Genomic DNA, 57,543 nt, shown 5'->3' with positions numbered 1-57,543 from the left:
ATCCCGGGTGAACGCGTTTCGGTAGATGTTCATCAGGGGCACCCAACTCTGGGAGATCTCCGTGGTCATCGGTTTCAAGGTGGTCGGCTCGCCGTACACCTGGAGCGTTCCGATCAGCGCGAACAGGCCGGTGAGCACGAGCGCGGGCGCCACCAGCGGGATCTTGATCCGCCAGGCGATCTGCCATTCGGAGGCTCCGTCGATGCGCGCCGCGTGGTACAGCTCCGCCGGGATGCCACGCAGCGACGTGAAGATAATGATCATGTTGAAGCCGACGCTGCCCCACACCGCGATGTTGGCCAGCGACGGATAGATGCCGCCAGGCCCGAGAAACGGGATCTCCCCCAGTCCCAGCTCCTGGGTCAGGTAGCTGAACGGGCTGGTCGAGGGCAGATACATGAAGCCCCACAGCAGCGAGGCCGTCACGCCCGGGACGGCGTACGGGATGAAGATCGCCGTGCGCGAGAACCTCTTGGCCCGTGTACCGGCGTGGTCGAGGAGCAGCGCGAACAGCAGCGCCAGCCCGAGCGTGAGCGGCACGCTGATCAGACCGTAGAGGGCGAGCCTGCCGAAGCCGGCGAAGAACTCGGGGTCGGTGAGCGTCCTGACGTAGTTGTCGAGCCCGACGAAGACCTCCTCGCGCGTGCCGAAGACGCCCCCGCCGGTCAGCCGCAGGCCGCGCACGCTGAGGTAGATCGCGTAGCAGATGGGGATCGCCAGAAAGGCCAGGAAGAGGAGTACGGCGGGGGCGACGAACAGGTACGGCGCCCGGGATCTGCGGTCGGCCCTGGGCATGGCGGTCATGGACCCGTGACTTTGAAGCCGGTGGTCTTCATGTCCTCCACCACGAGGTTGTGCGTCTTCGTCAGCGCGTCCCTCAGCGGGGTGCGGTCACGGAGCGCGGCGGAGACGGCGTCCTCGTACGCGCTCTTGGCGGTGCTGACGTTCGGGCCCCAACTGATGTGCGGGATCGTACGCTGGGCCGCCTTCGTGGCGACGTCCCAGTAGTCCTTCTGGTTCGCCGTCAGCTTGGGCGGCGGACTGTCGCCCGCGGCCTGCTGGCCGGCCAGCGACGCCGGGTACTCGCCCATCTCGATCTGGAGGTCGTACGCCGCCTTGTCGGTGTTCATCCACTTGGCGAACGTGGCCGCGGCGGCGGCGTTCTTGGAGGTCTTGGTCACGGTCAACGCGGAGCCGCCCTGGAAGGCCACCCGGTCGTCGCCCTCCTTCCACTGGGGGAGAGGCGCGATGGCCCAGTCACCCGCCTGCTTCTCCGCGACTCCGTACAACACGCCCGGCGCCCACAGGGCGCTCGGCCAGGCGAGGATCTTGCCCTTGTTCAGCTGGTTGTTCCACTCCGGGGTGAGCAGCGGCTGGGCCTTGACGAGGTCCTTGTCGATGAGCCCCTGCCAGTAGTCGGCCACCTCATGGGAGGTCTGGTCGGCGATGCCCACCGTCCACGTCTGGTCCTGGACCTGCCACCAGGAGGCGCCGGCCTGCTGGGCCAGCCCGGCGAAGTTGCCGAACTCCGCCGGCGCGAAGGTGGTGAGGTAGGCCTCCGGGTCCTTCTTGCGCACGTCCGCCGCGACCTTCGCGAAGTCCTGCCAGGTGGCGGGCGGCTCGATCTTCAGCTCCTGGAAACGCTTCTTGTTGTAGACGAGGACCATCGGGCCGACGTCCTGCGGCACTCCGTAGACGGCGCCGTCGAAGCTGGTCAGGTCCCACACTTCCGGGCTGAAGGCGTCCTTGACGTCGCCGGTGTGGGCCGAGATGTCGGCCAACGCCCCGGCCACGATCATGGAAGGCAGGGTTTCGTACTCCAGGCAGGCGGCGTCGGGGGCGTTGCCCGCCCGGTTGGCCGTGAGCAGCTTGGCGGCCGTGTCCCTGTCCCCTCCCACGTCGGTGTGGTTGACCTGGACGTTCGGGTGGGCCTTGTTGAACGCCTCGACCTTGGCCTTCTGGGACGTGCCCCAGCACCAGAACTCCAGCGCGACCGGCCCGGTGTTCGCCGTCGGCGTGTCGGTGCTCCCGGGCGTGCCCGACGAGCAGGCCGCCAGGACGGCGGTCATGCCGAGCACCGCGATGGAGCCGCCAAGCCTCGTGATACGCATCCGTGCCTCCTCCATGCGAAGCAATGTGGCTTCGCAACAAAGCCAACCTAGAGACAAGGTGAGAGTAATGTCACTACCTTCTTGCACTTTTCGCAGATTGGAAAGTGCAGGTGCGGCTACGCGATGGACATGCTAGTTTCGCGGCGAAGCCAACAGGGGGGAAGCCGGCACTGATGGAAGTTGAGTCCGGGAGCTGGTTCGGCATGTGGGACGACCTGCCCGACGCGGCCCGCTCCATCGTCAAGGAGCTCGTCATCCACGGCCCCGCGTCCAGGACCGCGTTGGCCGGGACCTTGCGCCTGTCCACCGGCAGCCTGACGCGACTGACCAAGCCCATGATCGACGCCGGGCTCCTCGTCGAAGGCGACGTGGTGCACGACCCGGTCAACGGCCGCCCGACCCGCCCCCTCGACGTGGCCGCGGGCGAGCACCGCTTCTTCGGTGTCAAGCTGACCGCGGACCACATCCACGCCGTCGTCACCGACCTGCGCGCCCAGATCGTCGCGGCACACGACGAGCCGATCTCCGATCACGCTCCCGAGGCCGTGTGCCGCCAGGCCAGACGGCTGCTCGACGAGCTGTCCGGCGGTGCGAAACCACCCGTCGGCGCCGGTGTCACGCTCGCCGGCGACGCCCGCGCCGCGGTCCAGCTCGGCGGTGAGCGGCTGGTCGACTCGGCTTTCCTCGGCTGGCGGCAGGTGCCGTTCAAGCCATTACTGGAGCAGGCGCTGGGCGTCCCGTGCGTGGTCAAGAACGACGTGGCGGCGCTCGCCCACCAGCATCACTGGTTCGGGGCGGCCCGCGGGTTGCGCGACTTCGCGCTCGTCTCGATCGGGGCGGGGATCGGCTACGCCCTCGTCGTGCACGACCACCTGGTGACCGCGACCGAGGCGGACCTCGGCATGTTCGCCCACCTGGTGCTGAACGCCGGCGGACCGATGTGCCCGGAAGGCCACCGCGGCTGCGCCGCCGCGTACCTGTCCAGCGAGTCGATCGTGACCGCCGCCGGACAAGGGCTACGGCGGCCGGTGACGTACGAGGAGGTGATGCGCCTCGCCGCGGAAGGGGACAAGGTGTGCCTCAGCGTCGTCGGCGAGGCCGCGGGCGCCCTCGGCAGGCTCATCGCGCACATCGCGACGTTCTCCATGGTCAAGACGGTGGTCGTGGCCGGCGAAGGCGTCGAACTGGCCCGCGTCGCGAAGGACGACCTCGACCGGGCCCTCACCGTGAACCGGCGCGGCGTGCCGAACTCGGCCGACGTGATCATCGAGGCGGACGACTTCCGCGAATGGGCCCGTGGCGGCGCCGTGGTCGCCATCCAGAGCTTCGTCACCGGCAGCGACTAGACCGCGCGACCCCTCTTGGAGGAATGCATGTTCTTCGGCGGAGACTACAACCCCGAACAGTGGCCCGAAGACGTCTGGCTGGAGGACGTCGAGCTGATGCGCCGGGCGCGCGTCAACCTCGCCACCGTGGGGGTCTTCTCCTGGGCGAAGCTTGAGCCGTCGGAGGGGGTCTACGACTTCGGATGGCTCGATCGTGTGCTCGATCTGCTGCACGACAACGACATCCAGGTCAATCTGGCGACCCCCACCGCGTCCCCGCCGCCCTGGTTCACCCTGGCCCACCCGGACGCGATGCCCGTGCGTGCCGACGGGGTCCGGCTCGCCCACGGCAGCCGGGACACGTACTGCGTCAACGCCCCCGCGTACCGTGCGGCCTCGCGCCGCATCGCGACGGCGCTCGCGACCCGGTACGGCGCGCACCCGGCGACGGCCATGTGGCACGTGCACAACGAGTACGGCACGGTCTGCTACTGCGATCACTGTGCGACGGCCTTCCGCGTCTGGCTGCGTGACCGGCACACGTCCCTCGACGCGCTCAACGACAGGTGGACCACGGCGTTCTGGAGCCAGCACTACACGTCGTGGGAGCAGATCCTGCCGCCGCGGGCCACCCAGTATCGGTCGAACCCCGCCCAGTCGCTGGACTACCGCCGGTTCTGCTCCGACGTGTTGCTCGCCCACTATCGCGAGCAGCGCGACATCCTGCGCGCGCACGGGGACCAGCCGGTGACCACCAACTACATCATGGCCGGATGGACGCCCCTGGACCACTGGAAGTGGTCGGCCGAGGTCGACCTCGTGGCGATCGACCACTACACCGACGAACCCGGCGACGGCGGCGTCGCCCAGATCGCCTTCGCCGCGGACCTCGCCCGCTCCTGGGCGCGCGGGAAGCCGTGGATGCTGATGGAGCAGGGCGTCGCGGCCATGTACACCCCCGAGCGCACCCTCGCGCTGGAGGCGGGAGAACACGTCCGGCGCAGCCTCGAATACGTGTCCCGCGGGTCCGCCGGGGTGCTGCACTTCCAGTGGCGGGCCTCACGTGGCGGGCCGGAGCAGTGGCACCAGGGCATGGTTCCGCACGCGGGCGCCGACAGCCGGGTCTTCCGTGAGGTCGAGGAACTGGGCCGGACGCTCAGCGAACTTCCGCCGGCGCGGCCCGCCGAGGCGGCCGAGGTGGCCATCCTCTGGGACGACGAGGCACGCTGGGCGCTGCAGAACCCGGCTCTGCCGGCCACCGGGCTGGACTTCCAGGTATCGGTGGAGCGAGCGCACCGGGTGCTGTGGCAGCACGACCTCGCCGCCGACTTCGTCCACCCTTCACACGATATTTCGTCCTATCGGGCGGTGCTGGTGCCGTCCCTCTACCTGATCTCCGACGAGGCCGCCGCCAACCTCGCCGCGTACGTCGAAGGCGGCGGCACCCTGATCGTGTCCTACTTCAGCGGCGTCACCGATCCCGACACCCGCGTCCGGCTGGGCGGCTACCCCGGCGCCCTGCGCGACCTCCTCGGGATCCGCGTCGAGGAGTTCCACCCGCTGACCGGCCCCCTGACGCTGTCCGACGGGACGACCGGCGACTTCTGGAGCGAGGCCGTCCAGTTGACGGGCGCCACAGCGACCGCGACGTACGCCGACGGCCGGCCGGCGGTCACCCGCCATCAGGTGGGATCGGGAACCGCCTGGTACGTCTCGACCAGGCTGGACGCATCCGGTTACGCGAAGCTCCTGGCACAGGCCGGCGTCCTGAGCTGACGGGGAGCCGCGGCCTGGCCGACTGGAGCGGCGAGGGGCACATCGGCCGGAGCCCGACCGCGTGGCGTGGGCGACGTCGATGTGCTCACGTCAGCCGGCGATCTCGTAGACGCCCGTGTTCGTCATCGGAGCCGGGAACCGGCCCGGCGGAGCGAGGCCGTGAGCCCAATCGGCGATGAGTCGTCGCTCCGCCGGAGCCCTCCTCGCCGTGAGGCATATTCTGCCCGCCGCCCTCATGGTCTCCACGCCGTGTCCGGCCCAGGCGTGTCGACGGTGGCGCGCCCTCGTCGGATCATGGCCCGTTCCAATCGGATTTTGGCCACTAGTCACGCTATTTCCGGACGTCAGTAAATAGCGCGATTTGCACCATATGCCGCCCTGGTTGTCGCTATGGTGATCGCGAATTAACGCGGTACCCCCTCACTGGAGGCCCCTTGTCATCCCACCGACGGGCGGTATTAGCCGTCCTCGCCGCCATGGCGTGTGTCAGCACCGTCAGCATCGCCGCCACGACCTCCGCATCGGCCTCCGCAGCGCCGGTCAGCTCCGTCGTGCCGTCGAGCAACGACGTCTTCATCAGCCAGGCCGCTCCGGAAACCGTTTACCGTACTGCGGAGTGGATGTCGGTCTGCGTCAAGACCTGTAACAACGCCACGAACGCCGAACGCCGGGCGCTGATGAGCTTCAAGGTGGCCGGCATCCCGCAGAACGCGGCGAACGTCACCATGACCCTCCAGCTCAGTGTCGCCAGGACCAGCGACACCACGGTCAGCGCGCACAAGGTCACCGGTTCCTGGTCGCAGACCTCCACCTCGTGGAAGAACGGCCCGACCTTCGGGACCACCGTGCTCGCGTCACGCACCGGGTTCACGGCCGGCTCGGTGGCCGCCATGAACGTCTCGAAGGCCTACACCGGCAACGGCACGTACTCCTTCGGCCTGACCGCCTCGAAGGGGCCCGTCGCGGTGCTGCACTCCTCGCGCACCACGGGGAAGGGCCCCAGCCTCAAGATCACGTATACGCCCGGCACGGCCACGGCGAGCCCGAGTCCCACGGCCACCGCGTCACCGACGACCTCGCCGACGACCTCCGCGTCCCCTTCGCCGGCGCCGACCAGCAGTACCGAATGCCTGCCGTTCGACATGCCCTCGGCGGCCACCATGCGCTCGTACGACAAGAAGGTCTTCGCCTTCTACTTCCCGCCGTACCCGCTGTCGATCGACAACAAGGACCCGGCGAAGGACCAGTACGCGTCCTGGCTCAATCCGGCCGGTTCCAACGGCATGTACGCCGCTCAGGGCGGTCACTCGCGTGACCGGCCGCTGACCCGCCCGGTCCGGAGCGGCGACTGGCGCCAGGCGGACTTCGAGGTGGAGATCCGCCAGGCCATCGCCGCGGGCCTGGACGGCTTCATCTACGAGCACCACACCTCCGCCAGTGACCAGCGCTTCAACCAGTTCCCCAAGTTGCTGGCGGCGGCCAAGGCCGTGGACCCGGGTTTCCGGATCATGCTCAGCCCTGACTTCCCGACGACGAAGGGCGCGGCCCACGACAAGGTCATCTCCGACATCCTCATGGCCAAGGGGCATCCGTCCCTCTACCACCTGCCCGACGGCACCATCCCGCTCGCGCCGTTCTACCCCGAGCGGCAGTCGCCTGCCTGGTGGGACGAACTGCGCGAGAAGCTCGCCGACCAGGGGATGAAGACGGTGCTCGTGCCGATCTTCCTGGACTGGTCCGGCTCGGGTAAGACCGAGTGGAACGACTCCGTCGCCGGTTACTCGTCCTGGGGCGTCCGCTGGATGAGCTCCACCGACGGCTACCGCAGGTCCGGCATCGAGGCCGCGGCGCGGGGCCGGTTCTACATGGCCCCCGCCTCCCTTGAGGACGTTCGCCCGCGCGACAAGAGGTATTGGGAGCCGTCGAACAGCGGCACGCTGCGGCAGTCGTTCGTCAAGGCCAAGGAGGGCGGCGCGGACATCGTCTCGTTGCTCACCTGGAACGACTACGCGGAGTCGTGGCTGGCGCCTTCGGTCGAACGCGGTTACGCGCCGATGGACGTGGTCGCGTACTACACGACCTGGTTCAAGACCGGCAAGTGGCCGAAGGTGGAGCGGGACGCGTTGTACTACTTCCACCGTAGTCACCGCACCGACGCGCCGTTCGACGCGACCAAGCAGACCATCGGCCCCATCGCCATCCCCTACGGCGACAAGGCCACCAACGACGTGGAACTGCTGGCCTTCGTCAAGGAGCCGGGCACGCTGACCATCAAGCAGGGCGACGACGTCCAGACCAAGGAGGTCACCGCGGCGGGCATGGTGTCCTTCAAGGCGCCGCTGAAGCCCGGCACCACCCCCGTCTTCGAGCTGAAGCGGGACGGCAAGGTCGTTCAGACCGTCAAGAGCCGCACTCCGATCAAGGAGAGCGTGGTCTACCAGGACCTCATCAACCACGCGGGCGGCGGCCTGACCTGCAGGCGCCCGCTCTGACAGGCGACCGTTCATGAACGCGGCCTCCCGGCCCACACCGAGCCGGGAGGCCGTTCGCGATCTCGGCGCCTTCGACCGCCATGCACCGTGGACCGGGCGCGGCAGGCCGTGTGGCGCCTCCCCGTCCATTGGCAAGCGATGATCGGCTCGATGACGAAGCCGTGGTCGCACAGCACGACGGCCGCCATGCCGTTCCGGATATGTGCCGGCGGACAGCGCATCGCGCCCGCCGCTGCGAGTTCCTCATAAGACGTACGGCGACGCCGTAGGGCCCGCACGAGGACTCCGTGATCGCCCAAGAGGGCCCCGCGCACGTGCGTGAGCGGGTACGGCTCGGCCGGTGTGAGTCCCTCTTTCCGCTAGGTGTTCGCAAGCCGACGTGATCGCGCGGCGCGACCATCCGGCCGAGGCGCTGAATGCCCGCGCGCCCGTTTACCCGCCCGCCTTCCGCGGCCGGCTCCAGCTGACCTGCGGCTCGCGGGTCCTCCGGATGGCGGAGTGAGACGTCGTTCACATTCCCCGCCAGGACGTCACACTTCGATCCCCGCCGGCCCTCTTAGACACGACCAAGGGAAGAACGTCATGACCCTCACCACCTGACGAAAGCGAACCCAATGATCCTCATCACCGGAGCCACCGGCGGCATCGGACGTCTCGTCGTCGAACAGCTCGCCGCCGGGGGCGCCCCCGTGCGCGCCGTGAGCCGCTCACCGGAGAAGGCCGTCCTGCCGGACGGTGTGGAGATCGTCCAGGGCGATCCGGCCCGGCCCGACACGATGGCCGCCCACTTCGACGGCGTCGAGTCCGTCTTCCTGCACGCGCGGACCTTCGGCGACTCCGCCGACCGGCTGCTCGCCCTGGCCGTCGAACGTGGCGCGAGCAGAGTGGTGGCCCTGTCGGCGATGAACATCGACGACCCGTTCGACCTGCAGCCCTCCCGCTGGCGGGGAGACCGGAACAAGGAGGCCGAGGAGGCGGCCGTCGCCAGCGGCCTGGCCTGGACCAGCCTGCGGGCCGCCAGTTTCGCCGGCAACACCGCGCAGGCGTGGGGCGCCCAGATCCGCGCCGGAGACGTCGTCCGCTACGTGCACGCCCGGTTCCGCGAGTCGGTGCTCGACGAGCGGGATCTGGCCGAGGTCGCGGCCCGCGCACTGCTCACCGACGAACTCGTGGGCCGCAGGCTGGAGCTCACCGGACCGCAGTCGCTGTCGCACGAGGAGATGGTGGCCGTGATCGCCGCCGCGCTCGGCAGGCCGCTGCGCTTCGAGGAGCGTACGCCGGAGGCCGCCGCACAGCACCTGGTCGACAACGGCCTTCCGGAACCATGGGCGCACGCCCTGATGGCCCGGTACGCCCGTTACGTCGGCGGAGAGCAGCACCCCGTGACGGGGGAGGTGGACAAGATCCTCGGCCGGCCCGCCCGGACCTACGCCGACTGGGTGGCCGACCACCTCGCCGCCTTCCGGAACGGATGAGCCCCGGTGTCGACCGCCTACGTCGTCACCGGGTCGGTGACCATCGCTGTCACACTCGCTCGACCATGAGCGTCTGAGACGGTATCCGTTCTGACAAGGAGCTCATGATGCCCGACTCCGCCGCCTCCGATGCGTTCGCCGACCATCGCGAGTTGCTGTTCTCCATCGTCTACAACATGCTCGGCACCGTCTGCGACACCGAGGACGTGCTCCAGGAAACGTGGTTGGCGTGGTCGGCGAGGGAGCTGGCCCAGATCGACAACCACCGCGCCTATCTGGTGCGCATCGCGGTCAACCAGGCTCTCGCCCACCAGAGCACGTTGCGCAGGCGCAAGGAGAACTATCCGGGCCCGTGGCTTCCCGAGCCGCTGATCACCGGGTCTGACGCGTCGGAGCCGGCCGTGCGCGCGGAGTCGGTGTCGATCGCGTTGCTGGTGGTCCTGGAGACGCTCACCCCGCTGGAGCGAGCGGTGTTCATCCTGCACGAGGTGTTCGCCTACCAGCACACCGAGATCGCCGACATGCTCGACCGTAGTCCGGCGGCTGTCCGGCAGATCGCCCACCGGGCACGTGAGCACGTTCAGGCACGGCGTCCGCGTGCCCGGATCGACCGGCGCACCCACCAACGGGTGACCGTACGGTTCGTCGAGGCGGCTTTCGGGGGCGACCTGGCCGCGCTGATGGAGATGCTCGCGCCTGAGGTCACCCTGTGGTCCGACGGCGGCGGCAAGTCGGCGGCGGGCGGGCCCCGCCCGATCCGTGGACGTGAGAAGGTCGCCCGGACGCTCGTCGCCAACGTCCGCCGTACCGAGGGCTTGGACGTCGAGTACCAGCAGGTCAACGGAGATCCCTCGGTGGTGGTCTTCGCGCAGGACGCGCCCTTCGCCGTGATGGTGCTCGACCTCGACGCCGCCGGCGAGCAGGTTCATGACGTCTACGTGGTCAGCAACCCCGACAAGCTCGCCTCCATCGCGGACATTGCGCGGAGTGAGGCGTCCCACTTCGTCCCCGAAACGACTGACAGGCCTGGCACAACGAGTCGACGGGAGCGCTGAAACCGACACCGCCATCCGGGGTGCGCACCTCTCTTGGACGGCGTGAACGCCACCAAGGAGATGCGCACCCCCGCCGGTCTTGCCGGCCTGGTCCCGTGCGCTCGCCGAACTCACCGAGCGGACCTGCCGCCACGCCGACAGCGAGCACCCCCGACGGCCGATGTCCTCCCCCAGCGGAAACCCACGGCCACCGGACGCGGTTCCCGCCACTCCACCAGGCAGAGCCCGACCACCTGAAGGCCGACGCCGTGGGCGGGCGACCCCTCGTCGCCGAGGCGGCCGAGGAGCGGATCCGTTAGAAGCCGATCGGCTCGCGGATCAGCACGACCGTGCCGCGCTCCGGGAGCGCCTCCCGCTCCATGATGAGGATCTTGCCGATGAACGACGCCTGGCCGATCTCCTGCAGGCGCAGGTGCTCGCGCGGCAGGCTGTACGCACGGATCCGGCGCAGCGCGGTCTCCAGGTCCGGCACCACCTTCTGCGCGCCGACCACCCAGATGGCCTTGCGGGCCCCCGAGGCGTACGGCGCGAGCTGACTGCCGCTGGCCGAGGTGACGACCAGCTCGCCGTCCTCGGTGACCGCGTGCACGCTGCCCACGATCACCTCGGGCGTGGCGCCCAGGCGGATGCGGGCCTGCACGTCGTCGCCGAGATCGCCGGCCTGCGCGCGCACCGAGACGAACTCGCCGGACTCGTCGATGTCGGCGGTGATGCCCGACTGCCGCAGGGTCTCGCTGGTGGCGGTGAAGACGGCCGCATCCCTGGGGAGCAGGCCGGTGACGAGCCGGCGGGCCTCGGCGGCGGTGTCCACGACGTGCACGAGGTAGCCGTTCTCGCGCAGCGCGGCCGTCACGCGGTCGAGCCGCGCGGGCTCGGCGGCGATGGTGAAGGTCTCGTCGGGCACGAGGGTCTGTACGGACATGGTGATCCTTTGCTTCTATTGGTTCCTGTTGGTAACTGAGCACATTCTGCGTAACGCTCAATCCCGATAGGAAGAAGGCACTTTTTTCTGCCTCGGTGACCTGGAGAGAACCATGCACGCGAACGGAACGTCCCGGCCGGTGACCGGCCGCCCTGCGTCGCCCGCCGTACTGCGGGAACGCGACCCGATGACCTGCCAGGTGCGGGACATCCTCAGCCGCATCGGCGACAAGTGGTCGATGGCGGTGATCAACGAGCTGGGCTGCGGCGTGCAGCGCTTCACCGAGATCAAGCGCGCCGTCCCCGGCATCAGCCAGCGCATGCTCACCGTCACGCTGCGGGCGCTGGAACGCGACGGGCTGGTCTCCCGCCGCGTCTATCCGGTGGTGCCGCCACGCGTGGACTACGAGCTGACCCCGCTCGGCCGTACCCTGCGGGACCAGGTCTGGGGGTTGATCGACTGGGTGGTGGAGCACCACGACGACATCGACGGCGCGCGCCGCCGGTACGACACCCACCAGGAGTGACCATGGTGGGACGTGCAACCAGGGCCTGTCCGGCGGAGCCCCCGTATCGGACTTCAGCGCCGCGCCAGCGCCAGCACGCTCAGTCCGAACATCAGGACGCCCAGGGGGAGATGGACCGACGGTATGTGCGCGATGCCGAGCACGACCTGGACCGAGGCGAGGACGAGGAAGCCGGACGCGTGCCAGACGGGCCGGGGCGAGCCGCCGCCCGGCTTCCACGCCAGCACCGCCGCGAGCACATACAGCATCGACGCCCCGTACATCACGCGGGCTCCGACACTGTGCAGCGTCTCTCCGTAGGACGAGGTCAGCAGCAGTCCGGCGGAGACCGCTTGAAGGAAGATGGTCAGGGTCTGCAGGGTGATCGCGATCTGCAGAAACGAGAAGCGGTGCTGTGCCGTCGCCTGGGTCGCCATGCCACGGTCCCCTTTTCCGCCCGAAGGCAGTAGGTCGATAAGGTCTCACCAGCCCGACGACGCGGGCCTGCGAAAGGTAAGGCGAGGAGGCGGCCGGGAGCATGGGGACGGCTGGGGCGAGCACCTATGAGATAGCCGGTGAGCGGCGCCAACTGATCAATGTCGCCTACCGGTTGCTCGGTTCACTGGCCGAGTCCGAGGACGCCGTACAGGAGGCCTACGCGCGCTGGTACGCGCTGCCACGAAGCCGGCAGGAGGAGATCGTTTCCCCCGGCGCCTGGCTGACGACGGTGACCGGCCGCATCTGCCTGGACGTGCTCGGCTCGGCGCGGGCCCGGCGTGAACGCTATGTCGGCGCGTGGTTGCCCGATCCGCTGCCCGGCCACGCCGGGTGGGACCACGGCCATGGCACCGACCCCGCCGACCAGATGGTCCTGGACGAATCGGTGACCATGGCCGTCCTCGTCGTCATGGAGTCGATGACACCCGCCGAGCGGGTGGCGTTCGTCCTGCACGACGTCTTCCGGTACCCCTTCGCCGAGATCGCCGACATCCTCGGCCGGACCCCTGCGGCCTGCAAGCAGCTCGCGGCCTCCGCCCGGCGGCGGGTGCCCGTCGCGCGGGCCCCGGTGACGGCGGCCGGGCAGGCCGCCGCGGTGCGGCAGGTCAAACAGGCATGGGAGACCAAGGACATCGCGGCCCTCGTCGACCTCCTCGACCCGGCCGCCGTGATGACCGCCGACGGCGGCGGCATGGTCGGTACCGTCCTCCGCCCGATCGAAGGCGGTGCGCTCATCGCCCAGTACCTGGTCGCCATCGCCGACAAGGCCCCGGGGCTCGAACTCCTGGAGCGGTCGGTCAACGGTGTGCCTGGCCTGGTGGCCCAGCATGACGGCGCCGTCACGACCGTAGCCTCGTTCGATGTCGCCGACGGCCGCGTCACCCGGATCTGGGCGGTCCGCAATCCGGAGAAGCTGCGGCCGTGGGTGCGGGACGGCTAGGGCTGTCCGCCCTCGTTTCTCGGAAGCGAGGGCGGACGGTCCTGATCAATGGTGTCAGGGAGCGGGTGCCGGAACAGGAGTGGCCGGTCGCATCCTGGTGTACAGGAGCAGGGCGAGGCCGCCGAGGATCGCGACCAGGCCGAGAACGGACAGGCCGAGCGCGTACGTGCCGGTGGCGGCGAGCAGGGCGCTGACGAGAGCGCCCGCGACGATGCCGCCTCCGCCGGCCCCGAAGCCGTTGATGATCCCGGTGGCGGGACCCACCGCGTGAGCGGGTAGATCGGTCACCGCGATCGCCCAGATGTTGGGCGTGTAGGCGGCGGTGAAGTAGCCCAGGCCGAGGCAGATCAGGGTGAACTGCAGCACCGGGGAGCCGGTGAGCGCGACGCAGGCCAGCAGGACGCCGCCGACGACGAGACCGGAGATCGCGATGGGGCCGCGCCGGCCGGTGCGGTCGCCGAGAATCATCATCGGGATGGTGAGCACCAGGGAGACGAGGTACGGCGCCGCGGCGAGCAGGCCGTTGACGCTCGGCGCGAAACCGAACGTCGGCACGATGAGCGGGATGAACAGCGTGATGCCCCAGAAGAGCATGCCGTTCGTGAAGTAGCTGAACACGATCAGTACGAATCGCCAGCCGCCGAACGCGGCGAAGGTGAGCTTCCGCCGCGCCGGGCCGCTGCTTCCCGGGATGCGCGGCGCGGTGGTGGCGGCCGGTGCGGTCGGCAGGAATCGCGCGTAGAGGGGGAGGATGACGACGAGGCCGATCGCGCCCAGCGCCCAGAACATCGGACGCCATCCGAAGGACGCCTCGAAGGGGGTGAGGAGGAAGAACCCGAGCGCCAGGGCGAGATACTGCCCGTAGTACTGGATCATCGCGCTGGCCCGGGTCATCTCACGCTCGTCGAACCACGCCTTGGCCATTCTGAACTGCTGGGGCCAGTAGATGCCTTCGAAGATGCCGACGCCGACGCGCAGCGCGACGAGGGCTTCGACGGATTCCACGAATCCGATGAGCAGCGTGCACAGGGAGTAGCCCGCGACGGTGGCGAGCAGGATCCACTTGGCGTCGATCCTGGCGGTGAGGAAGCCGCCGAGGAAGTTCGAGATCAGGTATCCGACGAGAAACGCGGTCAGGGCGAGGCTCGACGTGGCGGCGAACTCGTCGCCGGAGAACCCGAGGTCGGTGGAGATGTTCTTGATCGCGACCGACAGGTTCGAGCGGTCGAGGTAGGCGACGAACAGGCCGACGAGCAGCAGCCCGCTGATGCGCAGCCACTTGTGCGGGAGATGCGGGGCCTGTGCGGGGAGGGTGTGCGTGCTGGGGTGAGGATCCGATGGCACGGGGTGTTCCTTAACGCCGGATGTGCGGGGGTCGATGGCGGGTGGTCAGGCTCGGTACGCCTCGATCACGGATCGGTCGATCTCGATCCCGAGGCCCGGCCCTTGGGGCACGGTCATCACCGGCCCTATGTCCAGATCCGAAAGGGTCCGCCGGAAGGAGTTGGGCGCCTGGTCGAGTTCGATGACCGGGAGCGTGCGGCCGAGGGAGGGGGTCACCACGGGGAGCGCGGTGGCGAGGTGCAGCCCCGCGGCCACCGTGATCGCGGACCCCCATACGTGCGGGAGTGTGGGGATGCCGTGGGCGCTCGCCATGCCGGCGATCAGCAACGTCTCGCGGAGCCCGCCGCAGGCCGTGGCATCGGGCTGCAGCAGGTCGACGGCGCGGGACTCGATCATCTCCGCAAATCCCCAGCGGGTGAACGACGATTCCCCGCCCGCGATGGGGACCGCGGTGGCTGCTCTCAGCTCGCGGTAACCGGCCAGGTCTTCGGGGATGACCGGCTCTTCGAAGAACCACAGCGAGTCCGATTCGGTCTCGCGGGCGAACACGAGGGCTTCTGCCGTGGTGTAGCCGCGGTTGGCGTCGGCGGCCAGGAGGATGTCCGGTCCCAGGGCCGCGCGCACCCGGTGCACGCGGTCGATGTCGGACCGCAGCTCAGCACCGACCTTCATCTTGACGTGGCGGTATCCCTGCGCGATGAGATGCCGTGCCTCCGCCTCGAGGTCGTCCTGCCACTCGCCTCCGTAGTAGAACGCCGAGGCGTACGCGTCGAAGGAGCCGGGCGCCCGGCCGCCCAGCAGGCGGTGGATCGGCTGGCCCAGCGCCTTGCCGACGATGTCCCACAGGGCGATCTCGATGCCCGAGATCGCGGCGATCGGAACGCCCGCGCGCCCCCACTCACGGCTGCGGTTGTACATCGACTCCCACAGGGAGACGTGCTCGAACGGATCCGCTCCGACCAGGAGCGGAGAGAACACGGAATCGATCAGCGCACGGCTGCCCTCGGCCGGACCGAAACACTCGCCCCACCCGGTGACGCCCTCGTCCGTCACGATCTCGACGAGACAACTGCTGCGCGTCTCCCAGGACCACTGGGACATGCCGAACGGCGTCCGAAGTCTCTCGGTGACGACATGGGTGCCGACCGTCACGATCTTCATGCCTTGCGCTCCTTCGTGGTCGCCGGCGGGGCGACGGAGCCGCGCCGGATCAACGTGCTCGGCACGACGCGTGGGCCGGGGTCGACGGACTTCCCCGAGGCCATGTCGAGCAGCAGGTCGCCGGCGAGGGCGCCCATCTCCTCCACCGGCTGGTCGATCACGGAGATGGCCGGGGGGTACAGGGTCATCCACCCGGCGTCGGTGAACCCGATGATCGAGACGTCGTCCGGACACCGTCGCCCGGCCGTGCGGACGGCGCTGACGATTCCCTCCGTGACGAGCGCGTTGAAGCCGATCATCCCGGTGACGCCGGGATGCGTGCGAAGCAGCTCGCTCGCCGCGGCCTCTCCGCCTGATCGGGTCCCGTCGGTGTGCCGTACGAGCCCGCGGCACCCGGGACTGCGGCTGAGAGCCGCGTTGAAGCCCTCTTCACGGTCACGGGTGGTGGACGCCTTCCGCGGGCCGAGGATCATGGCGATCTCGGTGTGGCCGTGTGCGAGAAGCTCCGCGGTCGCGTCACCGACGGCCTCCCGACCGTTGGTGACGACAGCGGGGACGTGCACGTCGTCGAGTACTCGGCTGACGCTCACGACGTGACCGAACGCCCGCAGGTCGTCGTCGCTCAGCGAACTGCCGATCGACGGAACGATGACGAGCCCGGTCGGCCGGTACGAGCGAAGAAGATCAAGCTGATGGCGCTCGATCTGTGCGTCGTCATCACAGTTCATCAGCATCAGCGAGTAGCCGCTGCCGGCCACCCGGCGTTCGATCGCACGATGCAGCCGTGCGTAGAAGGGGTTGCCGATGTCGGCCACGAGCACACCGATCATCGGGGTGCGGGAGGCGCGCAGGCTCCGTCCGACCGCGTTCGGCCGGTAGTCCTGCGCCTCGATCGCGGCGAAGACGGCGGCCCGTGTCTTCTCGCTGACCTGGCCGGTCCCGTTGAGCACCCGGGAGACGGTTTGGGCGCTCACCCCGACCGCTCGCGCGACCGTGTAGATCGTCGCCCTTGCTTCTGACACCGTTTGACTGCTCTCCGTGATGTTATCGATAACTGTTGCAGGTTACAGCGTTTCGGGCAGACCGACAAGGCTGAGTCGGATGTCCATAATCGACGACCGGTGTACGGCCGGGCTGTCCGCGGTGGATCACGGCCGCCGCCATGCCCCCAAGTGAGAGCTTGGCCTCAGGCGAGCGTGTCGGAGTCGACGCGGTAGAGGGAGCTCAGGAGCGGCCAGGTGAGGGCGGCCATCTGGTCCGGGGTCTGCGGGCATTCGCGCTGGAGCCAGTCGGCGGCCACGCCGATGAGTGCGCCGGCGGTGAAGGCGGCGGGGACGTCGTGCGGGATGTCCAGCGGCGAGCCGGTGCGCTCGGGGAGGTCGCCGCCCACGGTGGCCTGGCGTACGCGGTCGTAGACGGCGACGGTGAGGCGGCTGCGGATGTGGTCGGCGACGCGTGCGCTGCCCTGCGGTCCGAGCAGGCTGCGGTAGAGCCCGGCGTGCTGGGCCAGGCTGGCGAAGAAGTCCGTCAGAGACCGGGTCCCCTCCTGCGCCGGGTTCGCCGAGCCGGGGCCGGGGGAGGGCAGGGACTCGATCAGGTTGTCGATCATCGCGGTGCAGGCGGCTTCGGCCAGCGCGTGGACGTCCCGGAAATGGTCGTAGAACGCCGTGCGGCTCACTCCGGCATGTTCGGCCACGTCGGACACGCTGATCCGGGACAGGTCCTGCTTCTTGACGAGTTCGAGCAGCGCGCGTGCCAGGGTCGCGCGGGTACGGCGGACACGCCGATCGCCGGTGTTGCTGTCTTTCGTCGTGACCACGTCCACCAGTTTACCGTCTGCTTACACATGTCAGTTATCTTGCAGATGTAAGGTAGCGTGTCAGAGCGGAAGCTGGAAGGGACGACATATGTGGATCTGTGTAAGCCCGGCCGTCGCACTCCACCAGAGCGACGCCGCGTGACCCCGCCAGGAAGCGTCCTGATCGTCGGTGCGTCGGCCGCCGGGTTGAGCACGGCGGAGGCGCTGCGGCGGCACGGGCACCAGGGCTCGCTCACCCTGCTGGACGCCGAAACCCGTTCCCCCTACGACCGGCCGCCGCTGTCGAAGCAGGTCCTGGCCGGCACCTGGGAACCGGACCGCACCCGGCTCCGCACCCAGGCGCAGCTGGAGGCTCTCGACGCCGAGTTCGTGCGCGGCGAGCCCGCCGTCTCCCTGGACGCGGCGGGACGCGCGGTCACCACCGCCTCCGGCCGGGTACTGAGCGCCGACGCCCTGGTCATCGCCACCGGCCTGACCTCCTGCCGGCTGCCCGGCCAGGACGGGCTGGCGGGCGTGCACGTGCTGCGCGGCCTGGATGACGCGCTCACCCTCCGCGCCCACCTGACCGCCGCCAAACGGCTCGTGGTCGTGGGGGAGGGGGTGCTGGGCGCGGAGATCGCCGCCACCGCCCGCACCATGGGGCTGGACGTCACGCTCGCCGGGATGGGGCACACCCTGCTCGGCGACCAGCTCGGCGGAGTGATCGGCGCGATGCTCGGCCGGGTGCACGCCGAGCGCGGGGTCCACCTGCGGCTCGGCGTCGCGGTCGACGGACTCGCGGGCACCGAGGGACGGGTCACGGCGGTACGGCTGGCCACCGGCGAGCTCCTGCCCGCCGACGCCGTCGTGGTGGCCATCGGCTCCCGTCCGGCGACCGGCTGGCTGGAGGGCAGCGGGCTCACCCTGGGCGACGGAGTGGAGTGCGACTCGCGCTGCCGCGCCGCCGAGGGCGTCTACGCCGTCGGAGACGTGGCCTCCTTCGAACACGAAGGGCTCGGCAGGCGGCTGCGCCTGGAGAACCGCACCAACGCCACCGAGCAGGCCCAGGTCGTGGCGGCCAACATCCTCGGCGCCGACCGCCCGTACACGCCGATCCCCTATTTCTGGACCGACCAGTACGACGTCAAGATCCAGGCCCACGGCCACCCGTCGGCCGCGGCCGAGGTGACCGTCGCCGAGGGCGACCCGGCCGAGCACCGCTTCGCCGTCCTCTACCGCGAGGGCGGCCGGGTGACCGGCGTCCTCGGCTGGAACATGCCCAAGCAGGCCCGCGTCCTGAGGCAACGGTCTCTCGTCTCAAGTCAGTCCGCCCAGCCGCTCGCGTCCGCGTAAGGGGCGACGCATCACACGCGAGCCGTACAGACGCCTGGTGCCAGGCGACCAATCCATCCATTCATGGGGAGATGCTGCATGAGTGTCAACGAGCAGGTACTGAGCTACCCGATCCCGAACGACGCGGCGCTGGACCCGCCCGCGGAATGGGCCGAACTGCGCAGCCAGTGCCCGGTGGCCCACGTCAAGCTGCCCAGCGGCGACCAGGCGACACTGCTGACCCGCTACGCGGACGTCAAGGAGGTGCTGGCGGACCCGCGCTTCACCCGCCAGCTCACCGCGCCCGACGCGGCCCGGCTGTCGGCGGACGGCGGCGGGGTGTTCAGCAGCGAGTTCGCGCAGATCATCCCCGACGGAGGCGACGAGCACCAGCACTGGCGGCGTCTGGTCGGCAAGTGGTTCACCGCCAAGCGCATGGCCGCGCTGCGTCCCGCGATGACCCAGATGGCCGAGAAGCTCATCGACGACATGGTCGAGCGCGGCGCACCCGGTGACCTCAAGGCCGCCCTCGGCTTTCCGCTGCCGGTGTACGTCATCTGCGACATGCTCGGCGTCCCGGCCGCCGACCGGGACCGGTTCTCCTACTGGTCCGACACCCTGCTCAACCTCACCCGCTACACCCAGGCCGAGACCGAGGCCTCCCAGACCGAGTTCTTCCAGTACATGTCCGACCACATCACCGCCAAGCGCGCCGAACCCGGCGAGGACCTGCTGAGCGAGCTGATCGCGGTCGGCGAGCCCGAGGACGGCGGGCTGTCCAACATCCAGATCCTGGTCACCGGCATGGGGCTGCTGGTCGCCGGGCACGAGACCACCGCCAACATGATCGGGAAGATGGTCTCCATGCTGCTGGCCGACCGCGCCCACTGGGAGCGGCTGCTGGCGGACCCGTCGCTGATCCGCACGACGGTGGAGGAGTCGCTGCGGATGGACGCCAACTCCGGCTTCGGCCTGCCCCGCTACCTGCGCGAGGAGACCGAGGTCAGCGGCACCGTCCTGCCCCGCGGCACCACCGTGGTGTGCAGCATGGCCGCCGCCAACCGCGACGAGAGCGCCTTCGAGGCCGCCGCCGAGATGGACCTGACCCGCAGCCCGAATCCGCACCTGGCGTTCGGCGCCGGCGCCCACTCCTGCCTCGGCCAGGCGCTGGCCCGCACCGAGCTGCAGGTCGTGCTCGAGGTGCTGCTGCGCAAGCTGCCGACCCTGGAGCTGGCCGTGCCGGTGGCGGAGCTGGAGCGCGTGGAAGGGCTGGCCGTCGGCGGCCTGAGCACGGTCCCGGTCCGCTGGTGACCCGCCGATCGACAAGGAGGAATCCGAGATGAAAGTCGTCATCGACGAAGACAAGTGCTGCGGCGCCGGCCAGTGCGTGCTGATCGCGCCTGAGGTGTTCGACCAGCGCGACGAGGACGGCATCGTCATCCTGCTCGAATCCGAGCCGGCCGACGATCAGCACGTCCTGGTCCGTGAGGCCGCCGCCGTCTGCCCCGGCGCCGCCATCGAGGTGAGCGCGTAGGCGTGAGCGGCCGGCGCGCCTGCTGATTCGAAGGGCTCGCCACCGCACCGAAACCGGGCCTGGCCGGCCTGTGGAGGCCGCCAGGTCCCGGCGCAGCTGAAAGTTTCATCACCTGAGCCGCCTGGTCCTGGTTCTCCTGTCGTGCGGTCGCCCGGTGTGACCTGGGCGGATGGAAGAGCTCCGGCGGAGGGCGGAGGCAACCGCCCCTCCCGTTCGCCAGCAGTCGGCCGCCAAGGCTTCACGCGCGAATCGGGGCTGTGATTGACTCGACCCGCTTGAGGAAAGCGCTTACCTGGAAAGCGCTTTCACACTCTCTGAGGCTCTCGAAAGGAGCCGACCTTGAGCGGAACAACCCGAGCTCATGTGCGCTGGAAGACAGTGTTCGGCGGCGCGGTGGCGACCGCGATCCTGGCCACGGCGATGACGCCGACGGCATACGCGGCCCCTGCCCAGAGCGCGGCCCGGCTGCTGGCCGGGCCGACCGGCTGGGCGACGCAAGGAGGTGGCACGACGGGTGGAGGCAGCGCCTCCGCGACTACGGTGACCAGCGCCTCGGCGTTGGTCACAGCGGCGGCCGGGACGAATCCGGCAGTGATCCGGGTCTCGGGCAGCATCTCCTGTTCGGAGATGCTGCGGGTGGGATCCAACAAGACGATCATCGGCAACCCCGGCGCGACGATCATCGGCTGCGGCCTGCACGTACGGCGGGCGTCCAACGTGATCATCCAGAACCTGACGTTCCGCGACTGGGACGACGACGCGATCAGCATCGAGGAATCCACCAGGGTGTGGATCGATCACAACACCTTGTCCAACGGCTACGACGGCGCCATCGACATCAAGCACGCCAGCGACTACGTGACCGTTTCGTGGAATCACATCTTCAACCACGACAAGGCGATGCTGCTGGGCCACAGCGACAACAACGGCTCCAAGGACACCGGCCACCTGCGAGTGACCTACCACCACAACCGCCTGGAAGGCGTGCAGCGCAACCCGCGGGTGCGCTTCGGCAACCCGGTGCACGTCTACAACAACTACTTCCGCGCCAACTCCGGCTACGGCGTGGCCTCCACCGAGAACGCCGGAGTTCTGGTCGAGGGCAACTCCTTCGAGAACGTCCCCGATCCCTTCCACCGCGGCGAGGGCTCCTCCGATCCCGGCAACCTGGTGGCCCGCGGCAACCACCTCGTCGGCTCCGGCGCCGGTGACCAGGGCGGCAACGTCGCCGGCATCCCCTACTCCTACTCGATGGACACCGCCTCCAGCGTCAAGTCCATCGTCATCGCCGGCGCGGGGGCCGGCAAGATCAACCCATAGACGTCCCGGTGCCCTGACCGCACCGGGCCGAGAGATCTCCCGCATGCCCATCCTGGCCACACGGCCCGTCGTCGGCATGCGCCGGGAGAGGTATGGCGCAGCACTCAATCGAGTCTTCGAGTCTTCGAATGGAGTTCGTCGTGCGTGAAAAGGAACGTTTCGGTGGACGGCTGGCGGTCGGCTTGGCCGCGGGTCTGATGGCGGCCGGAGGGTTGGTGGCGGTGTCCGTGACACCTGCTTCGGCGGCCCCTTCCAACGGTAACTACACGCTGGCCAACGGGGGGAGCGGGTTGTGCGCCGCGGTTCCCGGGCAGAGCACCGGTGATGGCGTGCAGCTCGTGCAGACCGCCTGCGCGGGTGCCGCCGGGCAGGTGTTCACGCTCACCGCCTCGGGCAGTGGCTACCAGATCAAGGCCCAGCACAGTGGCAAGTGTCTGGGCGTTCGTGACGCCTCGACCAGCGCGGGTAAGGCGGTGCAGCAGGAGAGCTGCACCGGGGCGGCCTCGCAGATCTGGCAGCTGACGGCTTCCGGTTCGGCGTATCGGGTGGTCAACGGCAACGGCGGTAAGTGCCTCAACGTGAAGGACAACTCCACGTCGGCGAATGCCCTGCTGCAGCAGAACTCCTGCGACAGCGCGGCCACCAAGCAGTGGACGGTGCTTCCCACCGACGGTTCCACGCCCGGCCCCAACCCGACCCCGACGGTCACCCCGACCAGCGGCGGCGGCGACGGCAGCGGCTCGTGGCCCTCGGACACGGGCAGCGTCCACACCCCCACCACCCGGGACGCGGGCACCTTCTTCGACGGCGGCATGAAGCGCTACTACGGCATCGGCGACGGCGGCCAGGGCGAAAGCCAGGACCCCATGTTCGTCGTCGCCAACGGCGGGACGATCCAGAACGTCATCCTCGACGCCCCCGCCGGTGACGGCATCCACTGCGAGGGCTCGTGCACCATCCGCAACGTGTGGTGGAACGACGTGGGCGAGGACGCCGCCACGTTCATGAGCTCCAGCTCCTCCGCCACCTACCTGGTCGACGGCGGCGGCGCCAGGTCGGCGTCGGACAAGGTCTTCCAGCACAACGGCGCCGGCACGGTGACCATCAGGAACTTCCAGGTGCAAAGCGCGGGCAAGCTCTACCGGGCGTGCGGCAACTGCTCCTCCTCCTACCAGCGCCACGTGGTGCTGAACGGCATCACCGCCCGCTCCACCAGTGCGCTCGTCGGGATCAACACCAACTGGGGCGACACCGCGCGGTTCAGCCGGATCAACGTGTACGGCACCAGCACCAGCATCTGCGACAAGTACAAGGGCGTGCCCAAGGGCAGCGAGCCCACCAAGATCGGCTCCGGCGCCGACGGCGTGAACTGCATCTACTCCTCATCTGACATCACCTACAGATAACCCACCGGCCACGGACGGGCACGACCCGGCGACGAAGCCAGGTCGTGCCCGGTCCGGGGCATCCGTCGAAACAGGTGAGCGAGACCGGGCCGGTTCCAGCGGCCGGGTCCGCTCCGGCCGGAGCGGACCCGTCTGTGAGGCAGGAAGATCATGGACGGTTCAGGGGTGTGCGTCACCGAGGAGAACGCGGCCTGTCGGGCGAAGCAGGACTGATCGGCGCCGGCCGTCCGGGCAGGATCGGGGCCAGGATGAAGCGGGTGGTGGCCCAGACGGCGTACAGCAGGGGCGAGCACACCACCAGCAGGCCGATCACCGGCTTGACCAGGATGACGGTCACGGCGAGGCCCAGCACCACGAGGTTGGCCGCGGCGAGGTACCAGCGCCGTGCGACCAGGTAGAGGCAGGGTCGCACGAGTTCGCGCAACCGCACGGTCACGGCCGGCTCGGCGAGGAGCACCACGAGAGTGATCACCACGGCGATCACCAGCGCCCCCGCCGTGGAGTAGAAGGGCGCCAGGACCGGCCCCCACCCCGTGGGCGCGGCCGTGTCCACGGCCAGCACGCTCACCGCCGCCGCCCCCGCCGCCCAGACGGCCAGCGCGCGCGGGGCGGTCCGCCGGTAGGTGCGCCAGAACGCGCGTCCCACATCCGTCGACCCCTCGTCCAGCGCGGCGAAGCAGCCGAACGCGCCGGCCAGGGCCGGCGCGCACACCAGCGACAGCATGACGAAGAACGGCCACGACGCCGACGGGTCCCGGACGATCGCGAGCGCGGCCAGCAGGGGCGCGCAGGCGAGCGCGAGCAGGACGTTGGTCATGAGGCCGACGTAGACGGCGCCGAAGAGCTTCTCGTACGTCTCCTGCCGGGCAGGTCGGAGAATCCTCATCCTTTGAGCCCGTTCGTGGCGATGCCCTGAATGAAGTAGCGCTGCCCGAACAGGAAGATGACCAGGATCGGCAGCACCGACAGCACCGCCCCCGTCATGATCATCGCGTATTCGGCGTCGTACTGGCCGACGAACGAGCGCAGGCCGAGCTGGACGGTCCACAGCTCGTTGCTCGTCAGGTAGATGAACGGCCCCATGTAGTCGTTCCAGGTGCTGACGAACGTGAGCAGGGCCAGGCTCGCCAGCGCCGGTTTCGACAGCGGCAACATGATGCGCCGGTAGATGCCGTACTCGCTGAGCCCGTCGATGCGCGCGGCCTCGCACAGGTCGTCGGGGATCGACATGTAGTACTGGCGCATGAGGAACACCCCGAACGCACCGAACGCCTGCAGCAGGATGATCGACCAGTACGTGTCCGTCAGCTCCGCCCGCTGCATCATGATGTACTGCGGCACCATGTACGCCTGCCAGGGGACCGCGATGGTGGCGATGTAGGCCAGGAACAACCCGTCGCGGCCGGGGAAGCGCACCTTGGAGAAGCCGTAGGCGGCGAAGCTGCCGGTCAGCACCTGCAGGAAGGTGATGGTGACCGACAGGAACGCCGAGTTGCCCAGGTAGGTGAGCATCGGGATGCGATCCCAGATGTCGACGAAGTTCGACCAGCGCAGCTCGTCCGGGATCCACTGGATCGGTACGGCGAAGACCTCGTTGTCCTGCTTCAGCGAGGACGACACCATCCACCCGAACGGCACGAGCACCAGCAGCGTCACCACGACGAGCGAGACGTACGCCAGCACCGTGCGCACCAGCCGCCGCCGCTTCCGGCCGGACTCCAGCGGGTCGGCCGGCGGACGGGCCGCCGCGGGAGGGGCGTCGTGCGGCGCGGTCATGAGGCCCTCCTGCGTTCGTTGAACCGGAACTGGACGACGGTCACTGTGAGCACGATGACGAACAGCGCCAGGGCGATCGCCGAGGAGTAGCCGAACTGGCCCTCGATGATGCCTTCCCGGTAGACGAGCTGAGCCAGCACCAGCGTGCTGCGGCCGGGTCCGCCGTCGGTCATCACCACGATGAGGTCGAGCACCTTGAAGCTCTGGATCGTCAGCATGACCAGCACGAAGAACGTCGTGGGCCGCAGGCTCGGCAGCGTGATGCTCCAGAACCGCTGCCAGGCGCCGGCCCCGTCCACGGTGGCGGCCTCGTAGTACTCCTTCGGGATCGTCTGCAGGCCCGCCAGGTACAACACCATGTAGTAGCCCATGTCACGCCAGACGCTCGTGACGATGACCGCCGGCATCGCCCAGTCGGTGCTGGCCACCCACCGGGGCGGGTCGGCCACGCCCAGCGCTTCGAGCACCTGGTTGATCGGGCCGGCCGTCGGGTTGAACAGCATGTTCCACACGACCGCGACGGCCACCAGGGAGGTGACGTACGGGAAGAAGGCCGCCGTGCGGAAGAGTTGCACGCCGCGGATCTTCCGGTTGAGCACGATCGCCAGCGTGAGGGCGGCGACCAGCGTCAGCGGGATGTGCCCGGCCGCGTAGAAGAGCGTGTTGCGCAGTGCGACGTGGAAGTTCTCGTCGGCGAGCAGCCGGCCGAAGTTGTCCAGGCCCACCCACTCCGGCGTGCCGTAGGAGTCCCAGTCGAGGAACGCCAGCGCGAACGCCGCCAGCATGGGCACCAGCGTGAACAGCGCGAAGCCGACGAAGTTCGGGAGGATGAAACTCCAGCCGATGAGGATGTCGCGCCAGGCGCTCCGCGGGCGGGACCTCGTTCGGGTCACAGCGTGAGTCATGGTCGTCGGGAGTCCTGCCTAGTTGAGGACTTCGGTCTTCACGCGCTCGCTCATGGAGTGGATGCCGTCGGCCACCGGCTTGTCACCGACCATGATCAGATCGTGTTCCTCGTTGAGGATCGTGTCGATGTCGGAGGTGTGCTCGCTGACCGGCATCTCCAGCACGACCTTGCCGGGCTCGAACGCCTTCTTCGACAGCGCGTCGGCCGGCATGCCCTTGAGCGCGAAGTACGCCTTGGTGATCGCCGGGCTCTGCAGCGCGGGGACCACGCCGACCTTGGTGATCGCCTCGGCGCCGGCCTGGCTCGCGGCGAACTGCACGAACTTCCTGGCCGCGGCGGAGTGCTCGGCCTTCTTGTTGACCGCGAACGCGGTCGGCGAGCCGAACGTGGTCGTCTCCGTGGCGCCCGGCCGCTGGGGCATCGGGGCCAGGCCCCATTCGACCTTCGTGGAGCCCTTCGCCTGAGCCTCCAGGATGCCGGAGACGTACCACGTGCCCATCGGCATCAGCGCCGTGGAGCCGTTCTCGAACATGGTGCGGTAGTCGGCCTGCTGCGCCTTGGCCGTGCCGAAGTCCAGCACGGCGCCCGCGTCCTGCAGGCCCTTGGCCAGGGTGTACTGGTCGGTGAAGAAGGTGTAGTCGCCGCTCAGCTGGTCGCCGCCGGTCTGCGCCGCCGCGATGGCCTGCACCACCGACCGCCACGTGTGGTGGTAGGCGCCGTAGACCTTCGTGCCGCCCTCGCCGTGCGTGAGCTGCTCGGCCAGCTTGCCGTACTCGTCCCAGGTGAGCGTGTCGGGGAGCTTGACGCCCGCCTTGTCGAGCAGCGTCTTGTTGTAGTAGAGCAGCCAGAAGTCCTGCCGGTACGGCAGGGCGAAGTAGGAGTCGCGCACGTTGAAGGCGTCCAGCCCGGCGAGTTGGGCGGTGTCGATCGTCTTGACCAGGTCGGTGAGGTCGAGCAGCTGGCCCCGGCTGGAGTAACGCGAGTAGTCCGTGGCGTTCTTCATGGTGATCACGTCGGTCTTGTCGCCGCCCGCGAGCATCGTGGTGATCTTTTCGGGGTAGTCGTCGGCGAGGATGTCCACCGGCTTGATCGTGATGTTCGGGTTGGCCTGCTGGAACGCGTCGAACAGGGCCTTGAACTCAGGCGTCTTGGCCATGTTCCAGACCGTGACGCTGAGGGTGATCTTCCCGTTGGCCTGCGCGGACTCCGGCTCGCTCGAACCGCACGCCGTGATGGTCAGGCACAGCGCGGTCGCGGCGGCCAGGCCGGCTGCCGCCCGTCGCCGTGCGCCCGTCCTCCTGAAGATGGTCATGCTCCGGTCTCCTCTCCGTCAGGGGGTGTCACACGCTGATCGAACATGTGCCGGTGTCACGTCTCGGCAGGGCGGCGCACGACGGCGACGCCGCGAGGCTGGAGGAGGAGCCCGCCGCCGGCCGTCTCGGCTGCGGACCGCCGGTTCAGGACCTCGCCGGGGACGTCGGGGACTTCGACCTGTTCGGCCGTGCGGTTGATCAGGAACCAGAACTCCTGGCCCTCACCGGTGCGCACGGCGAGTTCCACCTGTCCGGCCACGGCCGGCGGGAGTTCCGGAGCCACCCCCGCCGCGGTGAGGAGTTCGAGCAGGACGGGCTCCAGACCGGCGGCCCCCAGCCGGGTGGAGATGTAGGCGGCGGAGCCGGCTCCCACCGGTCGCCGCGTGACGGCGGGCCGCCCGGCCTGCTCGCCGGCGGCATAGGAGACGAGCACCTTGACGGACGGGTCGATGACGTCGACACGGTCGGTCCAGACGGTTCCGGTGGTCCCGTTGTCGAGCTCCACGCTCTGCCCGGCGAACAGGGGGGCGAACTCCTCGATCCGGATGCCCAGCAGTTCCCGCAGCGCCCCGGGATAGCCGCCCAGCCAGGCGTGGTCGTGCTCGTCGACGATGCCGGAGAAATAGGTGGTGACCAGGTGCCCGCCGCCCTCGGCGTACGCGGTGAGCGCGTCGGCCAGCTCGGCCGGGACGACGTGCAGGATCGGCGCCACGACGAGGTCGTAGCGGTCCAGCTCGCCGCCGACCGGCACGACGTCGGCGCGTACGCCCAGGGCGAGCAGCGCCGAGTACCAGTCGAGCGCCTCCAGGCGGTATCTCAGCAACGAGGACGGGTGGGAGTCCTGCTCGCTGGCCCACCACGACTGCCAGTCGAACAGCACGGCGACCTTGGCGGGCTTGCGCACCGTGCCGGCGACGGCGGCCAGGTCCTCCAGCGTGCGGCCGAGGTCCACGACCGAGCGGAAGACCTCGCTGTCCGCTCCGGCGTGGGGCAGCATCGCGGAGTGGTATTTCTCCGCCCCCGCCGCCGACTGGCGCCACTGGAAGAAGCAGATGGCGTCGGCGCCGTGCGCCAGATGCGTGAGCGAGTCGCGCATCAGCTCGCCCGGCCCCTTGGGCACGTTGACCGGCTGCCAGTTGACGGCGCTCGTCGAGTGCTCCATGAGATACCACGGGCGGCCGGAGGCGATGTTCCCGGTGAGGTTCGCCGAGAACGACAGCTCGTCGAAGCTCTGCGGTCCCGGCACGACGTAGTGGTCGTTGGAGATGAAATCGACGTCCTGCGCCCAGGACGCGTAGTCCATGGCCTTGATCTCGCCCATCACCATGAAGTTGGTCGTCACGGGGACCTGCGGCGTGAGTCTGCGCAGGACCTCGCGTTCGGCGCGCAGGTGGTCCCGCAGCGCGTCGGAGGAGAAACGCTTGAAGTCGAGCTGCTGCGTGGGGTTGGGATAGGACGCGGCCAGCCTGGGGGGAAGGATCTGGTCCCAGCCGGAGTAGTGCTGCGACCAGAACGCGGTGCCCCAGACGTGGTTGAGCGTCGCCAAGGTGCCGTACCGCTCGCGCAGCCAGACGCGGAAGGCCCGGGCGGCGTCGTCGGAGTAGTCGTAGACGTTGTGGCAGCCGAGCTCGTTGGAGACGTGCCAGGCCGCCAGCGCGGGATGCTCGCCGTACCGTTCGGCGAGCGCGGTGACCAGCCGCAGGGCGTGCCGGCGGAAGATCGGCGAGGTGGGCCGCCAGTGCTGCCGCCCGCCGGGCCACAGCGTCTGGCCCTCGCGCGTGACGGGCAGGATCTGTGGATGGGCCGCGGCCAGCCAGGGCGGCGGGGAGGCCGTGGCGGTGGCGAGGTTCACCGCCACGCCGTTGGCGTGCAGCAGGTCGATCGCCTCGTCGAGCCAGGCGAAGTCCCAGTCGTCCTCGTCCGGCTGGATCCGCGCCCAGGAGAAGATCGCCAGGGAGACGATGGTGACCCCGGCCTGGCGCATGAGGCGCACGTCCTCCTCCCACACCTCGCGCGGCCACTGCTCCGGGTTGTAGTCGGCGCCGTAGGCGAGGGCCGTGCCGGACCCGTCGTGGGGACGGCGCAGCCATCGGGACGTGGGCTGTCGGGTCATGCCGCGGGGTTCCTCCTGATCGGGTGCGTTCACTTGACGGTGAAGCCCTGGTCCGCGCCGTACTTCACGGAGGCGTCACGCCAGGTCTTCAGCCCGTCGGCGATCGTCGTCTTGTCCACGTAGGCCTGGCCCACGGTGTCGTTGAAGATGGAGTTCGCGTACACCTGGAACGGCAGGTAGGACCAGCCGCTCGCGACGTTCGCCGCGGACTGCGCGAAGATCTCGTTGGCCTTCTGCCCGTCGAAGTAGTCGAACTCGGTGCTCAGGAACTTCTCGGACTTCAGGTCGGCCGACGTGGCGGGGAAGGCGCCCTGGCTGATCCGGGTCTGCACCCCCTCGCGCGCGGCGGCGTAGTCGAGGAAGCCGTAGGCCAGCGCCTGGTTGGTCCCGGCCTGCGGGACCGTGAGCGAGCTGCCGCCGTTCTCGGCGCTCACCGTGCTCCCCGCCTGCCACTGGGGCAGCGGCGCCACGCGCCAGTCGCCCGAGGCGGCGGCCACGCCCGAGGAGAAGTTGGCCGGCATCCACGCTCCGACGGCCAGCGTGGCGATGGTGCCGTCGGCCAGGCCCTTGTACCACTCGTCGGTCCAGCCGGTGATCGGCGCCACCAGATCGGCGTCGAGGAGCTGCTGCCAGGTCGCGGCGACGCGGGCCACGCCGGCGTCGGAGAAGTCGATCGTGACGTTGGTGCCGTCCACCTTGTAGGGACGCCCGCCGGCCTGCCAGATGAGGCTGGTGGTGAAACCGGCGTCCCCGGTGTCGCTGGTGATGTAGACCTTGGGGTCGGCGGCGTGCAGCGCCTTCGCGGCCTGCACGTACTCATCCCAGGTCGTCGGCACCTCGATCTTGTGCTTGTCGAAGACCTTCTTGTTGTAGAACAACGCCATCGGACCCGAGTCCATGGGCAGCCCGTAGATGCCGCCGCTCTGCTTGACCGCGTTCCACGGACCGGGGGTGAACGTCCCGTCGAGCGAGCCCGCCCCGAACGGGCTCAGTTCCGCCAGCCCTTTGGAAAGGGCGAACTGGGGGAGCGCGAAGTACTCGATCTGAGCGACGTCCGGGACGCCCGAGCCCGCGGTGATGGCGTTCAGCAGGGCCGTGTACTGGTCGTTGCCCGTTCCCGCGTTGACGAGCTCGACCTTCACGTTGGGGTACTTCTTCTGGAAGTCGACGACCACCTGCTTGAGCGACGTCTCCCAGGCCCAGATCTTGAGCTCGCCGCCCTTTCGCAGCGCGGCCTGCACATCGGTGCCGCCCGCGGGCGGGGCGGCGGTCTCGCCGGCGCTGTCGCCGGTGCCGCCGGTACTGCCGCCGCCGCACGCGGCCATGGCCAGCGCGAGCACGCCGGCGAGCGCCACGGCCCTCACCCGGCGGAACGTGGATCGTGTCATGGTGGGTCCTTTGGACGGGGGGTGGGATGGGGGAGTGCTACGCCTTGACGCTTCCCGCCGTCAGGCCGGACTGCCAGTACCGCTGGAGCAGCAGGAAGGCCACGATGAGCGGCACGATCGTCAGGAGCGATCCGGTGATCACGAGGTTGAAGACGGTCTCGCCGCCAGCCGTGGCGGCCTGCGCGTTCCACGCGTTGAGACCCAGGGTGAGGGGATACCAGTCGGGGTCCTTGAGCATGATCAGCGGCAGGAAGTAGTTGTTCCAGGTCTGCACCATGCTCAGCAGGAGCACGGTCACGATGCCCGGGCCCAGCAGCGGGAGGCTGACCCGGAAGAACGTGGTGAACTCCCGGGCGCCGTCGACGCGCGCCGCCTCAAGTAGTTCGTCCGGTATCGCGTCGGAGGAGAACACCCACATCAGGTAGAGCCCGAACGGGGAGATGAGCGACGGGATGATGACGGCCCAGGGCGAGTCGGTGAGGCCGAGCCGGCTGAACATCAGGAAGGTGGGGACGGCCAGGGCCGTATTCGGCACCGCGACCGCGCCGATGACCACGGCGAACACCGCACGCTTGCCGGGAAAGTCGAACTTGGCCAGGGCGTAGCCGCCGAGTGTGGCCAGCAGCGTCGCGCCGCCGGCGCCGAGGACCACGTACAGGATCGTGTTGAGCAGCCAGCGGGTGAAGATCCCGTCGTCGTAGGTGAGCGTCCGCACGATGTTGTCCCCGAGCGCGAAGCTGTCGGAGAACCAGAGCCCGAACGAGCCGAGCAGGTCTTCCTGGGTCTTGGTCGCGTTGATCAGCAGCCAGGCCAGCGGGACGAGGGAGTACAGGAGCACCAGCCCGGTGAGCCCGGTGAGCAGCAGGCTGCGGCGTGGCCGCCGGAGGGTGGACAGCCGGGGCTCGGGGCGCCGGCGGATGGTGGGCGGGCCCGGCCGGCGAGTGGTGGGCGTCGCCATCGCTCAGCCGGCCTTTCGCATGCCGCGCAGCTGGACGATGTAGGCGATCACCATCGTGATGGCGCCCATGATGATCGCCACCGTGGCGGAGTAGTTGTGCTGCTGGCCGGAGAAGGACAGTGAGAACGCGTACAGGTTGGGGGTGAAGTACGTGGTGATCGCGTTGGGGGCGAGGTTCTGCAGGATGCTCGGTTCGTTGAAGAGCTGGAAGCTCCCGATGATCGAGAAGATCGTCGCGACGATCAGAGCGCCGCGCAGAGCCGGCAGCTTGATGGCGAAGATCGTCCGGATCTGTCCTGCGCCGTCCATGGCAGCCGCCTCGTAGAGCGAGGTGGGGATGACCTTGAGCGCGGAATAGAGGATCAACATGTTGTAGCCGACGAACTCCCAGGTGACGATGTTGCCGACGGAGGCGAGGATCAGCTGCGGGGACAGCGGGTCGGGCAGGGTGATGCCCAGGGTGTCGTTGAGGTTGCCGATGAGCCCGAACTGGCTCCCGTACATGAACCCCCACATCAGCGTGGCGACGACGGCCGGGACGGCGTACGGCATGAAGATCGACACGCGGAAGAAGTCCGTGCCGTAGAGGCGGCCGGAGTCGATGGCCAGGGCCACCAGCAGGGCCACGAACAGCATGATCGGGACCTGGACGGCGAGGAAGAGCGAGACCCGGCCGGCCGCCGCCCAGAACTGCGGGTCCTCGAAGGCGCGCAGGTAGTTCTCCAGGCCGACGAAGGACGTGCCGCCGATCAAGCGGGTCCGGAACAGGCTCAGGTAGATCGAGTACGCGATCGGCGCGAGGAACACCAGGGCGAAGACCGCGATGAACGGACCGGCGAACCACCATCCGGTCCATGACCGGGGGGCTCTCGTGCCCCGTCGTGGCGGGCGCGCATCGATCACCGGGGCGGAACGCGACGTAGTGGCCACTGCGCTTCCCAACTGCCGATCGCATGGTTACGTAAACATGGAGGGAGGCCGTGCGGTGATGGTTACGTAAACATAATGTCGTGATGCTGTCATCGGCTCCCCTGTGCGTCAAGAGTGCTCGGGCCGGATACTGGGGCGGCGACGTGGAGAGCGGGAGGACATGAGCAACAGCGGTGTCGAGAGCGTGCGGGACGCGGGACGGACCCGGGCCGACAGGGCGGCCTCCCGGCGCGTTTCCATGACGGACGTGGCCCGGCTGGCCGACGTGTCACCGCAGACCGTCTCCCGGGTGTCCAACGGCTTCCCCGGCGTGCAGGAGGAGACCAGAATCCGGGTGCTCGCCGCCATGCGGGAACTCGGCTACCGGCCCAACGGCGCGGCCCGGGCTCTCAAGAGCGGGCAGTTCCGCACCATCGGCGTGATCTTGTTCACGATGTCCACCACCGGCAACGTCCGCACGCTGGAGGCGATCGCGACCAGTGCCGCGCGCGAGGGCTACACCATCATGCTCATCCCGGTGGCGGCTCCCACGCAGGACGGCGTCTACGGCGCCTTCACCAGACTCGGGGAGTTCGCGGTCGACGCGGTGATCGTCATCATGGAGGTCCACCTGCTCGACACCGCGACGGTGTCCCTGCCGCCGGGCGTCCCCGTGGTGGTGGTCGACTCGGACGCGGGGGACCGCTACAGCGTGGTGGACACCGACCAGGGCGACGGCGCGCGGCAAGCCGTCCGGCACCTTCTCGACCTCGGCCATCGCACGGTGTGGCACGTCGCGGGCCCGGAGGAGTCGTTCGCCGCCCAGCGGCGGGCCGCGGCCTGGCGGGCGACGCTCCAGGCCGCGGGGCGGCAGGTGCCGCCACTGCTGCGCGGCGACTGGTCGGCCGACTCCGGCCACCGGGCCGGCCTGCGTCTGGCGCGCGAACCCGGCTGCACCGCCGTCTTCGCGGCGAACGACCAGATGGCGCTCGGCTTGCTGCTGGCCATGCACGAGAACGGCAGGGCCGTGCCCGGTGACATCAGCGTGGTCGGTTTCGACGACATCCCCGAGGCCGGCTCCTTCACCCCGCCGCTGACGACCGTTCACCAGGACTTCGCCAGTGTCGGGCGGCACTGCGTCGAAGGCGTGCTGCGCCAGATCCGCACCAGGACGGCCGAGCCGGGGGTGACGATCGTGCCCACCCGTCTGGTCGTACGGCGGAGCACGGCCGAGCCGCGCGGCTGATCCCACGACCGCCCGGCACCGGCCTTTGATCAGAAATGCTCACCAGGCAATCACAATGGTCAGATATTTCTTGACGTGTCCAGCTAGCCGATGGCACGGTCGCTGGACCTGAACGCACCCGATCTGTCGCCAGGTGACCGCTCCGACGAAGGAGGACGTGCGAGGATGCCGATGGCCGAGCCGGCGGATCGCCGGGTCTCGCCGTACACCGGATGGACCAGGGCGCACTGGGCTGAGCTGGCCGATGGTCTCCTGCTGACGGCCCGCCGGCACGCCTCCCCCTCGCACGCCCGCGTCTCGTTCCCGGGCGCGCCGGGCGGATACGGGCAGGACGTCGACGCGCTGGAGGGCTTCGCCCGCACCTTCCTCGCCGCCGGTTTCCGGGTGGCGGGGGAGAACGGCCGCGACCCGCTGAACCTGATGGAGTGGTACGCCGAAGGCCTGGCCCGCGGGACCGATCCGAACGCGCCCGACCGCTGGGTACGGCTCGACGAGCACGACCAGGCCAGGGTCGAGGCGGCTTCGATCGCGCTGGTGCTCCATCTGACCAGGTCGTGGTTGTGGGACCGGCTCACACCGCTGGTGCGGGAGCAGGTCGTCGACTACCTGGCCCCGGCGATCGGCGCGGCCTACCCGCCCATCAACTGGGTCTGGTTCCAGATCATCGTCGAGCAGTTCCTCTCCTCGGTCGGCGGTCCCTTCCAGCGCGAGGACATCGAAGCGGGGCTCGCGCTCTCGGACGGCTTCGCGCGGGAGAACGGCTGGTATGCCGACGGCTCCGAACGCGCCTACGACCACTACACCGGGTGGGCGTTGCACTTCTATCCGCTGATGTGGACCGAGATGGCCGCCGGCGATCCGGACGCGGACGCCCGGCGGCCGGTCTACCTGCGACGGCTTGAGCGCTACCTGCACGACGCCGTCCACCTGGTCGGCGCCGACGGCTCGCCGCTCATCCAGGGACGCAGCCTGACCTACCGGTTCGCCGCTGCCGCCCAGTTCTGGCTCGGCGCACGCTCGGGCCTCGCCACTCCGGCTCCCGGGCTCCTGCGCCGTGCCGCGTCCGGCATCGCCCGCCACTTCGTGGACCGCGGGGCTCCCGACGAGGAAGGACTGCTGACACTCGGCTGGCACGGGCCCTGGCGGCCGATCGCGCAGTCCTACTCCGGGCCGGGCTCGCCGTACTGGGCCGCCAAGGGCCTGTTCGGGCTGGCTCTGCCCGCCGACCACCCCGTGTGGACGGCGGTAGAGGAACCGCTGCCGGTCGAGGTCGGCGACTACCACCTCGTCGTGTCCTCGCCGGGATGGCTCGTCAGCGGCACACGGGCCGACGGCATCGTACGGGTGACCAACCACGGCACCGATCACTCGCATCCCGGATCACATCTGACCGATTCACCGCTGTACGCGCGGTTCGGATATTCGACCGCCACCTCGCCCGTCCTCGCGGGCGAGCACGCCGTCCGTCCGTTCGACCAGTCGGTCGTGATCCTGGACGAGCACGGAGAGCCCAGCCACCGCACGGGCTTCGAGACGCTCACGCTCGACCGCCTGCCCTCGGGAACCCTGATCGGCGCGTCGGGCTGGCACGCGCACTGGGTCACCTCCGATCGCGACGACCCTGATCACGGATACGGGCGGCCGGGAACGGCACGACTCGGGCCGTGGATCCACGTGGTCTCGGCGGTGCGCGGCCCCTGGGAGGTCCGCCTCATCCACCTGACCGGCGACGCGTACGGCGTGCTCCGCGTCGGCGGGTGGCCGCTCCCGGCACCGGCACCGGCCGGCGACACGACGGACATCGCGACGAACGGCACCGGATACTCGCAGATCATCGGAGGAACCGGGCTGGAGGAGGGCGGAGTGGCCTCCCTCCATGATTCTTCGCCGCTGGCGTCCTGGACGCTCGTCCCGTGGTGCGCCACGAGCACCCCTGCTCGGCCGGGCACCTGGTATGACGTGGCCGTGTTCCTCGGCGGGCGAGCACCGGACCGTCCGCCGGTCGTGACCAGGGACGATCGCGGCCCTCGTGCCGTCACCTGGCCGGATGGGACGATCGACGACCTGACAGCCCAGATCACGACGAGGACGACCTGACAGCCAGATCACGATGAAGATGACCTGACAGCCAGATCACGACGAGGACGTGCGCACGATCAGCCGCGGCTCGATGACGACGCGGTGCGTCGGCCGTCGGACGCCTCGGACCACTCCGGATCGGTTCCGGTCGGATCAGTGCGGCGCAGGGCACGGCCTGGATCCGGTCAGGTCCTTCCGGGGCCGGGCAAAGCCCGAAAGGTCCGGTGGGGGCAGCGGGAAGAGAACTGCGGCTTCCCTTATGGCCAATGCTGGGTTGTATCAGCCAAATCTGGCACGATCTGTTACGCGTACGAATGCGACAAATATCGTCACCAGCCTGCTGACCCCCAGCGAAAGGCAACGCATGACAGGTGAACACGGCCGGAGGGCCCTCGTGGTGAGAGGCGGCTGGGAGGGGCACGCCCCCGTCGAGGCCACCGACCTCTTCGTCCCCTTCCTCGAAAAGCAGGGATTCGAGGTGCACCGGGCGGACTCGCCGGCGCCGTACGCGGACTCCGCGTTCATGGCCGGTGTCGATCTCATCGTGCAGTGCCTGACCATGGGCACGATCGCGCCGGACGAGCTGACAGGGCTGGAGGCGGCGATCCGCGCGGGCACCGGGATGGCGGGCTGGCACGGAGGCATCGCCGACTCCTTCCGCAACTCCTCCGGCTACCTGCACCTCATCGGCGGCCAGTTCGCCTGCCATCCGGGCAAGGACCCGGACGAGGGGGACGCGAGCGCGCAGGACCACAACTTCGTGCCCTACACCGTGAACATGGCGCCCGGGGCGAGCACCCACCCCATCACCGCGGGCATCGCGGACTTCGACCTGGTCACCGAGCAGTACTGGGTCCTGACGGACGACTACGTCGACGTGCTGGCGACCACGACGCAGCAGGTCCGCCCCTGGGACCCGTGGCACCGCGAGGTCACCTCGCCGGCGATCTGGACCCGGCGGTGGGGAAACGGGCGGATCTTCGTCACGACCCCGGGGCACAGCCTCGACGTCCTGCGGAACGACAGCGTGCGCACCGTCATCGAGAGGGGAATGTCGTGGGCCAGCCGGTGAACGTCGGCGTCGTCGGGTGCGGCGCCATCTCGGCCCAGTACTTCCAGACCATCGACCGGCTGCCGTGGCTCCGGCTGGCGGCCGTCGCCGATCTGGACCTCGACCGGGCACGGGAGGCGGTGCGGCCCTACGCCGGAGTGACCGTGGCCGGCGTGGCGGAACTGCTGGCGGATCCCCGCGTCGACGTCGTGCTCAACCTGACCGTTCCGGCCGCCCACGCCGAGATCGCGCTGCAGGCCGTCGCGGCCGGTAAGGACGTCTACTGCGAGAAGCCCCTCGCGGTGACGACGGCGGACGCCGAGCGGATCCTGGTGGCGGCCGCCGCGGCTCAGGTGCGCGTGGGGTGCGCGCCGGACACGGTGCTGGGCACCGGCACGCAGACGGCCCGCAAGGCGATCGACGACGGCCTGATCGGCAGGCCGGTCGCGGCGACGGCGACGATGATGACGCCCGGCCACGAGCGCTGGCACCCGAACCCCGACTTCTACTACGTCGCCGGCGGCGGCCCGCTCCTGGACATGGGCCCCTACTACATCACCAGCCTGATCACGTTGCTCGGGCCGGTGACGACGGTCATCGGCGCCGCCAGCCGTACCCGGGCCACGCGCACGATCGGCTCGGGCCCCCGCCGCGGCGAGGAGATCCCGGTCACGGTCGACACCCACGTCACCGGGGTGCTCGTGCACGCTTCGGGAGCGTTGTCCACGCTGGTGATGAGCTTCGACGCGGCGGCGACCGCGGCGCCCCCCATCGAGGTGCACGGCGAGGAGGGCTCGCTCGTCGTGCCCAACCCGAACCACTTCGACGGGTCCGTCCTGGTGTCGAAGGTGGGGGAGGAGGGCCGGCGGACTCTCCCCGAGGCGGCCGGCTACGTCGCGGCCGGGCGCGGGGTGGGTCTGGCGGACTTCGTCTCGACCCCTGCCGGGCTGGAGCCCCGGACGAGCGGATCGCTGGCCTTCCACGTGCTCGACGTCATGGAGTCGCTGCTGGCCTCGGCGCGCACCGGGACGGCGGTGACCATCGCGAGCACATGTGAACGCGCACGCCCGGTGGCCCTGTCACCCGCCGAGGACGCGGGCCGTACTGCCTGAGCGCACACGGCGACGGCGGCCCCCGCCGAGGTGCTGGATCCGGCGGGGGGACCTGTTCCGCCCCACCGAGGGAGGGGGACGCGGAGAGGTCCGTCACCTGGGCACAACCGAAGCGGAGGCCGCGTGTGAGGCTCAGGCGGGAGCGGTGCTGGACCGTACGACGAGGACGGTCGGCACCTCTGTCCTCGCCCGCGGCCGGTCGGCGAGCAGCGCGGTGAGCGCGGTCCGGCCCAGCTCGGGCCAGGGCTGGCGGACGGTCGTCAGCGCGGGCGTGGCGTACTCCGCCGCCAGCGAGTCGTCGAAGCCGACCACGCTCACGTCGTCCGGCACCCGGAGTCCGTGCTCGCCGAGCGCCTGGTAGACCCCGAGCGCCATGGCGTCGGAGCAGGCGAAGACGGCGGTCGGCGGCTCAGGCAGCGCGTCGAGCAGCGCCCTGGTGGCCTGGAGCGCGCCGTCCATCTGGAAGTAGCCGCACACCTCCCATCGCGGGTCCGCCTTCAGGCCGGCCGCGGTCATGGCCTGGCGGTAGCCGGCCCGCCGTTCCACGGCGGCCGGGACCCCGGGGCGGCCGGTGACGATGGCGATGCGCTCGTGGCTCAGGCCGATGAGGTGCTCGGTGGCGGCGCGGGCGCCGGCCCGGTTCGTGGCGACGACGACGGGCAGGGGCTGGTCGTTGCGGCGCGGCTCGACGATCACCGCGGGGATGCCGCGGTCGGTCAGCCACATCCGCTGCGTGGCGGTCGGCGACGTGCGCACGAACAGCACTCCCGCGGTGTCCCGCACGCTGATCCGGTCCAGCCAGGCGGGCGGCGGCTGGCCGTGCCGGGTGCGGTTCACGACGGCGGAGACGACCACGTCGACCCCCAGTCGCCAGGCGGCGTCCTCCACGCCTTCGAGGATGGCGAGCGCGTACGCCGAGCCCAGCCCCTGCAGCATGACGTCGACCATGCTGCCCTTGACGGGCTTGGGCCGGTGCCGCGGATAGCCGTGCCGCTCAAGGACCTCGGTGATCAGACGGCGGGTGTGCGCGGAGACGTCGGACCGGCCGTTGAGCGTCTTGGAGACGGTCGCGACCGACACCCCGGCCGCACGGGCGATCACCGCGAGCTTGGGCAGCGGCGGGCGCGGATCTTCGACGGCCATGTCCTCCACTGTCCTCCGCCGGGCGGGTGAGCGACTAGGGTCACCGTACGAAAATTTCGAGATTGCGGGAGTATCCCCTGCTCGCGACGCCCGGCGCGTTCGTAGGCCGTTGACGTCGCGTTCGTGCCGGCGCGACGCTTCCTCCAGCCGATCGCACCAGCACAGAGGAGTCACCCACGTGGCCGTCGTCCCAGCGACCCTGACACCGCGTCCGCCGGTCGCGACGCGCCGCCTCCAGCGGATGCCGGCCGGGGCGGTGCAGGGATGACCAGGACATACCGCAATCCCGTCCTGAACGCCGACTGGTCCGACCCCGACGTCATCCGCGTCGGCGAGGACTTCTACCTGACCGCCTCCACCTTCACCAAGGTGCCCGGGCTGCCGATCCTGCACTCGCGCGACCTCGTCAACTGGACGATCATCGGACACGCCGTGACCAGCGGCTACGACGACGTACGGCCGGGCTGCGGAGTATGGGCGCCCGCGCTGCGCCACCACGCCGGACGGTTCTGGATCTTCTACGGCGACCCCGACGCGGGCGTCTACCAGGTGAACGCGGCGGATCCGCGCGGGCCGTGGACCGCGCCGCACGTCGTCAAGCCCGGCGCCGGGCTCATCGACCCGTGCCCGTTGTGGGACGAGGACGGGCAGGCGTACCTGGTGCACGGCTGGGCGAAGAGCCGCGCGGGGGTGAACAACCGGCTGACGCTGCACCGCATGGCCCCGGACGCGAGCGGAGTGCTCGACGAGGGCACGCTGATCATCGACGCCGACCTGCTGCCGGGCTACCAGACCCTGGAGGGGCCCAAGCTGTACCGGCGCGACGGCACGTACTGGATCTTCGCGCCGGCGGGCGGGGTGGAGCAGGGCTGGCAGTCGGTGTTCAGGGCCGACTCGATCTTCGGGCCCTACCAGGACCGGATCGTGCTGGAACAGGGCGGCACCGACGTCAACGGCCCGCACCAGGGCGGCTGGGTGGACACCCCGTCGGGCGAGCACTGGTTCATGCACTTCCAGGACCGCGGTCCCTACGGCAGGGTCGTCCACCTCCAGCCGATGGCCTGGCAGGACGGCTGGCCGTCGGTGGGGGACGAGGGCGAGCCGGTGGCGGAGGGCCCCCGACCCGTGCCGGGCGGTACGGCGAGCGCGCCCGCGACCTCCGATGACTTCGCGGGGCCCGCACTCGGGTTGCAGTGGAGCTGGCAGGCCAACCCGGACCCGTCGTGGTGGGAACTGCGGGACGGCAGGCTCCGGCTGACCTGCGTGCCCGGACCGGAGGACCTCAGAGAGCGCCCGGCCGTGCTCGGGCAGCGCCTGCCGGGCGAACCCTGCACGGTCGTCACCGGCCTCACTCTGGAGGGAGACGGCCGGGCGGGGCTGGTCGTGCTCGGCCTCACCTACGCCTGCGTGGGGCTGGAGCGTACGCCGGACGGGACCGTGCTGGTGTGCGGAGACGCCGAGCCCGTGCCCGTCGAGGAGGGCACGGGCGTCACCGTCGGCGCCCGGATCGGCCCCGGCGCGCTCGTCACATTCCTGGCCGACACGGGGGAGGGGCTGCGCGAGATCGGCGAGCCCTTCCAGGCCACGCGGGGCCGGTGGGTCGGCGCGGTCCTGGGGCTGTTCGCCGCGGGAAGCGGCACCGGTCAGGCGACCTTCGACGCGTTCACCGTGGACTTCGGGCGGTGACCGCCGGAGTTCAACGAGATCACCGGGACATCACCGGGACATCGCCGGGACATCGCCGGGCGAGCCGAGCGCCAAGGACCCCGTCGACCGGTTCACGGCCGAACGGACCTCACCAGGACCGGCGACGGGTACGTCACCGTCTCCTGGAACGTCTTCGGCGACCCACAGCCGGACACCAGGACGCCGGCGGGTTCGCCGATCCGGAGATCCCGGGCCGGACAGCGGCTCATCCGGAGTTTCCCTCGCCGTACACCGGCCCGCGGAAATCCAGCAGGGACGGCGGAGGCAGCGGCTCGTCCTCGGTGCCCGGCGCCGGGCTGCGCTCAAGGAGCCGAGTGCCGACCACATGCCCCGCGAACACGGCGTGCAGCCTGACACCGTTACCCGACACGTTGCGGAAGCCGTGGGCGACGCCCGGCGGCACCATGATCACGGAACCGGGTCCCACCGGCTGCCACTCGCCGTCGTAGAACGCCTCCGCCGTACCCTCGTCGATGATCAGGACCTCCTCGTTGGTGTGCTCGTGCACGGGGATCACCTCGCCGGGCGCCAGCAGCTCGAAGTTCAGCACCAAGTCCTTCACGTAGGCCCCGTCGCGGCGGGCGGGGTCGAGCACCAGCGAATACCGCGAGTTCGGCTTGTAGTTGTGCGGGTCTTCGGGGAAAGGGACGTAGGTCAGATGATTGATGACAGTCACGAGAGTGAGCATGAACCCGAATACCGATCACGAGTAGAGCGCACTAATTAGTCACTTAGTTATTCTGAGGTGACCATTGAGGCCGGGCATCTGGCCGGCGTCGGTGAGAGCCGCGGGGGTCGTGCCCGGCTCACCGGCCGGGTTTGGATTCGCGCAGTGCGGCTCGCGCGCGGGTCAGTGTGGTGAGGGCGCGAGGGAAGCCGGTGAGGCGGTCGGCCAGCACGTCCAGAGCGGTGGTCAGCATGTGTGCCGGGATGCCGCGCGCCGTGAGGATGCCCGCCATCCAGCCCACGAAGGAGGAGAACAGCTCGGGATCGTCGACGTACAGGGCGGCGCGCAGAAAATCGATGATGTACGCGAGGTCTTCGGCGGTGTGCCCGAGTTGCTGCTCGGTGTAGGCCTCCATGCCGGGGAAGTGCCGGGTCAGTTCGCCCATGGCACCCCTCACCAGGTCTGCGGCGGACCTGGTGAGCAGGGTGTACTCGTGGTCGGCCAGGTGCGGCGGCCCTTCGAAGCTCCGGCCGGACGCGGGCCGGTGCGGCGGCGGCCCGTCGGCCAGGTGGTCGGCGGCGGCACGCGCGTCGGGCGCCCAGGCGTCGGCTCCGAGCAGTCGGGCGTACCGGCCGTCCGGTCCGAAGGCGGCGCCGCCGGCCAGCACCGGCGTACCCGCCGCCTGGCACGCGGTGATCGCCGCGTGCGCGGCGGGCAGCCGGGTCGCGAGTGAGCTGGACAGTGCCACCGCGTCCGGGTTCGTCCGGTGCAGATGCGTGACCAGGTGGGGCGTGGGCACCTGGGCGCCCAGGTAGTCGACGCGCCAGCCCCGCACCCGCAGCACCTCGGCCAGCAGCCGCGCCGGGAACGAGTGCCATTCGCCGTCGATGCAGGCCACCGTGATCCGCCCCCTGCTCTGCGCCGGGTCCCCCCGCGCTGCCGGGTGATGGGCCAGGGTGGCCAGCACACGCTCGTTGACGGCGGTCGCGGTGTGCTCCTGGGCGACCGTGATGCGGTTGGCCGCCCACTCCTGGCCGACGCGCGCCTGCACGGCGGCGACGACGTCCAGCAGCAGGGTCTCCAGCGGGACGCCGGCGTCGAGCGCGGCCAGCGCCACGCCGGCCGCGGCGTACTCGTCTCCGGCCGTCGACGCCGCCCACAACGCTTCGACGCGCTCCTCGACGTCGTCCTTCACGGGAGCCGCCCTCCGGCCGCGCCGCGCGGGGAGTCGCGGGGCGCGGTGATGGCGACGACCGCCATGTCGTCGTGCTCGGCGCCGCCGATCCACTGGGACGCCAGCATCTGGACGCGTTCCGCGATGGCTTCGGGAGGCATGCCGGCGCACTGCCGGAGCTGTTCGCACAGCCGCTCCTCGCCGAAGAACTCGTCGCCGAGCGGGCCGCCCCTGGCCTCGATGATGCCGTCGCTGTAGAGCAGGCACGTCTCGCCGGGGTCCAGCAGCACCGAGTCGGTGACGCTGGTGGTGTGCTCCAGAATGCCGATCAGGGTGCCGACGGCCCGGACCGTCTCGACCCGGCCGTCGTTCCGCACGATCAGCGGCGGCGGATGCCCGGCGCTGGTCAGCCGCAACGCGACTCGCGTGCCGCGGCGCTCGACCGAGGCCAGCACGAGCGTGACGTGGCGCGCCGGGTCGCCGTCGGTGAGCAGCACGCCGTTCAGCATCTCCAGCACCCGCTGGTGGTCGTCGGCCAGCGGCAGCAGGGTCCGCAGGGTGTCACGGATCTTCCCGGTGAGCACGGCGGCCGCCAAGCCCTTGCCCGCCACGTCGCCGAGCACCACCAACGACTCCCGCCCCGAGCCGGCGACGGGATGCACGTCGTAGAAGTCGCCGCCGACCCGCTCGCTGTCGCCCGCGGGCTGGTAGCGGGCCGCCAGTTCCACGTCCTTCAGCATCGGCGCGGGGGGCGGCAGCAGTTCGGCCAGCAGGGTCTCGGTGATGGCCGCCTGCTCGGCGTACTGGCGGGCGACCGAGATCGCGGAGCCGGCCCACGCCGCGAAGAGCCCCGCGAACGCCTTCTCGTCGTCCGAGAACCCGGCCTTGCGTGAGCGGCGCAGCAGTACCAGCGCGCCTGCGGGCAGGCCGTGGCCGGGCAGGGCGATCATCCCCACGGAGCCCTCCTCGCCGATCCCGTCGCGGAGCACCCAGCCGGGGGCCTCGGCCGGGTCGATCCAGCGGGTGGGTACCGGGGGAAAGCCCTGTAGCGCCTCGGTGAGCCCCGGAACCGTAGCCGGGTCGATGGCCGCGTCCGCACGGACCACCTCGCCCTGCGGATCGCAGTAGGCGATCACGTGCCCGCGAGGGGCCAGCGGCATGACGACCAGCGCGGCGTCGGCGAGGCGGCGGGCGGCCACCCGGGCGGTCGCCTCCAGGCAGCGGTCGAGGTTCAGGGACGACAGCAGCTCGCCGGACGCCTCGACCATGAACCCGGTCCACTCCCTCTCCGCGCGCAGTGACTCGACGGCCTGCCGGTGCCCGGTGACGTCGATGAGCCACCACATGACACGATCGCTGTCGGCGTGTACGGGATGCGCCTCGAACACCCGCTCGCCGACCGGCCCGCGGGCCGGCTCCCATCCGGCGCGAGCCCGGCCGGCACCGGCGCAGATCTCGCGGTGGGCCCGCGCCAGCCATGCCGGGGCGGCCCGCGCCAGCGGCACTCCGGCACCCGCGCCGGCGAGTAGCAGCCGGGCGGCCTCGTTCGCCTGCTCGATGACGCCCGCCGCGTTGATCGCCAACATCGGGTACGGCGTGTCCTCCCACACCATCCCGATCGTGCCTCGCCTCAGACCCCTCTTCAGATCTTCACTCTACGAGCGAAAGGCCCTGGCCTTCTTCACCCAATATCAGATCTTTGCAGTATCTTTCACCCGGATCTGGGCGGGGCGTTTCTGCTGGTGATCGGCCCATCGCGTGTGGGTCAGTGTGGATCAGCGTGGCCGGCGAGCGGAGCACGGGTACGGGGCGGGCGTCGAGTGCGTGCAGGATGCTGTCGGCGAGCGGGCTTCGCTTCGAGCGGGCTTCGCTTCGAGCGGGCTTCGCTTCGAGCGGGCTTCGCTTCGAGCGGGCTTCGCTTCGAGCGGGCTTCGCTTCGAGCGGGCTTCGCTTCGAGCGGGCTTCGCTTTGAGCGGGCTTCGCTTTGAGCGGGCTTCGCTTTGAGCGGGCTTCGCTTTGAGCGGGCTTCGCTTTGAGCGGGCTTCGCTTCGAGCGGGCTTCGCTTTGAGCGGGCTTCGCTTTGAGCGGGAACGTCGTGCGTCGGGAATACCGGATGCGGTCTTGATGGCTCTCACCCGGGTTCCGCGACCGAGCCGTAGGCCGGGCGGCCGGTGGTCCGATAGGTCTGGAGCATTACCCCGGTGCTGGTGGCCTTCGAGTCGACGAGCCGGAGACCGGTCGGGACGACGTCGTCGAACAGCCGCTTCCCGGTGCCGAGCACCACCGGGAAGATCACCAGGTGGAACTCGTCGACGAGATCGGCTCTGACGAGGGTCTGGATCAGGTTGAGGCTGCCGTGCACTTGAAGCTCGCGCCCGGGTTCGCCCTTCAGCCTGGTGACGGCCTCCACGACGTCGCCTTTCAGCAACGTGGTGCCCGCCCATCCGGCCTCGTCGAGCGTGCGGGTCGCGACGTACTTGGGGAGCGTGTTGAGCTTCGTCGCGACGAGCTCGTTCTCGTCGGTGACCTTCGGCCAGTACGCGGCGAAGATCTCATAGGTCTCGCGGCCGAGCAGGAACGCGTCGGCCGCGGCGAACCAGCCGTCGATCGCACGCCCGAAGTCGTCATCGACGTAGGGAGCGAGCCAGCCACCGTGCTCGAACCCGCCACTACGATCCTCATCCGGGTCACCCGGTCCCTGCCCGACGCCGTCGAGGGTGATGAACGTCGTAACGGTGAGCTTCACTGGTTCTCCTTCTGCTCAGTGGGCGCCTGTCGCACAGCGACGAATCCCACAGTGACGGGCCGCAGGACCGCGCTCCGCATTCCCGTGCCGTACGGCCGGCCTGGGCGGGGCCGAAAGGTGCCAAGTCGTGCGCCACCCAGGCGCGAGGCGGCGGGACGGAGCCGCTCGTCGTCCGCCGATGCGCAGCACGCCCCCGACCAGGCAGGCGGCGACAACGCGGATGGTCATCAAGGTAGGGAATGACGGTCTCACCATTCGCCATGCCGAGGACATTGCCATGCCCGGAATCGCGGAGTCAACCGCCGTCTTACCGCCGCGATGATCAGAAGAAATCATCTAGAATCTTACATTCGTCGAAGGACTGTCCGTCTGGATCTATTTCTGCCTTGTAGGTAATGGGAACGATCTCCAGCTCTTCGCTGTCCTTTGGTGGCGAGAATTGTCCGCTTATATCACTTTTTTGTATGTTTATTGCTATTTCTTCCTTCGCCGGGTTGCTGCACATCAGTCGTATGCCCGAGATCGACACTCCCGTGGCTTCCGCGAGCTTGGCGAGTTGATATGGGCGAGGTCGCACGAAATGTCGTGCGTATGTCACTAAATGCCGAATTTGATCTTCCGCTTCTCTTTTGATCTCGGACAGCTCCCGAAGCTTGTGCAAAACGGGATCGAAACCGGCCCCCTCGGTCCTGGCGGCCTCGTCCAGCTTCTGCAGCTCCTTCGCGCGCAGATCGTTGATATATGTGGTGAGTGGATAAAGATGGGCATTATCCTCCAAAATGGACTTCTGGGGCAGGCGGTACAGGATGCGGACGACATCGCCCGTGATCTCCATCATGGCTCACCTCGGATAAGTTTTTGTACATCCTGCAAATTATTACAGCACGGGAAGGGTGAAAGCGCAGCCAATCGGTGTGGCGTGGAGTAGATAACCCAACCTGGGTGGATGAATTGAAACCCGTATCTTGATGACACGAACGCGATCTTGTGGCAGCGTACGGTTGCATGAGGGTGACCTCTAGGTCGCCATCGATTAAAAGAAACGGCCCCCCGTTGCAGCGGAGGGCCGTTTTGTGCGGTTCCAACATCCAGGGAAGGAGTCCGCTTACGTGAGACTACCCGTAGGGCGTCCACCTAAGGAAGACGCGGCATCTATTGAAGAGCCAGAACGGCTCTCCCATCGATGGGCGATCATTCTCTTGTCGGCAGGCGTCAGCGGCTTCGTCATGGGGGTTGTCGCCGGACCGGTGGCAGCTTCAGCATCGGCGCTGGCCGTCATCGGTCTGCTTCACCAAGTTTTAAAGTAGATCTCCAAGGTCAAGTCGGCCGAGGGGTCAACTGCCTCCGGCCGGCTTGGCCCGACCTCCGGGTAAGGCGTCGTCGAGCGCGCACCACCACGGGGACGACGCACACCGCCGCAGCCTCAGAAGCCGCCAGAGTGCCTGGACAGCCAGCCGGAGTGCGCCTCCTTCAGCCGGTCGCGCGCCTCGGTGCTCTCGACAAGGCAGTCCGCGCCGCCGTCGTAGGGGTGGTAGAGGCGGTGGAGCGCGGTGTCCATGATGATGACGTTTCTGTGCTCGTCGTCCGCTACGGCGCGAAGCAGCGGATCGGTCATCCCCGGCCGCCAAGGCCGTTCGCCGACGTGCAGATCGACTGTCCGGTCCGTGTCTGGATCTTCATCGCGCAGGGTCGTCCAGAACCGGGAGCCGGGGTTCAGCTTCTGGAGGTAGTCGTCTTCTCCGGCGCCGTAGGTCGCCGTCACGATGTAGACCCGTTGCCGGGTGAAGAGCTCGTCCAGCACGGTGTTGTGCCGGCGCAGCAGGATCGCGTACTCGCTCTCGTCGTCGGCATAGCGTTTCGAGCCGGGCAGGCTATGGAAACGGACCCACCGATCGGGGTAGACGTGCTTCAACTGGTCCGCCATCGGCGGACACTCCGGCCACCGCCTCCACCACAGCGCCGACAGTTCCGGCCACCCTGGACCCGGCATCTCAGTCACCTGCACTCAAGCAGGCTAGAGATCACGTGCAGAGGTCGGCAATGCGTTTCTGGACCGGCGCGTCTGCAAGCCGTCCGGCCGGTTCGCCGTCGCGGCCGAACGGAAACCGGCCGAGGGTGATCCCGAATGGGTGGTCATGGCGACCGATCACCTGGCCGAACTGCTCACCTGACGCGGCTTGCCGGGCGCGGTGGGAGGGCCGATCAGCCAGGCACCCGAGGGGCGTCGCGAGCGGTCGTCGTCAGGCGCACCCGGGCCCCTGCGGCCCGCGAGAGCGGATGGCGCGCGGCGGGGCGGCGAGTTCGCGGCGGCAGGCCTTGTTGAATGCCTGCAGGTCGGGGATCCCCACCGCCGCGGCGATCGCCGAGATCGGGAGCGTCGACTCGCGCAGCAGGTGGCGGGCCTGCTCCAGACGCCTGCGCCGGATGTAGGCGACCACGTTGGCGCCGGTCTCGGCACGGAAGAGCCGGGTGAGGTGGTTGTGCGAGACGCCCGCCGCCCTGGCGATGTCCGGCACGGTCAGCGGCTCGGCCAGGTTCGACTCGATGTGGGCGATGGCCGTCCGCACCGCGGCGTGCGGTCCCTGGGCCTCCGCCAGGCGTACGACGTGCCACAGCACCGTCCACACCTCGGCCGCGGCCATGGCGGGCACGGCGTGGGCCACGGCGACGGCCTGCTGGAGCAGGCCGCCCAGCAGCGGGGTCTCGGCGCCGGCGTCCTGCATCAGCGGCACGGTCCGCGCCTGTCCCGCATCCGGCAGGCGCAGATGCGCGTACAGGTGCTCCGACCTGCCGTTGTAGAAGTACTGGACCTGCTGGCCGGGCGGGATCAGGCTGACGTGACCCGGCCGGATGGGATGCGTGGTGCCGCCGACGACGAGCCGGGCGGCGTAGCCGTACAGGTGCAACTGCCACAGATCGGGCAGCAGGAACACGTCGCGCCGGGTGGTGATCCCGTGCACGCCCACCCCGAGATTGACCACGACCGGCGGATCGTCCAGTCGGACCGTCACCCGCTCCATGGTGAAAATCTACCAGTAATGGTGACCAGGGCCCACGACTACGCTGCCCCATCGCTCCTACCGTTGACGTATGCCAACCAGTAATCTTCTGACCTCGGCACAGGTCGCACGCTTCGTGGCACAGGGCTTCCTCCGGCTGGACGCGATCGTGCCGGAGGAGTTGAACGCCGAGGCGATCGAGGTCTTGACCACCGGCGTGCCACCCGTCCCGTACGGCACGCCGCTCGCCGAAGCCTTCCTCCCGGGGACGTTCGCCCGCCGCCTCGTCGATCTGCCCCTGATCGCCGGCGCGCTGGAGAGCCTCGTGGGCCCGGCGCCGACCGTCGACCACCATGCCGTGCACGTGCGCGAACCGCAGGGCGGCACGGCTCAGCCGCTGCACGGCGACGCCATCATCGACACCCGTGCGGACGCGTTCGACGTCCAGCTCATGTACTACCCGCACGAGGTGACCGAGCAAATGGGCGGCACCCTGCTCGTGCCGGGCAGCCACCTGCGCCGCACCAACGAGAGCGACACCGGCCGCTACCAGAACCTGCTCGGCCAGGTCAGGCTGACCTGTCCGGCGGGCACGGTGCTGCTGCTCCATCACGGCATCTGGCACGGCGGGCGGCGCAACGACAGTGATCGACGCAGGTACATGTTCAAGATCCGTTTCAATCCCACGGTGCCCCAGGTGCGGCTCTGGGACACCGCCGACCTCGTCGACCCCGCGGTCGCGGCCGAACTGGCGGTCCAGCACCCCTGGTACGAGCACGCCACCGGGCGCCTGGAGATCTACAACCGGGTCGCGCTCTGGCGGGCGCTGACCGACGACGACGGCTTCGACATCGACTACTGGGCCACCCGTGTGACCAACCGTCCCCGGAGGACCGCATGAGACAACAGGTCCTGGTCCTCTACCTGGCCACCTCGGCGCTCGACGCCCCGGTCGTCGGCTGGTCGTCCTACGACGGCACCGGGCGGACCGCCCCCGCCACCGGCGACGGCGACGAGCCGCCCTACGAGACCGGCGTGGCCGCGCTGCTCGACGGCTGGCGCCTGTTCCAGGCCTCCCAGCTCATCCCGCCCGCACCCGGCCACGAGTACGGCACGTCCTTCCTCAAGCACGAGTTCTTCTTCGAGAAGCTGGACACCTGACAGCGTCACGGGCAGCCCCGCACCACTCGTTCGCAGCCGGGGAGTAGGGGCCCCGGACATGCGACTGGACCCGCACCGCGAGAGCGGTACGGGCCCAGTCACTTGGTCTTACCGCTTAGAGCGGCGTGACCTGCTCGGCCTGCGGGCCCTTGGGGCCACGGGTCGTCTCGAAGACGACACGCTGGTTCTCCTCCAGGCTGCGGTAACCACCGGTGGTGATCGCCGAGAAGTGCACGAACACGTCGGCACTACCGTCGTCGGGCGCGATGAAACCAAAGCCCTTTTCGGAGTTGAACCACTTCACGGTGCCTTCAGTCAACTGCTTCTCCTTTTAGGGAGCCTCACCGGGAATCGCCAAGTCGGCGACACCCCGGGCTGCGTTGCGGACCATATTCTGCGTCCGACGATAACCACCGGAGAAAGCAAAATGCCCGCTGTCGAGAAACTTCCAGCGGGCGTTCAAGACGTTCGAGGAAACTGCGACTGCAACGTGTCCTACAGTATCCGTCGCCTGCCGAATGTGTCAAACGCGGGTGGCCCTCTAAGATCGGAGCATGTACCAGGGAACCGTCGACGGCCTCCACCGGTGGCCGGTGAAGTCGCTGCGCGGCGAGGAGCTCACCGTTGCCCGTCTCGACGGCCGAGGGCTGGCCGGCGACCGCGCGTACGCCCTCATCGACGAGCGTCCCAGCCACGCGGGCAAGCGGCTGACCGTTCGCCAGACGCCCGGCATGCTCGCCTGGTCGGCGGCCTACCCCGCGACCTGCGACGGTTCGCCCGAGCCGCCGGGACCGCCGGTGCTCTACTCCGCCGACGGCGTCCCGTGGGCCTGGGAGGATCCGGGGCTGCCGGACGCGCTCTCCGAGGCGTACGGCGTGCCCCTGTCCCTCTGCGCGGCCGATGGACAGCAGGACCGCGGCCCGAGCGTGCTGGTGACCTTCGAAGCGTCCCGGCAGGGGCTGGTGGCGGAACTGGGCGACGAGGTGGACGTGCTGCGGTTCCGGCCCAACGTGCATCTCGCGCTCGACGCGCCCGCGTTCGTGGAGGAGTCGTTCGCCCTCGGGACCACGATCACGGTGGGGGAGGCCGTGCTGAAGGTCCGGGGAGCGCACTCGGGCCCGTGCATCCGGTGCACGGTGCCGAGCTGGGATCCCCATGGCCGCGAGCGCTGGCCGGAGTTGCAGAAGCACCTCATCGTCGAGCACGAGAACAAGTTCGGGGTCATCATGCGGGTCACCAAGCCGGGCGTCGTGCGGATCGGCGACCCGGCCACGATCAGCTGAGGCGGCCCCGCCGTCGATCAGCTGAGGCGGCTCCTCCGTCACTGCCCGGATCCGCCCTCCGGCCCTCAGCCTCTGGCCCTTCGGCCTCCGGCCCTCAGCCTCCGGCCCTTCGGCCTCCGGCCCTCAGCCTCCGGCCCTTCGGCCGCTGGGCCGGAGACGATCGCGCTCCGCCGGCGCCTGGTGCGAGACCGTGAGCGCGGGACGACCTCGAAGGGTCCGAGCGCGTCAGGACTCCGCCGGGCGCGTCACACTCCCGCCCACGAGCCCGCCACGGCGGCGTCCGGTACGGCGGCGCCCGCGAGCGGGGTGAGGCGGGCGATCCGGGCGAGACGGCGGTAGGAGTCGAGCTGCTCGCCGGGGTCGTAGGTGTTCAGGGTGACCAGGATCTCGGCGGCGCCGGTGCGCTCGGCCAGGGCCGCCAGCAGCGGCGCCACCTCCTCCTCCGTGCCGTGGATCCGACCTCGTTCGGCCTCCTGGAGGTAGCCGCGTTCCCGGTCGGTCATCTCCAGGAGGCGGATCCGCTCGGCGGGCAGGAGGGGCGGGAAGACGCCGTGCGTGCGGGAGTAGGCGGTCGACCAGGCTTCGGGCAGCTGCAGCCCGGCGGCCTGCTCGGTGGTCTCGGCGACCGCGATGTTCGCCGCCACGATGACGTGCGGGCCGGACCAGACCGCCGACGGGCGGAACTTCTCGCGGTAGCGGGCGATCGCGTCCAGCATCCGGCTCTCGCCGGCCACCGCGGCGATCACCAGGGCGAGCCCGTGCTCGGCGGCGACGTCCGCGCCCGAGCCGGTGGCCAACACGTACGCAGGCACTCGCAGCCCTTCGGCCGGTATCGCATGCACGCCCGGATGGGTCTGCCCGCCGCCGGTGAAGTAACCGAGCAACTCGGTGAGCTGCCTGCCGAAGTCGCCGGCGGCCTCCTTGTCACGGCCCAGGGCCCGCCGTACGCCGCCGGTGAACCCCACCGAGCGGCCCAGGCCCATGTCGATCCGGCCGGGATTGAGCGATTCGAGGACCCCGAACTGCTCGGCGACGACCAGCGGCTGGTGGTTGGGCAGCATCACGCCCCCGGTGCCCACCCGGATCCGCGAGGTCGCGGCGGCGATGGCGCCCGCCAGGACGGTCGGCGCGGAACCGGCTATACCCGGCACGCTGTGATGTTCGGAGACCCAGAAGCGGTGGTAGCCGAGCGCCTCGGCCTCCCGCGCGAACCGCACGGTCGCCCGCAGCGACCCCGCCGGGTCCTGTCCTTGCCGTGCCAGGGAGCGATCGAGGATCGAGAGCCGAATGCCGTTCACCTCCGTTCCAACACACGCGCTTCCCCCACATTCCCGACGAGACTCCCGAACCGGTCATCCGCCGTCGCCCCTCCGTGCGCACCCCCGCGAGGCTCAGGAGGTCCCGAGGCGCTTTCCCGCGTGGACCCCGCGAGGCTCAGGAGATCCGCGAGGCGCTTCCCCGCGTGCACCCCCGCGAGGCTCAGGAGATCCGCGAGGCGCTTCCCCGCGTGCACCCCCGCGAGGCTCAGGAGATCCGCGAGGCGCTTCCCCGCGTGCACCCCCGCGAGGCTCAGGAGATCCGCGAAGCGTTCCCCCGCGCGCACCCCCGCGAGGCTCAGGAGGTCGCGAGACCGGGCTGGCCCGGGGTGAAAATTCGGATGCCATCGCGGCCGGGGATCGCGACAATCAGCTGGTATGCGGAACTGGCCCCTTCTCGATCTTCGGCTCACCACGCCCCGGCTCACCCTGCGGCTGCCGACCCTCGACGACCTCGACGACCTGGCCGACTGCGCGATGGCCGGAGTTCACGACCCCGACGCGATGCCGTTCCTGATCCCCTGGACGACCGCGCCTGCCGAGGACCTGCCGCGCAACGTCATCCAGTACCACCTGCTGACGCTCGCCTCGTGGCAGCCGGGCGCCTGGCAATGCAACTTCATCGTCGTCCACGACGGGCAGGTGGTCGGCTCCCAGAACGTCGGGGCGTCCGATCTCAAGATCACCCGCGAGGTGAGCACGGGGTCCTGGCTGGGACGTGCTCACCAGGGCAAGGGGATCGGCACCGAGATGCGGGCGGCCGTCCTGCACTTCGCCTTCGAGGGCCTCGGTGTCGACTCCGCGCGCTCCTCGGCCTTCCTCGACAACCCCTCCTCGCTCGCCGTCTCCCGCAAGCTGGGCTACCGCCCCGACGGGACCGAGACCCGCGCCCGCGACGGCGAACGCGCCACCGACCAGCGTTTCCTCCTCGGCCGCTCCGACTTCGTCTCCCCGGTCCCCGTGCGGATCCACGGCCTGGACGCCTGCCGCCACCTCTTCGGCATCTGACCCCGCCCGCCGTACGGCACGCATCCGCCCGCTGTACGGCACGCATCCGGCAGCCGCACGTGCCGGCGTGCCGTACGCGCCGTACAACTCCGGGACGCCCCGCGCGTGCCGTACAGCCCCAGGACGGGCGCTCGTACGGCAGGCGGCGGGGACGGCGTGCTCGCGGTCACCGGGTCCGGGGAGCGTCCGTGCCGCCGTGGACGAGGGTGGACGGTGGGACGTCGGTGGGCGATGGCATCCTTGGTGCGTGAGCACACATGCGGTCAGTCGCCTGTTCGTCGGGCGTGCCGGGGAGTTGGCCGCGCTGGAGCGGGTGCTCGCGGAGGCGCGGGCGGGGAAGTCGTCCACCGTGTTCGTGGGCGGCGAGGCGGGAGTCGGCAAGACCCGGCTCATCAGGGAGTTCGCGGGGCGGTCGGGCGAGACGCGGGTGCTGGTCGGCGGATGCCTGGAGCTGGGCACGGGCGGCCTGCCCTTCGCGCCGTTCACGGCGGTGCTGCGCACCTTGGCCCGGGAGTTCGGCCGTGACGGGATCTCCGCGTTGCTGCCGGGCGGCACGACGGGCGGGCTGGCCCGGCTGCTGCCGGAGTTCGGGGAACCCGACGCGGACGGGGCGGAGGCGCGGGCCAGGCTGTTCGAGCAGGTGCTCGGCCTGCTGGAGCGGCTCGCCGAGCACCAGCCGTTGCTCCTGGTCATCGAGGACGCGCACTGGGCCGATCGGTCCACCCGCGACCTGCTGTCCTTCCTGGTGCGTTACCGGCGGCCCGAGGTCCGCATGCTGATCGTGGTGACCTACCGGGCCGACGACGTCCACCGCAAGCATCCGCTGCGCCCGTTGCTCGCCGAGCTGGGACGGCTCGATCGGGTCTCCCGGCTGGAGCTGCCCAGACTGACCCGGCGTGAGGTGGTGCAGCAGGCCGTCGGCATCCTGGACCGGGAGCCGGCCGAGCTCGTCATCGACACGATCTACGCCCGCAGCGAGGGCAACCCGCTGTTCGTCGAGGTCCTGCTGAGCGGCGACGGCGAGCACGAAGCCCTGCCGGAGTCGCTGCGCGACCTCCTGATCTCCAGCGTGGAGCGGCTGCCGGAGGAGACCCAGGAGTTGCTCAGGGTGGCCAGTGCCAGCGGGGCCAGGATCGAGCACGCGCTGCTCGCCGCCGTCGCCGGCCTCGACGACGACGCGCTCTCCGCCACACTGCGCCCCGCCATCGCGGGCAACGTGCTCACCTTCGACAGGGAGGGATACGCCTTCCGGCACGCCCTGATCCACGAGGCCGTGCACGACGACCTGCTGCCCGGCGAGCGAGTCCGCCTGCACACCCGGTTCGCCGAGGCGCTGGAGGCCGACCTGGAGCTGCTGCCCGCGCCACGCGGCGCCATCGAGCTGGCCTACCACTGGTATGCGGCGCACGACGTCACCTGGGCGCTGATCAGCGCGTGGCGGGCCGCCGCGGCGGCCAGGAAGTCGGCGGCCTACGACGAGCAGCTCCGGATGCTCACCCGCGTGCTGGAGCTGTGGGAGAAGGTGCCCGACGCCGCCGCGCGGATCGAGACCGACCATGTCGGCGTGCTGCGTCAGGCGATCACCGTCGCGCACCTGGCGGGGGAGTACGAGCGGGGCATGGCCCTGGCGAAGGCCGCGCTCGGCGAGATCGATCCCGACACCGATCCGGTGCGTGCGGCCAGCCTGCTGAGACAGCGCGGGATCGTCGCCTACGACCTCGGCCGGGCCGGCTTCGTCGACGACCTCCGGATGGCCGCGCGGCTCCTGCCGGCCGACCCGCCGACCCGCCTGCGGGCCCAGGTGCTGGAGAACCTCGCCCGCGTGTTGCACGAGCCCGGCGAGTGGGCGGAGAAGGAGGCGCTGGCCGAAGAGGCGCGGGCCATCGCGAAGCAGGTGGGCGACGGCAGCACCGAAGCCCAGGCGCTCGTCACGCTGACCTGGGCCCGCTACCGCTACCAGGACGTCGAGGGGCAGGTCGGGGCGTTCGCGGAGGCTCACGAGCTGGCCGCCCGCGCCCGCTCCTACAGCGCCCTGCAACGGTGTGCGATCTCCGAGTCCGACGCGCTGGAGGGCGCGGGGGCGCACGAGCTGGCCGCCGAGGTGGCGCGCCGGGGGGTCGCCGACGCCCTTGATTACGGCCTGAGCCGGACATTCGGGGCGTTCCTGTCGATCAACCTGGCCGAGCCCCTGCTGTCCCTGGGTCGGTGGGATGAGGCGCTGAAGGTCATCGAGCACGCCCTGGAGCTGGTGCCGCCCCCGCCGTACCGTGCGAGCGTGCTGGGCTTCGCGATGGACATCGCCCTCGCCCGCGGTGACCTCGACGAGGCGGAGGCGCAGTTCGCCGAGGCGCTCTCGCTGCTGGCCCGCGGCACCTACCGGGCGCAGACCGTGCTGCCCAACATCCGGCGCGACGTCGAGCTGCGATGGGCGCGGGGGCGTGCGGACGAGGCGCGCGACCTGGTCGAGCGGGCCCTGCGCGAGCAGGATCTGGCCGCCGCGCCCCGTTACGCCTGGCCCTTCCTCGTCACGGCCGCGCGTACGGCGAGCGCGTTGTCGCCCGCCCTGCGGGAGCTGGCCGGCAGGCTCGACGTCCAGGGCAAGGTCGAGGAGGCGCACAGCCTGACCTTCGCGGCCGAGACGGCCCGCGCCGACCTCGCCGACCTTGACTCGGCGGCCGCGCGGGACTCGGCGCGGGCCGCGTGGGACGAGGCCGCCGCCGCGTGGGCGGCGTTGCGCCAGCCGTACCCCCAGGCCCGCGCGTTGCTCGCGGCCGCCGAGATCGCGGTGGGCGGCGGCGCGCGTGACGAGGCCGCCGTCTCCCTCGCCCAGGCGTGGGAGCTGGCCGGGAAGCTGGCCGCCGTGCCGTTGACGCGGCAGATCGCCGACCTCGCCCGGCGCGCACGGATCCCCCTGGACGGCGAACGGGAGCCCGAAGAACCACGGCTCGGCCTGACCGCGCGCGAGCACGAGGTGCTCCGTCTGGTGGCCGCCGGTCGCACCAACCGCGAGATCGCCGGCGAGCTGTTCATCTCCACGAAGACCGCCAGCGTGCACGTGTCCAACATCCTGGCCAAACTCGGCGCCGCCTCCCGGGGCGAGGCCGCGGCCACCGCCCACCGCATGCGCCTCTTCGACACACCCGCCGCGCCGGGCTCCCCATGAGGGCCGGCGTCATCCGGGAGTTCGACGGCACCGAGCGACCCGGCCTGTGGTCGTTTCGCCGGTGAGGAGCCGGGATGGGGATCAGAAGTGCAGTTTGAAGCCCTCGTGTGAGTCGACGAAGCCGAGCCTCGCGTAGAAGCGGTGGGCGTCCGGGCGCTTCTTGTCGGTGGTGAGCTGCACCAGGGAGCAGCCGCGGCGGCGGGCCTCGTCGATCGCCCAGGAGAAGATCGCGGCGCCCAGGCCGTGGCCGCGGTGGTCCTCGTGCACCCGGACCGCCTCGATCTGGGCGCGCAGGGAGCCGCGGCGGGCCAGTCCGGGGATGAACGTGAGCTGCATGGTGCCGACGACGTCACCCGGCTCCGAGGTCGCGACGAGGAGCAGGTGCGCGGGGTCCGCGTCGATGGCCGCGAAGGCGCGTTCGTACGGGGTGAGCGGGCCGCCGTCGCGGGTCGCGCCGAGCTGGTCGGCGGCGATCAGCTCGACGATGGCCGGGAGGTCGCCCGCCGTGGCCCGCCTGAGCCGGTAACGGGCCGCACCGGCGGTGAGCTCCGCGAGGACGTGCATGCCGCCCAGGCTGCCACACGGCGGCGGCGCACCAAGTGGCCGGGCCGTCGAACCGCCGCTTACGGAGTGGCGCTCGGCGGACGCCGGAGGCACGAGCCCGGCCGCCGTGCGGCCTCGGCTGTCGTGGGTGAGACGAGGACTGCCTCGCTGTTCGGCCGGGCAGATCTGGCGGCGGTGGACGCCTGCGGCGATGGCCGGGACGACCGTTGGCTCAGTTGCGGCGGCCGCGGGCCTCGGCGGTGGACTTGAGGTCGGCCAGCCAGAAGTCGAGACCTGGCGCGAGGTACTTGATGGAGGTCTCCGGGTCGGCCTCGATCTGGTCGCCGGTCCAGCTCTCCTCGGTGCGGACGATGACACCGCCCTTGACCTTGATGAAGTTCCAGACGTGGACGCCCTCGTCGATGCGCAGCCCCTTGCCGATCGCGGGCCCGCTCCAGCGGATGCACTTGCCCTGCTGGACGTCTTCGACGGTGGAGGTGATGACCAGGGTGGTGGCGGGGGTCGTGGGCGTGGCGGGTGCCGGAGTGGTCCACCGGAACCGCGAGTCCTTCCGCAGCGGTCCCTGGTCCAGCCGCTTCGCGCTGGTGACGGGTTCCTGCCAGGACGGCCAGCCTTCCACGTCGGTGTGCAGTTTCCAGACGGTGCTCAGCGGTGCCTTGATGAAGGTCTCGGTCCGGTGGTGGAGCTTGGCGTCGGGATCGATGCCCTTGCCGCGGCAGGTCAGCGAATCCGAACGATCGGGGCGGCTGGACGTCGCACTCTGGCT

50 protein-coding genes (2 of these 50 cut by a window edge) are annotated in these 57,543 nt (G+C 69.9%); 22 read left to right on the top strand and 28 right to left on the bottom strand.

Annotated features, from left to right (window positions below; all coding sequences use genetic code 11):
• On the bottom strand, window positions 1–804 hold the 5' portion of the coding sequence (locus MBA17_RS24380) for a carbohydrate ABC transporter permease (protein ID WP_238498882.1). The gene continues 111 nt to the left of window position 1, outside the view; 804 of the gene's 915 nt are visible here — the first part of the coding sequence; it begins with the start codon at window positions 802–804; its stop codon lies beyond the left edge, outside the window.
• Window positions 801–2,111, bottom strand: coding sequence for an ABC transporter substrate-binding protein (locus tag MBA17_RS24375; RefSeq protein WP_238498881.1), 1,311 nt, complete (start codon window positions 2,109–2,111; stop codon window positions 801–803). Before MBA17_RS24375 ends, MBA17_RS24380 begins: the two co-directional genes overlap by 4 nt.
• A 173-nt stretch (window positions 2,112–2,284) precedes the next feature.
• Here MBA17_RS24375 and MBA17_RS24370 point away from each other — a divergent pair, with 173 nt between their 5' ends.
• The 5 genes from MBA17_RS24370 to sigJ (MBA17_RS24350) all read left to right on the top strand — a co-directional run bounded on the left by MBA17_RS24370 (window position 2,285) and on the right by sigJ (MBA17_RS24350) (window position 10,234).
• Window positions 2,285–3,457 carry an ROK family protein gene (locus MBA17_RS24370; protein WP_238498880.1) on the top strand — a complete coding sequence of 391 codons (1,173 nt, stop codon included), beginning with the start codon at window positions 2,285–2,287 and terminating at the stop codon, window positions 3,455–3,457.
• 27 nt (window positions 3,458–3,484) lie between these two features.
• Window positions 3,485–5,212 (top strand): beta-galactosidase, encoded by a 1,728-nt coding sequence (locus MBA17_RS24365; protein WP_238498879.1) that lies wholly within the window; start codon window positions 3,485–3,487, stop codon window positions 5,210–5,212.
• Window positions 5,213–5,688: 476 nt separating this feature from the next.
• Window positions 5,689–7,704, top strand: coding sequence for an endo-1,3-alpha-glucanase family glycosylhydrolase (locus MBA17_RS24360; protein WP_238498878.1), 2,016 nt, complete (start codon window positions 5,689–5,691; stop codon window positions 7,702–7,704).
• A gap of 614 nt (window positions 7,705–8,318) precedes the next feature.
• A complete protein-coding gene (locus MBA17_RS24355; RefSeq protein ID WP_238498877.1) occupies window positions 8,319–9,179 on the top strand; it encodes an NAD(P)H-binding protein in 861 nt (286 codons plus the stop codon).
• 107 nt (window positions 9,180–9,286) lie between these two features.
• Window positions 9,287–10,234, top strand: a complete 948-nt coding sequence (gene sigJ, locus MBA17_RS24350; RefSeq protein ID WP_238498876.1) for an RNA polymerase sigma factor SigJ — start codon at window positions 9,287–9,289, stop codon at window positions 10,232–10,234.
• A 295-nt stretch (window positions 10,235–10,529) separates the two neighbouring features.
• On the opposite strand, the gene MBA17_RS24345 is transcribed toward sigJ (MBA17_RS24350), so the two are convergent.
• On the bottom strand, window positions 10,530–11,156 hold the full coding sequence (locus tag MBA17_RS24345; RefSeq protein ID WP_238498875.1) for a lactate utilization protein: 627 nt from the start codon (window positions 11,154–11,156) through the stop codon (window positions 10,530–10,532).
• Between the two features lie 112 nt (window positions 11,157–11,268).
• Between MBA17_RS24345 and MBA17_RS24340 the strand changes: the two genes are divergently transcribed.
• Complete coding sequence (locus MBA17_RS24340) at window positions 11,269–11,682, top strand: winged helix-turn-helix transcriptional regulator (protein ID WP_238498874.1); 414 nt, start codon at window positions 11,269–11,271, stop codon at window positions 11,680–11,682.
• 53 nt (window positions 11,683–11,735) lie between these two features.
• Here MBA17_RS24340 and MBA17_RS24335 read toward each other — a convergent pair whose 3' ends face one another.
• Window positions 11,736–12,098, bottom strand: a complete 363-nt coding sequence (locus MBA17_RS24335) for a hypothetical protein (RefSeq protein ID WP_238498873.1) — start codon at window positions 12,096–12,098, stop codon at window positions 11,736–11,738.
• Between the two features lie 101 nt (window positions 12,099–12,199).
• Between MBA17_RS24335 and sigJ (MBA17_RS24330) the strand changes: the two genes are divergently transcribed.
• Window positions 12,200–13,099, top strand: coding sequence for an RNA polymerase sigma factor SigJ (gene sigJ, locus MBA17_RS24330; protein WP_238498872.1), 900 nt, complete (start codon window positions 12,200–12,202; stop codon window positions 13,097–13,099).
• Window positions 13,100–13,153: 54 nt separating this feature from the next.
• Here the strand turns inward: sigJ (MBA17_RS24330) and MBA17_RS24325 are convergent, their stop codons facing one another.
• The 4 genes from MBA17_RS24325 to MBA17_RS24310 all read right to left on the bottom strand — a co-directional run bounded on the left by MBA17_RS24325 (window position 13,154) and on the right by MBA17_RS24310 (window position 17,423).
• Window positions 13,154–14,443, bottom strand: coding sequence for an MFS transporter (locus MBA17_RS24325; RefSeq protein ID WP_238498871.1), 1,290 nt, complete (start codon window positions 14,441–14,443; stop codon window positions 13,154–13,156).
• 45 nt (window positions 14,444–14,488) lie between these two features.
• Window positions 14,489–15,604 (bottom strand): mandelate racemase/muconate lactonizing enzyme family protein, encoded by a 1,116-nt coding sequence (locus MBA17_RS24320; protein WP_238498870.1) that lies wholly within the window; start codon window positions 15,602–15,604, stop codon window positions 14,489–14,491.
• Window positions 15,601–16,626, bottom strand: a complete 1,026-nt coding sequence (locus MBA17_RS24315) for a LacI family DNA-binding transcriptional regulator (protein ID WP_238498869.1) — start codon at window positions 16,624–16,626, stop codon at window positions 15,601–15,603. Before MBA17_RS24315 ends, MBA17_RS24320 begins: the two co-directional genes overlap by 4 nt.
• A 164-nt stretch (window positions 16,627–16,790) precedes the next feature.
• On the bottom strand, window positions 16,791–17,423 hold the full coding sequence (locus MBA17_RS24310) for a TetR/AcrR family transcriptional regulator (protein ID WP_238498868.1): 633 nt from the start codon (window positions 17,421–17,423) through the stop codon (window positions 16,791–16,793).
• 138 nt (window positions 17,424–17,561) lie between these two features.
• Between MBA17_RS24310 and MBA17_RS24305 the strand changes: the two genes are divergently transcribed.
• The 5 genes from MBA17_RS24305 to MBA17_RS24280 all read left to right on the top strand — a co-directional run bounded on the left by MBA17_RS24305 (window position 17,562) and on the right by MBA17_RS24280 (window position 22,994).
• Window positions 17,562–18,755, top strand: a complete 1,194-nt coding sequence (locus MBA17_RS24305; RefSeq protein ID WP_238498867.1) for an NAD(P)/FAD-dependent oxidoreductase — start codon at window positions 17,562–17,564, stop codon at window positions 18,753–18,755.
• A gap of 78 nt (window positions 18,756–18,833) precedes the next feature.
• A complete protein-coding gene (locus MBA17_RS24300; RefSeq protein ID WP_238498866.1) occupies window positions 18,834–20,045 on the top strand; it encodes a cytochrome P450 in 1,212 nt (403 codons plus the stop codon).
• A 28-nt stretch (window positions 20,046–20,073) separates the two neighbouring features.
• Entirely contained in the window at window positions 20,074–20,268 is a 195-nt protein-coding gene (locus MBA17_RS24295) for a ferredoxin (protein ID WP_238498865.1), read from the top strand.
• 420 nt (window positions 20,269–20,688) lie between these two features.
• On the top strand, window positions 20,689–21,588 hold the full coding sequence (locus MBA17_RS24285) for a pectate lyase family protein (RefSeq protein ID WP_475395189.1): 900 nt from the start codon (window positions 20,689–20,691) through the stop codon (window positions 21,586–21,588).
• A 140-nt stretch (window positions 21,589–21,728) separates the two neighbouring features.
• A complete protein-coding gene (locus MBA17_RS24280; protein WP_238498862.1) occupies window positions 21,729–22,994 on the top strand; it encodes a pectate lyase in 1,266 nt (421 codons plus the stop codon).
• A 172-nt stretch (window positions 22,995–23,166) separates the two neighbouring features.
• On the opposite strand, the gene MBA17_RS24275 is transcribed toward MBA17_RS24280, so the two are convergent.
• Genes MBA17_RS24275 through MBA17_RS24240 form a run of 8 tightly spaced genes read right to left on the bottom strand, consistent with a single transcriptional unit; the run spans window position 23,167 to window position 32,379 of the window.
• The gene (locus MBA17_RS24275; protein WP_238498861.1) at window positions 23,167–23,880 is read right to left on the bottom strand and encodes a hypothetical protein; all 714 of its coding nucleotides are present in this window, start codon (window positions 23,878–23,880) and stop codon (window positions 23,167–23,169) included.
• Entirely contained in the window at window positions 23,877–24,770 is an 894-nt protein-coding gene (locus tag MBA17_RS24270) for a carbohydrate ABC transporter permease (protein WP_238498860.1), read from the bottom strand. Before MBA17_RS24270 ends, MBA17_RS24275 begins: the two co-directional genes overlap by 4 nt.
• Entirely contained in the window at window positions 24,767–25,663 is an 897-nt protein-coding gene (locus tag MBA17_RS24265) for a carbohydrate ABC transporter permease (RefSeq protein ID WP_238498859.1), read from the bottom strand. The genes MBA17_RS24270 and MBA17_RS24265 overlap by 4 nt, the downstream gene beginning before the upstream one ends.
• Before the next feature lie 30 nt (window positions 25,664–25,693).
• The gene (locus MBA17_RS24260) at window positions 25,694–26,989 is read right to left on the bottom strand and encodes an ABC transporter substrate-binding protein (RefSeq protein ID WP_238498858.1); all 1,296 of its coding nucleotides are present in this window, start codon (window positions 26,987–26,989) and stop codon (window positions 25,694–25,696) included.
• 56 nt (window positions 26,990–27,045) lie between these two features.
• On the bottom strand, window positions 27,046–29,103 hold the full coding sequence (locus MBA17_RS24255) for a beta-galactosidase (RefSeq protein WP_238498857.1): 2,058 nt from the start codon (window positions 29,101–29,103) through the stop codon (window positions 27,046–27,048).
• Window positions 29,104–29,132: 29 nt separating this feature from the next.
• Window positions 29,133–30,491, bottom strand: a complete 1,359-nt coding sequence (locus tag MBA17_RS24250; RefSeq protein ID WP_238498856.1) for an ABC transporter substrate-binding protein — start codon at window positions 30,489–30,491, stop codon at window positions 29,133–29,135.
• Between the two features lie 37 nt (window positions 30,492–30,528).
• Window positions 30,529–31,449 carry a carbohydrate ABC transporter permease gene (locus tag MBA17_RS24245; RefSeq protein ID WP_238498855.1) on the bottom strand — a complete coding sequence of 307 codons (921 nt, stop codon included), beginning with the start codon at window positions 31,447–31,449 and terminating at the stop codon, window positions 30,529–30,531.
• Window positions 31,450–31,452: 3 nt separating this feature from the next.
• Complete coding sequence (locus tag MBA17_RS24240) at window positions 31,453–32,379, bottom strand: carbohydrate ABC transporter permease (protein ID WP_238498854.1); 927 nt, start codon at window positions 32,377–32,379, stop codon at window positions 31,453–31,455.
• A gap of 160 nt (window positions 32,380–32,539) precedes the next feature.
• On the opposite strand from MBA17_RS24240, the gene MBA17_RS24235 reads away from it, so the two are divergent.
• From MBA17_RS24235 to MBA17_RS24220, 4 genes are all read left to right on the top strand, one after another.
• Window positions 32,540–33,604 carry a LacI family DNA-binding transcriptional regulator gene (locus tag MBA17_RS24235; protein WP_238498853.1) on the top strand — a complete coding sequence of 355 codons (1,065 nt, stop codon included), beginning with the start codon at window positions 32,540–32,542 and terminating at the stop codon, window positions 33,602–33,604.
• A gap of 165 nt (window positions 33,605–33,769) precedes the next feature.
• Window positions 33,770–35,701 carry a DUF2264 domain-containing protein gene (locus tag MBA17_RS24230; protein WP_238498852.1) on the top strand — a complete coding sequence of 644 codons (1,932 nt, stop codon included), beginning with the start codon at window positions 33,770–33,772 and terminating at the stop codon, window positions 35,699–35,701.
• Window positions 35,702–36,047: 346 nt separating this feature from the next.
• On the top strand, window positions 36,048–36,755 hold the full coding sequence (locus MBA17_RS24225; protein WP_238498851.1) for a ThuA domain-containing protein: 708 nt from the start codon (window positions 36,048–36,050) through the stop codon (window positions 36,753–36,755).
• A complete protein-coding gene (locus tag MBA17_RS24220; protein ID WP_238498850.1) occupies window positions 36,740–37,846 on the top strand; it encodes a Gfo/Idh/MocA family protein in 1,107 nt (368 codons plus the stop codon). Before MBA17_RS24225 ends, MBA17_RS24220 begins: the two co-directional genes overlap by 16 nt.
• Before the next feature lie 132 nt (window positions 37,847–37,978).
• Here the strand turns inward: MBA17_RS24220 and MBA17_RS24215 are convergent, their stop codons facing one another.
• Window positions 37,979–38,989 carry a LacI family DNA-binding transcriptional regulator gene (locus tag MBA17_RS24215; RefSeq protein WP_238498849.1) on the bottom strand — a complete coding sequence of 337 codons (1,011 nt, stop codon included), beginning with the start codon at window positions 38,987–38,989 and terminating at the stop codon, window positions 37,979–37,981.
• Between the two features lie 264 nt (window positions 38,990–39,253).
• Here MBA17_RS24215 and MBA17_RS24210 point away from each other — a divergent pair, with 264 nt between their 5' ends.
• Complete coding sequence (locus tag MBA17_RS24210; RefSeq protein WP_238498848.1) at window positions 39,254–40,675, top strand: glycoside hydrolase family 43 protein; 1,422 nt, start codon at window positions 39,254–39,256, stop codon at window positions 40,673–40,675.
• A gap of 226 nt (window positions 40,676–40,901) precedes the next feature.
• Here MBA17_RS24210 and MBA17_RS24205 read toward each other — a convergent pair whose 3' ends face one another.
• The 7 genes from MBA17_RS24205 to MBA17_RS50535 all read right to left on the bottom strand — a co-directional run bounded on the left by MBA17_RS24205 (window position 40,902) and on the right by MBA17_RS50535 (window position 48,294).
• On the bottom strand, window positions 40,902–41,372 hold the full coding sequence (locus tag MBA17_RS24205; protein WP_238498847.1) for a cupin domain-containing protein: 471 nt from the start codon (window positions 41,370–41,372) through the stop codon (window positions 40,902–40,904).
• 130 nt (window positions 41,373–41,502) lie between these two features.
• Complete coding sequence (locus MBA17_RS24200) at window positions 41,503–42,558, bottom strand: cobalamin B12-binding domain-containing protein (RefSeq protein WP_238498846.1); 1,056 nt, start codon at window positions 42,556–42,558, stop codon at window positions 41,503–41,505.
• On the bottom strand, window positions 42,555–44,150 hold the full coding sequence (locus tag MBA17_RS24195; protein WP_238498845.1) for a PP2C family protein-serine/threonine phosphatase: 1,596 nt from the start codon (window positions 44,148–44,150) through the stop codon (window positions 42,555–42,557). The genes MBA17_RS24200 and MBA17_RS24195 overlap by 4 nt, the downstream gene beginning before the upstream one ends.
• Window positions 44,151–44,668: 518 nt before the next feature.
• A complete protein-coding gene (locus MBA17_RS24190; protein WP_238498844.1) occupies window positions 44,669–45,283 on the bottom strand; it encodes a dihydrofolate reductase family protein in 615 nt (204 codons plus the stop codon).
• A 322-nt stretch (window positions 45,284–45,605) separates the two neighbouring features.
• Window positions 45,606–46,121, bottom strand: coding sequence for a hypothetical protein (locus MBA17_RS24185; RefSeq protein WP_238498843.1), 516 nt, complete (start codon window positions 46,119–46,121; stop codon window positions 45,606–45,608).
• Between the two features lie 585 nt (window positions 46,122–46,706).
• Complete coding sequence (locus tag MBA17_RS24180; protein WP_238498842.1) at window positions 46,707–47,207, bottom strand: DUF3885 domain-containing protein; 501 nt, start codon at window positions 47,205–47,207, stop codon at window positions 46,707–46,709.
• A gap of 316 nt (window positions 47,208–47,523) precedes the next feature.
• Window positions 47,524–48,294, bottom strand: coding sequence for an AraC family transcriptional regulator (locus MBA17_RS50535; RefSeq protein WP_238498841.1), 771 nt, complete (start codon window positions 48,292–48,294; stop codon window positions 47,524–47,526).
• A 79-nt stretch (window positions 48,295–48,373) separates the two neighbouring features.
• On the opposite strand from MBA17_RS50535, the gene MBA17_RS24170 reads away from it, so the two are divergent.
• On the top strand, window positions 48,374–49,183 hold the full coding sequence (locus tag MBA17_RS24170; protein WP_238498840.1) for a phytanoyl-CoA dioxygenase family protein: 810 nt from the start codon (window positions 48,374–48,376) through the stop codon (window positions 49,181–49,183).
• The gene (locus tag MBA17_RS24165) at window positions 49,180–49,443 is read left to right on the top strand and encodes a hypothetical protein (protein WP_238498839.1); all 264 of its coding nucleotides are present in this window, start codon (window positions 49,180–49,182) and stop codon (window positions 49,441–49,443) included. The genes MBA17_RS24170 and MBA17_RS24165 overlap by 4 nt, the downstream gene beginning before the upstream one ends.
• Window positions 49,444–49,558: 115 nt before the next feature.
• Here the strand turns inward: MBA17_RS24165 and MBA17_RS24160 are convergent, their stop codons facing one another.
• Complete coding sequence (locus MBA17_RS24160; RefSeq protein ID WP_238498838.1) at window positions 49,559–49,762, bottom strand: cold-shock protein; 204 nt, start codon at window positions 49,760–49,762, stop codon at window positions 49,559–49,561.
• Between the two features lie 235 nt (window positions 49,763–49,997).
• Here MBA17_RS24160 and MBA17_RS24155 point away from each other — a divergent pair, with 235 nt between their 5' ends.
• Window positions 49,998–50,726 carry an MOSC domain-containing protein gene (locus MBA17_RS24155; RefSeq protein ID WP_238498837.1) on the top strand — a complete coding sequence of 243 codons (729 nt, stop codon included), beginning with the start codon at window positions 49,998–50,000 and terminating at the stop codon, window positions 50,724–50,726.
• Window positions 50,727–50,971: 245 nt separating this feature from the next.
• Here the strand turns inward: MBA17_RS24155 and MBA17_RS24150 are convergent, their stop codons facing one another.
• Window positions 50,972–52,024: an LLM class flavin-dependent oxidoreductase gene (locus tag MBA17_RS24150; protein WP_238498836.1), complete on the bottom strand. Its 1,053-nt coding sequence runs from the start codon at window positions 52,022–52,024 to the stop codon at window positions 50,972–50,974.
• 396 nt (window positions 52,025–52,420) lie between these two features.
• On the opposite strand from MBA17_RS24150, the gene MBA17_RS24145 reads away from it, so the two are divergent.
• Window positions 52,421–53,050, top strand: a complete 630-nt coding sequence (locus MBA17_RS24145; RefSeq protein ID WP_238498835.1) for a GNAT family N-acetyltransferase — start codon at window positions 52,421–52,423, stop codon at window positions 53,048–53,050.
• Between the two features lie 247 nt (window positions 53,051–53,297).
• A complete protein-coding gene (locus MBA17_RS49615) occupies window positions 53,298–56,213 on the top strand; it encodes a helix-turn-helix transcriptional regulator (protein WP_455432836.1) in 2,916 nt (971 codons plus the stop codon).
• Between the two features lie 81 nt (window positions 56,214–56,294).
• Here MBA17_RS49615 and MBA17_RS24130 read toward each other — a convergent pair whose 3' ends face one another.
• Together MBA17_RS24130 and MBA17_RS24125 are read right to left on the bottom strand one after the other, a co-directional pair.
• Complete coding sequence (locus MBA17_RS24130) at window positions 56,295–56,777, bottom strand: GNAT family N-acetyltransferase (RefSeq protein ID WP_238498834.1); 483 nt, start codon at window positions 56,775–56,777, stop codon at window positions 56,295–56,297.
• A gap of 211 nt (window positions 56,778–56,988) precedes the next feature.
• Window positions 56,989–57,543, bottom strand: the 3' portion of a protein-coding gene (locus MBA17_RS24125) for an SRPBCC family protein (protein ID WP_238498833.1). The gene runs 153 nt beyond the window's last position; only the last 555 of its 708 coding nucleotides appear in the window; the start codon falls outside the window, past its right edge; it ends in the stop codon at window positions 56,989–56,991.

This window comes from Dolomitihabitans soli, assembly GCF_022213955.1.
Lineage (GTDB): Bacteria > Actinomycetota > Actinomycetes > Streptosporangiales > Streptosporangiaceae > Streptosporangium_A > Streptosporangium_A soli.
Note: the sequence above shows the minus strand (reverse complement) of the source record. Positions and strands in the feature narration are given on the sequence as shown.

Coding starts and splice junctions, on each gene's coding strand:
- MBA17_RS24295 (WP_238498865.1), top strand. CDS start 20,074: ATGAAAGTCGTCATCGACGAAGACAAGTGCTGCGGCGCCGGCCAGTGC.
- MBA17_RS24345 (WP_238498875.1), bottom strand. CDS start 11,156: ATGTCCGTACAGACCCTCGTGCCCGACGAGACCTTCACCATCGCCGCC.
- MBA17_RS24155 (WP_238498837.1), top strand. CDS start 49,998: ATGTACCAGGGAACCGTCGACGGCCTCCACCGGTGGCCGGTGAAGTCG.
- MBA17_RS24335 (WP_238498873.1), bottom strand. CDS start 12,098: ATGGCGACCCAGGCGACGGCACAGCACCGCTTCTCGTTTCTGCAGATC.
- sigJ (WP_238498872.1), top strand. CDS start 12,200: ATGGGGACGGCTGGGGCGAGCACCTATGAGATAGCCGGTGAGCGGCGC.
- MBA17_RS24275 (WP_238498861.1), bottom strand. CDS start 23,880: ATGAGGATTCTCCGACCTGCCCGGCAGGAGACGTACGAGAAGCTCTTC.
- MBA17_RS24145 (WP_238498835.1), top strand. CDS start 52,421: ATGCGGAACTGGCCCCTTCTCGATCTTCGGCTCACCACGCCCCGGCTC.
- MBA17_RS24375 (WP_238498881.1), bottom strand. CDS start 2,111: ATGCGTATCACGAGGCTTGGCGGCTCCATCGCGGTGCTCGGCATGACC.
- MBA17_RS24245 (WP_238498855.1), bottom strand. CDS start 31,449: ATGGCGACGCCCACCACTCGCCGGCCGGGCCCGCCCACCATCCGCCGG.
- MBA17_RS24180 (WP_238498842.1), bottom strand. CDS start 47,207: ATGGCGGACCAGTTGAAGCACGTCTACCCCGATCGGTGGGTCCGTTTC.
- MBA17_RS24210 (WP_238498848.1), top strand. CDS start 39,254: ATGACCAGGACATACCGCAATCCCGTCCTGAACGCCGACTGGTCCGAC.
- MBA17_RS24195 (WP_238498845.1), bottom strand. CDS start 44,150: ATGGTGTGGGAGGACACGCCGTACCCGATGTTGGCGATCAACGCGGCG.
- MBA17_RS24360 (WP_238498878.1), top strand. CDS start 5,689: ATGGCGTGTGTCAGCACCGTCAGCATCGCCGCCACGACCTCCGCATCG.
- MBA17_RS24215 (WP_238498849.1), bottom strand. CDS start 38,989: ATGGCCGTCGAAGATCCGCGCCCGCCGCTGCCCAAGCTCGCGGTGATC.
- MBA17_RS24170 (WP_238498840.1), top strand. CDS start 48,374: ATGCCAACCAGTAATCTTCTGACCTCGGCACAGGTCGCACGCTTCGTG.
- MBA17_RS24225 (WP_238498851.1), top strand. CDS start 36,048: ATGACAGGTGAACACGGCCGGAGGGCCCTCGTGGTGAGAGGCGGCTGG.
- sigJ (WP_238498876.1), top strand. CDS start 9,287: ATGCCCGACTCCGCCGCCTCCGATGCGTTCGCCGACCATCGCGAGTTG.
- MBA17_RS24230 (WP_238498852.1), top strand. CDS start 33,770: ATGCCGATGGCCGAGCCGGCGGATCGCCGGGTCTCGCCGTACACCGGA.
- MBA17_RS24260 (WP_238498858.1), bottom strand. CDS start 26,989: ATGACCATCTTCAGGAGGACGGGCGCACGGCGACGGGCGGCAGCCGGC.
- MBA17_RS24185 (WP_238498843.1), bottom strand. CDS start 46,121: ATGATGGAGATCACGGGCGATGTCGTCCGCATCCTGTACCGCCTGCCC.
- MBA17_RS24370 (WP_238498880.1), top strand. CDS start 2,285: ATGGAAGTTGAGTCCGGGAGCTGGTTCGGCATGTGGGACGACCTGCCC.
- MBA17_RS24130 (WP_238498834.1), bottom strand. CDS start 56,777: ATGCACGTCCTCGCGGAGCTCACCGCCGGTGCGGCCCGTTACCGGCTC.
- MBA17_RS24365 (WP_238498879.1), top strand. CDS start 3,485: ATGTTCTTCGGCGGAGACTACAACCCCGAACAGTGGCCCGAAGACGTC.
- MBA17_RS24300 (WP_238498866.1), top strand. CDS start 18,834: ATGAGTGTCAACGAGCAGGTACTGAGCTACCCGATCCCGAACGACGCG.
- MBA17_RS24235 (WP_238498853.1), top strand. CDS start 32,540: ATGAGCAACAGCGGTGTCGAGAGCGTGCGGGACGCGGGACGGACCCGG.
- MBA17_RS24250 (WP_238498856.1), bottom strand. CDS start 30,491: ATGACACGATCCACGTTCCGCCGGGTGAGGGCCGTGGCGCTCGCCGGC.
- MBA17_RS24270 (WP_238498860.1), bottom strand. CDS start 24,770: ATGACCGCGCCGCACGACGCCCCTCCCGCGGCGGCCCGTCCGCCGGCC.
- MBA17_RS24165 (WP_238498839.1), top strand. CDS start 49,180: ATGAGACAACAGGTCCTGGTCCTCTACCTGGCCACCTCGGCGCTCGAC.
- MBA17_RS24285 (WP_475395189.1), top strand. CDS start 20,689: ATGACGCCGACGGCATACGCGGCCCCTGCCCAGAGCGCGGCCCGGCTG.
- MBA17_RS24340 (WP_238498874.1), top strand. CDS start 11,269: ATGCACGCGAACGGAACGTCCCGGCCGGTGACCGGCCGCCCTGCGTCG.
- MBA17_RS24255 (WP_238498857.1), bottom strand. CDS start 29,103: ATGACCCGACAGCCCACGTCCCGATGGCTGCGCCGTCCCCACGACGGG.
- MBA17_RS24355 (WP_238498877.1), top strand. CDS start 8,319: ATGATCCTCATCACCGGAGCCACCGGCGGCATCGGACGTCTCGTCGTC.
- MBA17_RS24320 (WP_238498870.1), bottom strand. CDS start 15,604: ATGAAGATCGTGACGGTCGGCACCCATGTCGTCACCGAGAGACTTCGG.